The following is a 54362-nucleotide window of genomic DNA, read 5'->3' on the forward strand; positions in this document are numbered from 1 at the left end:
CACCTTCGAGGACGGCAGCGGCGAGGGCGAGATCTACGACGTCCTCGGCATCAGCGCGACGCTCTTCCCGCACCGGCGCGACCCCGCCGACCCGGCGTCGCCCGAGTCCCGGTTCGTCCAGGAGACGCAGGACTGGTTCGACTCCGTGTGGACCACCATCGCCGAGCCGCTCACCGCGGAGGACTGAGCCGGTCTATCGTGGTCGCTTCCGGGCGGCCCGTTGATCCACACCCGCGGGCGTACCAGCGGCGAGGAGAAACGTGACGACGACGGCCACGGCCCCGCAGGGCGTCGCCCACCATGCCGGCGCGGTGGGGGCCGACCGGGTGGAGGGGCCCCTCAAGGGCTACCACCACCGGACCTTCGCCGTACGCCTCGACCGGAGCTCACCGCTCGCCGGGGACTTCCGCTGGCTGAAGCTGCGCGAACCGCGGCAGGACGCGCTCTGGTACGACATGCGCTGGTTCCCCTCCGAGGAGGAACTGCTGCGCCTGCTGCACGCCCGCCAGGGTCGGGGCGCCCGCTACGGCCGGACGCCGCCGCGCATCCCGCAGGTGGTCGAACAGACCGTTGACGGACAGCGGTTGGCCTTCCTGGCCTTCATCGAAGGGGTCACCCTTGACCGGGTGCGCGGCGCCCGGCCCGGCCGGGTACCCGGCCGCTACCTCGACCAGATCGAGGAGCTCTTCCACGCCCTCGCCGGAGTCGACGCCGAGGCGCTCGCCGCGCACGCCGGCCCGCAGCCCGCTGCCGCCTGCGACCGGCACGACCCGGCCGCCTACCCGGAGCACGGCGGCGCCACCGCGTTCCTGGGCGCGCTCACCCACTTCACGATGGCGCACGCCTACCGGGACCGCCAGAAGGAGATGGCGGAACTGCTCGACCTGCTCGGCGTGCCCGTCGCCGCGCTCGACGCCTTCGCGCGGCGCCGACCGCTGCTCACCGACCGTCCGCGCACCCTCCTCCACGGCGATCTGCACCGCCGGAACCTCGTCGTCGACCGGGCCGGCGACCTGTGGACCATCGACTGGGAACTCGCCCTGCTCGGCGACCCGTTGTACGACCTCGCCACCCATCTGCACCTCATGGACTACCCGGCCGACCAGGAGCAGGAGATGGTCCGGCGGTGGCAGCGCGCGGTCGGGCCGCGCCGGTCGGCGGGCACCGCGCAGGACCTGCCGCACTACCGCGCCTACAAGCTGGTCCAGTCGCTGTGCACCGACGTGCTGCGGGCCACCGCCCGGCTCGCGCGGACCCAGGAGCCGCCCGGCAGCGCGGCGGGCCGGGTGCGGCTGCGCGGCGCGGCGACCGTCGTACAGCGCGTGCTGGCGGCCGCACGCGAGCCGCTGCGACTGCCGGAAACGCCGCCAACGGAACAGGTGGAGGCGGTGTTCGCGGACTGGTGGCGCCGGAACCGGCCGCCGGACTGAACGCAACGGCTCTGGCATCGGGCCGCCCGGCCGCCGACACTCGTCAGGTGACTTCTCCGCACGACGCCCCGCGCCGCGACCGCTCCGTCCCCGAACTGCTCGCCCGTGCGCACTGCCTGCTGCTCGACTTCGACGGGCCGGTGTGCCGCCTCTTCCACACCCGCTCCGCGATGAGCATCGCCACCCTGCTGCGGGAACTGCTCGCGGCGCGCGGCGCACCCGTCGTCGACGAGGCCCTGCTGCGCAGTTCGGACCCGCACGCGATCCTGCGGGCCGCACCGAGCGCCGAGCTGGCCGCCGAACTGGAGCTCCTGCTCGCCGAGGAGGAGGAGCTGGCCGCGCTCGGCGCCGAAAGCACCCCGCATGCCGACGACTTCATCCAGGCGGTCGCCGACAGCGGCCGGTCGCTCGCGATGACCACCAACAACGCGCCCGGTGCGGTGCGCGCCTACCTCAAGGAGCACCGCCTCGACGGCTGCTTCGGCGACGCGGTGTTCGGACGGGACCCGGTCCGCCCGGAGCTGATGAAGCCGGACCCGCACTGCCTGCGGGCGGCGTGCGCTGCACTCGCGGTGCGCCCGCAGGACTGCCTCATGATCGGGGACTCCGCGGCCGACGCCCGGGCCGCCGCTGCCGCCGGGGTGCCCTTCCTCGGATACGCCCGGGTCGGCGAGGACGGGCGGCGGCTCGGCGCGGGGTACCGGGGCCCGCTCGTGCACGGAATGGAGCGGCTGGAGGAGGCCGCCAGGGCGCTGCCGCGGCGCTGAGCGGGCCCGGGGCGGGTGGGTCAGTGGCCCAGGGACATCCAGCGGGTGGGGTCGGCGAGGGGTTCGAAGCCGACCTTGGCGTAGACGCCGTGGGCGTCGGCGGTGGCCAGGAGGATGCGGCGTATGCCGAGGGGCGCGAGGTGGTCGCGGACGGCGGCGACGAGGGAGGTGCCGAGGCCGTTGCCGCGGGCGGCGGGGTCGACGTAGACGTCGCAGAGCCAGGCGAAGGTCGTGAGGTCGGTCACGACCCGGGCGTAGGCGTGCTGTTCGCCGGTGTCCTCGCGGTACGCCCCGAAGTTGAGCGAGTGGGCTATCGCGGCCCGCTGCTTGTCGAGGGAACGCCCCTTCGCCCAGTACGAGTCGGCGGACAGCCACTGGTGGACGCGGGCGACGTCGAGGCGCGCGGGATCGGCGGAGATCTCATACATGCGACGCAGCGTAGAGCTGCTTAAGAGTTCCGTGCACGACATTTAACTGGACCTTCCGCTTCCCGGCGGCGCACACTCGCAGGCATGATCCACGTACCGCTGATCACGCCGTTCGGGCCGGACGGGCGGGTCGACCTCGCCGCGCTGGAGCGCCTCGGGCACGAGGTGCTGGACGAGGGCGCCGGCGGGCTGGTGGCGCTGGGCACCACCGCGGAGGCGGCCGCGCTGGAGCCGGACGAGCGGGCCGCAGTCACCGCCGTGGTCGGCCGGGTCTGCCGCGCGCACGGCGCCCGCTGGACCGTGGGGGTGGGCGGCGCCGGCTCCACCCGGCGCGCCGCGCGTGAGGCCGCGGCCCTCGCCGCCCTGCCGGAGCCGCCGGACGCGGTGCTGGCCACGGTCCCGTCGTTCACCCGGCCGGGCGAAGCGGGGGTGCTCGCCCACTTCCGCGAGGTGGCCGCCGCGAGCCCGTTGCCGGTGCTGGTCTACCACGTGCCCCACCGCACCGGGCAGCCCCTGTCCGCCGCCGCGCTGGCCGCCCTCGCGGGCGTCCCCGGGGTGGCGGGCGTGAAGTACGCGACGGGGGACGTCACCGCGGAGACCGTCGCGCTCCTGGCGGCGGCGCCCCCGGACTTCGAGGTGCTGGCCGGGGACGACGCTTTGGCCCCCGCGCTGCTGGCGCTCGGCGCGCACGGCGCGGTACTGGCCTCGGCCCACCTGGCGACGGGGGAGTGGGCGGCCCTCGCCGCGGCGGGCGGCGCCGGTACGTACGCGCGCGGGCGCCGGCTGTCCGCCCTGGCCGCCGCCGTCTTCAGCGAGCCGAACCCGGCCGTCGTGAAGGCGGTCCTGCACGCCCAGGGCCGCATCCCGACCCCGGACGTCCGGCTCCCGCTGCTCCCGGCGGGCCCGACCGCGACGGCCGCCGCGCTCGCGGCCCTCGCCGCCGCGGCGGACGCCGACCCGCGACCCGCGGCCGCGGGCCCACCCGCCCCCGGCCGTCTCGCCCGCTGAAATCCCCGGGCGCCCCGCTCCCGGCCCGGGGATACTCGAAACGGACGGGCACCCCCAGACAGGCATGATCGGAGAGATACCGCAATGAGGATCGGAATCGTCGGAGCCACCGGACAGGTCGGCGGGGTCGTCCGCAAGGTGCTGGCCGAGCGGAAGTTCCCGGTGACGCAGCTGCGCCTGTTCGCGTCGGCGCGCTCCGCGGGCCGCGCCCTGCCCTGGGAGGGCGGCGCGGACGGCGCGACCGTCACCGTCGAGGACGCCGCGACCGCCGACTACACCGGCCTGGACATCGTGATCTTCTCCGCCGGGGGCGGCACCTCCCGCGCGCTCGCCGAGAAGGTCGCCGCCCAGGGCGCCGTCGTGATCGACAACTCCTCCGCGTGGCGCCGCGACCCCGACGTCCCGCTGGTCGTCTCCGAGGTCAACCCGCACGCGCTCGCCGACCGACCCAAGGGCATCGTCGCCAACCCCAACTGCACCACCATGGCCGCCATGCCGGTCCTGCGCCCGCTGCACGACGAGGCCGGGCTCGTCTCGCTGGTCGTGGCCACCTACCAGGCCGTCTCCGGCTCCGGCCTGGCGGGCGTCGCCGAGCTCCACGGCCAGGCGCAGCAGGTCACCGCGCAGGCCGACCGCCTGGCCTTCGACGGGTCGGCCGTCGCCTACCCCGACCCGGCGGTCTACCAGCGGCCCATCGCGTACAACGTGGTGCCGCTCGCGGGGAACCTCGTGGACGACGGCAGCTTCGAGACCGACGAGGAGCAGAAGCTCCGCAACGAGTCCCGCAAAATCCTGGAGATCCCCGAGCTGAAGGTGTCCGGCACCTGCGTACGGGTCCCGGTCTTCTCCGGCCACTCCCTCCAGATCAACGCCCGCTTCGCCCGCCCGCTCAGCGTGGAGCGCGCCTACGAGATCCTCGCCGCGGCGCCGGGCGTGGAGGTCTCGGAGATCCCCACCCCGCTCCAGGCCGCGGGCAAGGACCCGTCGTACGTGGGCCGCATCCGCCGCGACGAGACGGTGGACAACGGCCTGGCGCTGTTCGTGTCCAACGACAACCTTCGCAAGGGCGCCGCGCTCAACGCCGTACAGCTCGCGGAGCTGGTGGCGGCGGAGCTGGGCGCGGTCACCGTCTGACCGAGGGCGGCTCCCCCGGGGCCCCGGCCTTCGCGGTCCCGTCACTCCCCGGCGACGGCCAGTCGGAAGGCCGCCAGCACCGCCGCGGCCTGGAGCCGTACCTGCTGCTCGACTGGCACCCACACCGGGTCGTGGCCGGCGGCCAGCGCGTCGGCCCACCGGGTGAACTGCTGCCCGGCCGCGGCCCTGACCTCGGCGGCGGCCGGGCCCGGGCAGCCGTCGAGCAGCCGCAGCAGCGTGCCCGCGGCCCGCAGCGGAATCCGGCGGGCCGCGATGTCCAGGGCCGCGACATGGGCGGCGGTCAGCGGCAGCGTGCCCGGGGGCAGGGCGTCCGGCGGCAGCCGCTCCCACTCCGCGGCCACCTGCGGGCAGGCGGCGGCCAGCTTCGCGACCACCCGCAGCAGGTGGGCGCGCTCGGGGGAGGCAGCGGGCAGCACCGCCCGCGCCTCGGCGAGCAGCACCTCCACCCGGCTCGCGTGGCCGCGCAACTGGCGCCCGATCCGGGCGAGTTGGGGGGCCGGGTCCGGGCAGGGCGCCGGGTCGGCCACCGTACGGGCGGTCCACATCGGCACCTCGAACAGCGCGGTCATGCCGCCGTGGCGGTGCGGCCGCAGCCAGGTGGAGCGCGCGAGGCCGACCGCGGGGTCCGCTGCGGGGTCGGCTTCGGGGTCCGCTGCCGGGTTCTCCACGGGGTCCGCTGCCGGTTCCGCTGACGGCGGCGCCGCCGGGGCGGTCCCGCCCGGCTCGGGCAGCACATATACACCTGGACCCGACACCGTCCACCGCAGCGCGTCATAGGTGCCGGTCTGCACCGGCACGTCGTGCTCGGCCGCCGACTTGCCCAGCGCCTCGGCCAGTCCGGGGATGTCCCGGGTCAACTGCACCCAGCAGCCGCCGAGGTCATTGGCGTGCAGCGAGCACTGGAGCACCGGGCGCAGCTCGTCGATGAGGTCGATCAGCGCCTGGGACTCGGGGAGTTGGGCCTCCGGCGCCCGGATCGACGGGGCCCACTCCGGCTGCTCCTCCGGGGGCGGCCGGTAGGCGTGGCGGAAGTGGGCGGCGGGGGTGCGGCGGATCACCGGCCCGGCCTCGTGGCGCACCGCGCCGTCGGGGTCCAGACACAGCAGCAGGTGCCAGGAGACGTCCACGCCGGAGTGCAGCAGCGGATTGTGCGCGACCTGTTCGGCGAGCCTGAGCGCGGTCGCCGCGCCCACCCGCTCGTCCGAGTGCGGCCCGGCCACCACCAGGACGTTCCGCCGGCCGCGCCCCACGGTCAGGAGGTGCAGCGGGCGGCCCGCCCGCGACCTGCCGACGACCCGCAGGGTGCACAACCCCGGATGGAAGGCGGCGAAGGCCGCCGCGGTCGCCACGACTCCCGCGACACTCGGATAGGCGTCCGCCATCGCCGAAGTCACGCTCCGCCGGTCGACGTCGCCACGGGATCTCCTCGCTGTCCGAACCGCCCGCGCCGCCCCACCGGGCCGGCACCCCGACGCTGCATCCGACCTGTATACGAGCGGGCACCCGGCCGGGTACCCAAAAGGACTGGCCCGCCGCTGAGTTGACGGGGTAACCGCCGATTTGCCCGATGCCTCGCCAAGGTTGCGATCCCCCGGCCCACCTGTCAAGACCGCCGTAGCCGCCACCGGACCCCGCGCAGGCCCGCCGGCCCGGCAGCGCTCACCCGAGCGCCGCGACCGCGGCCAGCACCGTCCGCGCCTGCAACTCCATCTGCTCGGCTATCGGCACCCACGTCGCGTCCATCGCCGCGATCAGGTCCGCCGCCCCGGCGTCCAGGCGCCGCTCCAGCCGCGCCCGCAGCCGCGCGGGCCCGCTGTCGGGGTCCTCGTCCAGCCGCGCCTCGTCCAGCAGCCGCAGCAGCATCCCCGCCGCCCGCAGCGGCGCCCGGCGCGCGGCGATGTCGCACGCGGCGACATGCGCCATGGTCAGCGGCACCGGCGACTGCCGCCCGACCTCGTCGAAGTCCGCCGCGAGCGCCTCCCAGGCACTGACCGCCTGCCGCGCGGCCCGCAGCAACGGCCCCCGCGCGGCGCCCCCCAGCAGCTCCAGCGCCTGCTCGAACGCCTCCTCCCCGGTGGCCCCCTCGTTGCGCAGCCGCGCCGCCAGCACGGCGAGCGCGTACTCCGGGTCCGGGTGCGGCTCGGCGTACGCCACCCGCCGGGTCGCCCACATCGGCACCTCCACCCGCACCTCCGGCCCGCCGGGCAGCTCCCGGGCGCCCGGCCGTACGAAGACCCCCGGCCCCGCACCTTGTGCCGGCAGGGCCTCGTACGTACCGGTCTGCACCGGTACCTCGAGTTCAGCCGCGCTCTTCCCGAACGGCTCGGCCAGACCGGGCAGTTCGGCGGACAGCCGGACCCAGGCGCCGCCCACGTCGTTGCTGTGCAGCGAGCAGCGCAGCACCGGCCGCAGATCGGCGACCAGCGCGGACAGCGCCAGCGCCTCGGGGAGTCGGCCGGACGGCGCGAGCAAGGAGTCGGCCGCATAGGGGTGTTCGTCGCTCGCGGGCCGGTAGGTGTGGCGGAAGTGCACCGCGGGCGGGCGCGGACCGGCCGGTCCCGTCTCGTTCAAAAGCGCGCCGTCGGGGTCCAGGCAGAGCAGGAAGTCCCAGGTCAGCCCGGCCTCCTTGAGCCGCCGCCGGTCATGGACGGCCTGTTCGGCCAGCCACAGCACGGCGCCGCCGCCCGCCGGTTCGTCGCAGTTCGCACCGGCCACCACCAGGATGTGGCGGTCGCAGCCGCGGGGGGCACCGACGGACAGCAGCCACAGCGGCTGCCCGGACCGGGACTCGCCCGCCAGCCGCATCCGGCACAGGTCGGGGTGGCGCAGCGTCAGCAGCCGGGCCGCCGCGGCGACCCCCGCCACCGTCGGAAACGCGTCTGGCCCCCGCATGACCGCTCCTTCGCTGCCCTCGCCCGCCGTCCCGCCACACGGCCGTGCCGGCGTGTGCGCGGCGGCGCGCTGCCTGCTCTCTGCCTGCCCTCTGCTGTGCGTGCGTGCTTGTGTCTGCTGCGTCTGCTGCGCTTGCTGTGCACGGGAGTTGGCGGCGCGTTCGTCGGCAGTGGCGCGCCCCGCCCCAGCGTCGGCGGCGGCCCCGATGGTGTCAAGAGCGCCCTGTGGCCGCGGTCGTGCGCTGCCTGCGGACAACAGCCGGACCGGGCAACGGACTTACGGCCCAGGGTGCGGCTCGTCGAGGAGGAAGACGGCACCGGCCGCCTCCGCCAGCTCGGGACCGAAGAGCGCGCCGGGGGTGTGGGCGCCGGGCTTTCCCTGACCGCGGGCGAGGCGTAGGGCGACCTCGGCGGTCACCGCGGCCGTGAAGCCCATGCCGTCACCGGTACGCAGCCACCCCGTGCGGCTGCGGCCGTCGGCGTCGCGGACCAGGGCCCGCGCCCAGGAGAACTCCCGCCGCCGCTCGGCCGGTTCGGCCTGCACCCGGGCGAAGCGGCGCTTCACCGCGGCGCCGAGCGGCCGCCACGCCAGGAGCCGTGCCGCGGTCGGCAGCACCGCGCGCAGCACCCGCCCGGTCGGCATCATCCCCGACGCGGCGACGACGAACGGCGCACCGCTGGCGCGGTGGGCCGCCGCCAACTCGCCCGACGGTCCGCCCGCGCTGTGGGCCGCCGAACCGTCGGGCAGCGTGAAACGCGCGAAGTCGCCACCGAGCCGGGCGCGCACCAGCCGGCCCCGTTCGTAGCGGCGCCCGCCGACCGCGATCGCGTCCACGACGCTCGCCGCGAGGGCGGCGCCGACCGGGCCGGACCGGCCGCCGGCCGCCGGCAGCGCGTCGACCCGTACGCGGACGGGGGCGGGCCGGCCCGCGCACATCTTCAGCACCACGCTCTCGGTGGCGAGCACCCCGAACCCGGCGCCCGTCACCAGGCAGCGGCCGTCCGCTGCCGCCTCCGCGTGCAGGTCCAACAGCCCGCTCACCGCACGGAGTTCGTTGGCCAGGTCGAGGTAGTGGGTGCCGGGCGGGCAGGCCCGGGCGATCGGCACCGCGGTCTCGGTGAACGGGCCGATCGTGTTCACGACGACCGCGGGCCGCCCGGCCGCCCCGAGCGCTTCGGCGATCGCGGCGACGGTGCCAGCGGTGCCGGTAGTTCCGATGGTGCCGCTGCTGCCACTTGTGCCGCTGGTTCCCGCGGTGTCGGTGGCACCCCCGTGCCTTCCCCCGGCCCGGCCGATCACCACGGTCCGCGACATGCCGCCGACCTCGGCGGCCACCGTGTCCAGCCGCCCGGCGTCGCGCCCGACCAGGACCAGCGGCGCGCCCTCCGCCGCCAGCCTCGCGGCGATCGCGCGGCCCGTCCGGCCGGTCGCGCCCAGAACCCAGATCTCGTCCATCCCTGCCGCCCGCTCCGCTCCAGCGTGCACTGCCGCCTGCCGCCTGCCGCCTGCCGATGCCGTGCCGTACGCCTGCCGCGTCCTGCCGTACCGCCCGCCCGCGCTCCCACCTTGCGGGCGGCCGCCGCACCGGGCCAGCCGACGGCCTGCGCGCCATGCCCCCTTTTGCCGTGTCGCCGCAGCTCACAGCGGTGGTACAGCCCGAACCCGCCGCAGCGCGCCACTACGCTGAACTCATGACGGACCCGGCCCCGTACCGTCATCGCCTGTCACACCCGCGGCCCGAGCGGTGTCTTCATGCCGAACCACTCCGAACCGGCAGCCGTCCAAGGAGGACACCATGGCGCCACGCGTACCGAAGGCCGAACTCCCCGCCGAGCTGCGGGAGCAGCTGACCGCGCAGCTCGGCAGCGTGCCCGAGCCCGTCGAGGTGACCTGGCACAGCCCGCGGGTCGCCCGGGACAACCTGGAGTTCGGCGACCGGCTGGCCCGGTGGGACGCGGCCGACCCGGGCCTGAAGACCTTCGCGCACATGGCCGTCGCCGCCCAGGTCGGCTGCGGCTGGTGCCTCGACATCGGCTACTTCCAGGCCGCGCACCAGGACCTGGACCTGGCCAAGGCGAGCCAGGTGCCGCGCTGGCGCGAGGCGGACGTCTTCACCCCGCTGGAGCGCGACGTGCTGGAGTACGCCGAGGCCATGACGGCAACCCCGCCGACCGTCACCGACGAGCTGTCCGCGCGGCTGCTGGACCGGCTCGGCCCGGCCGCGATGGTCGAACTCACCGCCGCCATCGCCTTCGCCAACTTCGCCACCCGCAGCAACAACGCGCTCGGCATCCGGTCGCAGGGCTACTCCGCGGCGTGCGAAGTCCCCCTGGCCGCCCGCCCGCAGGCGCCCGCCGCCGCCCGCCCGCGGTGACCGCCGACCCGTTCGCCGACCCCTCCGCGGCCGACCCGTTCGCCGCCCACCGCGGCCTGCTGTTCACCGTCGCCTACGAGATGCTCGGGTCGGCGGCCGACGCCGAGGACGTGCTCCAGGAGTCCTGGCTGCGGTGGTCCGCCGCCGACCGCGCGCAGGTCCGCGACCCGCGCGCGTACCTCGTCCGGATCGTCACGCGGCAGGCGCTCAACCGGCTGCGCACCCTGTCCCGCCGCCGCGAGGAGTACGTGGGCGAGTGGCTGCCGGAGCCGCTGCTGACCACCCCCGACGTCGCCGACGACATCGTCCTCGCCGAGAGCGTCTCGATGGCGATGCTGACCGTGCTGGAGACCCTCGGGCCGGCCGAGCGGGCGGTGTTCGTGCTCCGCGAGGTCTTCGAGCTGCCGTACGGGGAGATCGCCGCGGCTGTCGGGAAGCCGGCGGCAACCGTCCGGCAGATCGCGCGGCGGGCCCGGGAGCACGTGGCGGCCCGCCGGCCGCGGGTCGAGGTCAGCCCGGCGGAGCAACAGGCCGTGGTGGAACGGTTCATGGCCGCGCTGGGCACCGGGCGGCTGGAGGACCTGATGGCGGTCCTCGCGCCCGACGTGGTGATGATCGCGGACGGGGGCGGGATCGCGGCGGCCGCGCTCACACCGGTCCGCGGCGCCGAACTGGTCGCCGCGCTGCTCGCCCGCGCGCACGGGGCGGCCGACGGGTTCACCGCGGCGACCGTCTGGCTCAACGGCGCGCCCGCGGGGCGGATCGACGTCGGCGGCGAGCCGGCCGCCCTGGGGCTGGCGGTGGCGGATGGACGGGTCACCAGGGTCTACGCGGTGCGCAACCCGCGGAAGTTGACCCGGCTGGACGCGCCGGCCGAGCTGAGCCGGGAGGTGGGGTAGCCGCGTGCCGTACGGACCGGGGCCGCCGTCTTCAGGGGTGCGCGGCCCCGGGGCGGGCGGCCCCGGGCCCGGGGCCCCGCCCGGCCAGGAAGTCGCCGACGGCGGCCCGGAACTCCTCGGGCCGCTCCACCCACGGCAGATGGCCCGCACCGTCGAGCAGCACCCGGTCGGCCCGGGGCAGGGCCCGCGCCAGCGAGTCGGTCGCCCAACTCGGCCGGATGTCGCGCGTGCCGTGCACGATCAGCACCGGCACATCCAACGCCGCGCAGGCCGACCGCAGTTCGGCGGTGCCCGCGCTACGGGCCGTCTCGGCGTTGAGGGCCGCGTTGCAGGCGTGGTTCACGCCGAACCAGGGCGTGGCCGACGCCTCGGCGCGCGCCACCGCGCGCTCCCGGTCGGCGTAGTCGGCCGACCACTGCAGCACGCACCACTCCCGCTCCTCGGCCGCCGTCCGCTCCCGTCCGCCCAGCTCCTCCCAACGGCCCAGGTCCGCACCGAGGTTGGCCCGCAGGTTACGCCGGTAGGCCGGCCGCCAGGTGTCCCGGTCGTCGATCCCGGTGCCGGAGACGTACACCAGCCCGCTCACCCGTTCCGGATGGGCCAGCGCGTACCTCAACGCCAGATCGGCCCCGTACGAGTGGCCCAGCAGCGCCACCCGCTCCCGCCCGAAGTGCCGCCGTACCGCGTCGAGATCGGCCACCGACCGTGCGAACGAATACGGTCCCCGCCGTTCCGACCGCCCGCACCCGCGCTGGTCCCACCGGTACACCGCCGCCCGGTCCGCCAGCAGCCCGGCCACATCACCGAGAAAGTCCCACAACCCGGGCCCGCCGTGACAGCACACCACCCCGTCCCCCACCCCGTCCCGCCTCGCCCACAACCCCACCCCGTCCTCCGCCACCACCCTCTGCTCCACACCCATCCGCCCACGGTGCCACGCCCCCCGCTTCCCCCGAAATCCCCCCCCCACACACCGCCGCAGCCACCTGCGGGCATCCCGGTCGCCGGTGATGCCGGTCCGCTGTTCGCCGGCGAGCGACAACCCTTCCGCCCCGGAAGCCGCAGGCGGCCATGGCTGACCCGCCCGACTTCAGGAGGTCAGGTCCACCACGCGGTCACGGAACTCCTGGAAGGCGCGCCAGCCCGAAGTGCCCTCCTGGGTGATCAGGTCGCCCTCCGAGCAGTCCAGAACCCTGCGGTCCAGAGCAGCAGCGACGCGGAAGACCGAGACCAGCACGTCGTCGCCGGAGCCGCGGGCGGGCAGGCGTAGGAGGAGAACATCGCACTCGGCACCAGACAGCCGCCTTGATTCGGCGCCGGAAGCCGCACCGGTTGATCCACCAACAGAATGCGTCGCCCTGGTGTTTTGGCGCGGTCGGGGGCGTGGCCCGCGCACGTGCGCCGCCGCCTCCCGCGCGTGCGGGCAGTGGAGCGGTGGGGGGAACAGTTGCAAGCAGAATGCTTGCAAAAGTTAGCGGGGTGGGGCATGGTGGGGGCATGGGTGCGTTGAAGGTGGGGGAGCTGGGGGAGTTCCTGCGGGAGCAGCGGCGCGGGGCGCGGCTGAGTCTGCGGCAGCTCGCTGACGCCGCGGGGGTGTCGAACCCGTATCTGAGCCAGATCGAGCGCGGGCTGCGCAAGCCGAGCGCGGAGATCCTCCAGCAGTTGGCGAAGGCGCTGCGGATATCGGCGGAGACGCTGTACGTGCAGGCGGGCATCCTCGACGCACGGGAGCGGGACGAGCTGGAGGTACCCGCGGCGATCCTGGCCGACCCGTCGATCAACGAGCGCCAGAAGCAGGTGCTGATCCAGATCTACGAGTCCTTCCGCAAGGAGAACGCCGCGGCGCCGGAGGGGGACGACGGCGCCGGACCCGTATCGGCGGCGGACCGCGACGAAGCAGCCGCCTCGGTGGTTGCGGAGCGGGCGGCCGAGCAAGCGACGAGCAAGCGACGAAGCAAGGAAGAAGAGGGCTGAGAGCAATGACGATCACCGACGACATCGTGAAGGGCCTGCGCAACCCGACCCCGCTGTACGCCGTCGCGGGCACCGCCGACCTCGCCGCGGAGAAGCTGCGCGAGGTGCCGGGGATGCTGGAGAAGCTCCGCGAGCAGGCGCCCGGGCACTTCGAGAAGCTGCGGGCGACGGACCCGAAGGACGTGCAGCAGCGCGTCGCCGAGGGAGCCAGGGACGCCCAGAGCAAGTTCAACGAGACCTTCTCCGACCTGGACCTGAAGGACCTCAAGGAACTGCGCCCGGACTTCCGCAAGATCGGCGAGTCCGTGCAGGGCCTGGCGCTCCAGGGCGTCGGCCGCGCGGCCGAGTACGCGGTACGCACCCGCGAGACGTACGACGAGCTGGCCGAGCGTGGCAAGGACGCCGTCGCGAAGTGGCGGGGCGAGACCTCCCAGGAGGAGCCCGCCAAGGGGCAGGCCGCCGAGGAGCCCCCGTCCGCCGCGGCACCCGAGGCCAAGGCGAAGCCGCGGTCCGCCAAGGCGGGGTCGGCGTCGGACTCGGAGGCGCCCAAGCCGGCCGCTCCGAAGAAGCCCGCCGCCCAGCGCCGCACCACTCCGAAGAAGCCGACGGAGTAGCCGGGCGGAGAAGCGACGGACCGGGCACCGAAGGCGCGCCCGGTCCGTTCAGCGGGTAGGACCGGTACGGTGGCAATGACCCGACAGTGACTGAGGCGGTGGACGACATACTGATCACAGCGTTCTTCTCGGTGTTCGGCCTGATCTCGTTGGCGCTCTTCCTCTTCGCGCTCTTCGCGTTCGTCGACGCGGCGATCCGCCGTGAGGACGCCTACCGAGCGGCGGACAAGAACACCAAGGCGTTCTGGCTGATCATCCTCGGCATCGCGGCCGCGGTGATGAAGCTGTTCAGCATCATGTCGTTCCTGCCGGTCATCGGCCTGATCGCCGTGATCGTGTACATGGTGGACGTCCGCCCGGCGGTCCGTGCCGTCAGCGGCCGCGGGCGCGGTGCGGGCGGCATCGGCGGACGCTTCGGGCGCCGCGGCGGCGGCAGCAGGGGCAGCAGCAGCGACGGTCCGTACGGCCCGTACAACGGCCGCCGCTGAGGCGAGCGCCCACCGCTCGCACTGGAGAAGCCCTACCGGCTCCCTATGCCGACTGGCTCCCTACGCCGACCGGCGCTCCTACGCCTGCCGCTCCAGCAGCACCACAGCCACGTCGTCCGTCAGCTCCCCGCCGTTGAGCTCCCGCACCTTCGCCATGGTCGCGTCCAACAGTTCCTCGCCGCCGAGCCCCGCGGCCATCAGCTCCCCGGCGAGCCCGATCATGCCCTCCTGGCCCAGCCGCTGCGTGCCCTGGCCGATGCGGCCCTCGATCAGGCCGTCCGTGTAGAGCATCAGCGACCACTCACCGTCCAGCCGCACACTGATCCGCTCCCACTCGGCGTCCGGCAGCAGCCCGAGCGCGGGCCCGCCCGCCTCGTACGGCAGCAGCGCCGGCGCCCGCCCGGGCCCGGCGATCATCGGTGTCGGGTGCCCGGCCAGGTGCAGCTGGGCCGAACGGCCGTCCGGCGCGAGGTCGACCGCGCACAGCGTCGCGAAGATCTCGTCGTCGGCCCGCTCGTGCACCAGCACGTTCTGCAAGGTGCGCAGCAGTTCCTCGCCGCCGAGCCCTGCGAAGGTCAGCGCCCGCCAGGCGATCCGCAGCTCCACGCCGAGCGCGGCGGCGTCCGGGCCGTGCCCGCACACGTCGCCGATCATCGCGTGCACGGTCCCGTCCGTGGTGCGCACCGTGTCGTAGAAGTCGCCGCCGAGCAGGGCACGGCTGCGGCCGGGCCGGTAACGCGACGCGAACCGCAGCCCGTTGGCGCCCTCCAGCAGCGGTACGGGCAGCAGTCCGCGCTCCAGCCGCCGGTTCTCCTGGGCGAGCAGCCGGGTCTCGGTGAGCTGGCGCTGCGCGAGGTCGGCGCGCTTGCGTTCCACCGCGTAGCGCACGGCGCGGGTGACGGTGGCGCCGTCGACGCTGTCCCGGGCGAGGTGGTCCTGCGCGCCGATCCGGACCGCCTCCGCGGCCGCCTCCCCGTCGTCGGTGCCCTCGGTGAGGACGAGGACCGCGGTGCCCGGCGCCAACCGCGTCACCTGCTGGAGGCCGTCGAGCACGTCCGGCAGGTCGAGCAGGATGCAGTGCACGTCATCCGTGAGCAGCCGGCCCGCCGCGGTCAGGTTGCGTGCCCGCAGCAGGCGGATGCGGGGGCCGCCCGGCTCCTGGAAGTACGGCGCGGTGAACGCCCCGGCCGGGTCGTCGCCGATGACCAGCAGGGTCAGGACGAGCTGGTCGGGGACGGTGTCGTCGCGCTGCCGGGGCAGGGTGAGCGACGGCTCGGAGCCGTCGGGGCCCGGCGCCGCATGTCCGACCGCTGCTGTCGCTGGAGGAGCGGCCACCGGAGGAACGGTCGCCGGGGCGGCGGAGGGTGCGGCCTGCCGTGTCGAGGCGTCCGCGGGCACGCCTGCGCGGCCCTGGACGCCGCAGCGGGCGTCCGAGGGCCGTTCGGTGCCGCGCCGTGCAGCGGACATCACTCGGCTCCTTCCCTCCCCCTGAGGTCTCGGTCTGGCGACCCTAGTGGTTCAACCGGACGGTGAGGGAGTGCCCAAAGTGAATGTCGGGCGGCATATGCCGGTCCGGACGGGCGGTTTGGGAGCCAATGGGGGTATCCGCGCATGACCAAGGTCACGCGTGCCAGGTGCAACCGTGTGGCGAACGCGACCCTGTTCCGGGTCCACGCGGCTCCTCAGGACAGCCCGCCCCGCCATGCGGGCCGCCCGCGCCCGCACCCGCACCGCCCGCGCAGGGCCCGTTCAGGCGCCCCCGCGCCCAGCCGATGACCCGCCTGTTCACCCGCCCGGCGCCACCGACTCCCATGCCACCGTGACCTCCCCCTGCCGCCACCGCCCGGGCCCGTCCAGCACAGGCCACCCCTGCTCCCGCAGGTCTCGCACCGCCCTGATCCACCGCTGCCGGGCGCCCAGCGCGGACAGCGGCGCCGCAGTGGCCCAGGCGCGGTCGAACGCCGTGAGGAAGGCGTGGACCGGCTCGCCCGGCACATTGCGGTGGATGAGCGCCTTCGGCAGCCGTTCCGCCAGGTCGGACGGCCGGTGCAGCGAGCCGAGCCGGGTCGCGAAGGTGAGGCTGCGGGGGCCTTCGGGGCCGAGCGCGACCCAGACGTGCCGCCGCCCGATCTCGTCGCAGGTGCCCTCGACGAGCAGGCCGCCGGGCGCCAGCCGGGCCCGTAGCGCCTCCCACACCCCCGCCACGTCGGCCTCGTCGTACTGGCGCAGGACGTTCGCCGCGCGGATCAGCAGCGGACGGCGGCCGGCCGGCAGCGGCAGTTCGAAGCCGCCGTGCCGGAAGGTCAGGCCGTCGCGGACATAGGGGAGTGCCGCGGTGACCCGGGCGGGGTCGATCTCGAAGCCGACCACCTCGGCAGCCGGCCGCACCTGCCGCAGCCGGGCCAGCAGCTCCACGGCGGTCCAGGGCGCCGCGCCGTATCCGAGGTCGACGGCGAGCGGGTCGGCGGCGCCGCGCAGCTCCCGGGCGAGGGTGGCGGCGATCCAGCGGTCCATGCGGCGCAGCCGGTTGGGGTTGGTGGTGCCCCTGGTCACCGTGCCCACCGTGCCGCTCACGCGCCCGCCGCTCATGAAAAGAGCGTAGAGCGGTGTGCACGTGCAGGGTCCGGGCGGGGCGGGAAGACGGGGAAGGCGCAGAAGTCGGGAAGGCGGGATGCCGGGACGGCCCCCAAGTAACGACCGGACATCGGTTCCCATGATCGGAAATGGAACCGGGCGTTCCGATGTTGTCGGGGGTTGACGACGTACGTACGGCTGCCGGAAGGATCGCATGGTGACCACGCAGACGTCACGGCTCGCCGCCCGCAGGGGAGCCCTCCACAAGCGGTGGACCGGCGGGCGCCGGGTGCGGCGGGTGGCGATGCTGAGCGTGCACACCTCGCCCCTGCACCAACCGGGCACCGGCGACGCCGGCGGAATGAACGTGTACATCGTGGAGTTGGCCCGGCGGCTGGCCGAGCGGGACATCGAGGTCGAGATCTTCACCCGGGCCACCACCGGCGACGCGCCCGCGGCGGTCGAGCTGGCCCCCGGCGTCCTGGTGCGCCACGTGGACGCGGGCCCGTACGAGGGACTCGCCAAGGAGGACCTGCCCGCGCAGCTCTGTGCGTTCACCCACGGCGTGATGCAGGCGTGGGCCGGCCACCGCCCGGGCCACTACGACCTGGTGCACTCCCACTACTGGCTCTCCGGCCACGTCGGCTGGCTGGCCGCCGAGCGCTGGGGCGTGCCGCTGGTGCACGCCATGCACACCATGGCCAAGGTGAAGAACGCGGCGCTGGCCGACGAGGACGCGCCCGAGCCGACCGCCCGGGTGATCGGCGAGACGCAGGTGGTGGCGGCCGCGGACCGGCTGATCGCGAACACCGACGAGGAGGCCGCCGAGCTCGTGCGGCACTACGACGCGGAGCCCGCGAAGGTCGCCGTCGTCCACCCCGGGGTGAACCTCGACCGCTTCCGGCCCGAGCCCGGCGGGCGGGCCGCCGCCCGGCAGCGGCTCGGCCTGCCGCAGGACGCGGTGATCCCGCTCTTCGCCGGCCGGATACAGCCGCTGAAGGCGCCGGATGTCCTGGTCCGCGCGGCCGCGGTGCTGCTGGAGCGGGACCCGTCGCTGCGCGAGCGGCTGGTGGTGCCCATCGTCGGCGGCCCCAGCGGCAGCGGGCTGGCCAAGCCCGAGGCGCTGCACAAGCTGGCGGCGCGGCTCGGGGTGTGCGACGTCGTACGCTTCCGGCCGCCGGTCGGGCAGGAGCAGCTCGCGGACTGGTACCGCGCGGCGACCGTGCTGGTCATGCCGTCCTACAGCGAGTCGTTCGGGCTGGTCGCGATCGAGGCGCAGGCGTGCGGCACCCCGGTGGTCGCCGCGTCGGTCGGCGGGCTGCCGGTCGCGGTCGCCGACGGCAGTACCGGTTTCCTCGTCCCCGGGCACGACCCTCGGGACTACGCGGAGGCGCTGCGGCGGTTCGTGGACGACCCGCACCTGGCCGACCGCCTCGGCGCGGCCGCGGCCCGGCACGCCCGCGGGTTCGGGTGGGGCGCGGCGGCGGCGGACACGGCCGAGGTGTACGCGGCAGCGCAGCAGGAGTACCGCCGTCACCTACGATCGGCGCATGGCTGACGCTTCCCCCGAGCCGCCCCAGCGTTCCGACCGGCCCGACCAGTCCGGCCGCCCCGAACGGTCCGAGCCCCCCGCGCCGTCCTCGCCCGCCGCCCGCGCCCGTGCGGCGGTGGAGCAGGCGCTGCGCGAGGCCGAACTCCCGTGGGAGTCGCCCCGCCCGGGCACCTATGTCACCCAACTCCCGGGCACCCGCAAGCTGGCGACGACCACTCAGCTCATCGTGGGCGAGCACACCCTCTCCCTGAACGCGTTCGTGATCCGCCACCCCGACGAGAACCACGACGCCTTCCACCGCTGGCTGCTGGAGCGCAACCTCCGCACGTACGGCGTCGCGTACGCCGTCGACCGGCTCGGCGACGTCTACCTCACCGGCCGGCTCCCGCTGGCCGCGGTCACCCCCGACGAGGTGGACCGGCTGCTCGGCGCGGTCCTGGAGAACGCCGACGGCCCCTTCAACGTGCTGCTCGAACTCGGCTTCGCGTCGGCGATCCGCAAGGAGTACGCGTGGCGGGTCTCCCGCGGGGAGTCCACCCGCAACCTCGACGCGTTCGCCCACCTCACCGAGCCGGAGCCGTCACGGGAGCCGTAGCCGTAACCGTAGCTGTACGGCGGGCGGCGGACGGAGGCCGTCGGGCCGAGGCGGCCGAGGCGGTCGAAGGGTGCCGCCCGGCCTCCATTACGCTCGGGGGCATGGCTGCTGCGTACAAGCTGATCCTCCTCCGCCACGGCGAGAGCGAGTGGAACGCGAAGAACCTCTTCACCGGCTGGGTGGACGTCAACCTCAACGACAAGGGCGAGAAGGAGGCGGTCCGGGGCGGTGAGCTGCTCAAGGACGCCGGTCTGCTGCCCGACGTGCTGCACACCTCCCTGCTCAAGCGCGCGATCCGCACCTCGCAGCTCGCCCTGGAAGCAGCCGACCGGCTCTGGGTGCCGGTGCGGCGCTCCTGGCGGCTGAACGAGCGGCACTACGGCGCGCTCCAGGGCAAGGACAAGGCACAGACCCTCGCGGAGTTCGGCGAGGAGCAGTTCATGCTGTGGCGCCGCTCCTACGACACCCCGCCGCCGGTGCTCGCCGACGGCGCCGAGTTCTCCCAGTCCGACGACCCGCGCTACGCCGGCATCCCCCCGGAGCTGCGGCCCCGCACCGAGTGCCTCAAGGACGTCGTCGAGCGGATGCTCCCGTACTGGTACGACGGCATCGTCCCGGACCTGCGCACCGGCCGGACCGTGCTCGTCGTCGCCCACGGCAACTCGCTGCGCGCCCTGGTCAAGCACCTCGACGGCATCTCCGACGCCGACATCGCGGGCCTGAACATCCCCACGGGCATCCCCCTCGCCTACGACCTCGACGCCGACTTCCGCCCGGTCACCCCCGGCGGCACCTACCTCGACCCGGACGCGGCCTCCGCCGCCATCGAAGCGGTCAAGAACCAGGGCAAGAAGTAACCCCTCGCCCCGAAAGCCCCCGCCCCGCGGATACGTCCGCGGGGCGGGGGCTTTCGTGTGTGTGAGGGGGACACGGTTCGGCGTCAGGCGTGGAGGGCGGTGCGGAGGGTGGTGGCGGCCAGAGTGATCGCGGCCTCGGCGGCGTGGGTCCCGCGCAGAGCGTCGACCATCACGAAGTCGTGGATGACGCCCTGGTAGCGGACGGCGGTGACCGGGACGCCGGCGGCGCGCAGCTTGTTCGCGTACGCCTCGCCCTCGTCGCGCAGCACGTCGGCCTCGCCGGTGATGACCAGGGCCGGGGGCAGGCCGGTGAGCTGCTCGGTGGTGGCCCGCAGCGGCGACGCGGTGATCTCGGCGCGCTCCGCCTCGCTGGTCGTGTACTGGTCCCAGAACCACTTCATCCCCTCGCGGGCGAGGAAGTAGCCCTCGGCGAACTGGTGGTAGGAGGCGGTGTCGAAAGAGGCGTCGGTGACCGGGTAGAAGAGGACCTGCTGGCGCAGCCGGACGTCCCCGCGCTCCTTGGCCTGGAGGGTGAGGGCCGCGGCCATGTTGCCGCCGACCGAGTCGCCGGCCACCGCGATCCGGGCCGGGTCCAGGCCGTGGCCGGTGCCGTCGGTGCCGATCCAGCGGGCGACGGTGTAGTTCTGCTCGATGGCGACGGGGTAGCGCGCCTCGGGTGAGCGGTCGTACTCGGGGAAGACCACGGCGGCGCCGGCCCCGACGGCCAGTTCGCGCACCAGCCGGTCGTGGGTGTGGGCGTTGCCGAACACCCAGCCGGCGCCGTGGATGTAGAGGATCACCGGGAGCTGGCCCTTGGCGCCCTGCGGGCGGACGATGCGGGCCCGCACGCTGCCGGTCGGGCCGCCCTGCACGGTCACCCACTCCTCGTCGACCGCGAGCTTAGGGGTGTCGCCGGACTGCACCTCGTCCACGGCGGCGCGGCCCTCGGCCGGCGGCAGCTGGTAGAGGAATGGCGGCTTGGAGGTGGCCTCGGCGAAGGCCGCGGCGGCCGGTTCGAGCACCGGCGCCTCGGGGGTGTAGTCGCTGGCGCCCGCGGCGGGTGTGGTGGTCATGGCGTACTCCTGCGGTTCGGGCCCCGTCCTCTGCGGAACCTTGCAAGCAAGAAGATACGACACGATTGCCTAGTGCACAAGTTAAGTGTGTGATGTTCGATCGTGGCAAGGTGAATGGTGTGCTCTGTCATCGGCTGCGTGCCGAGCAGTAGCCTGGGGCCGCGAGATCAACGGAGGAGACGCGATGGCCAACAGCGACATGCAGGCGGCGGCCGCGGTGAGCGACGCCGCCGAACGGGCGGCGGAATCGGCCGCGGAAGCCGCGCCCGCGACCCTGCTCCTCGACGACCAGCTGTGCTTCGCCCTCTACGCGGCCTCCCGCGCCGTCACCGCGCGCTACCGGCCGCTGCTCGACTCCCTCGGGCTGACCTACCCCCAGTATCTGGTGATGCTGGTGCTCTGGGAGCACGAAGCCGTGGCGGTCAAGGAACTCGGCGCCGCGCTCCAGCTCGACTACGGCACCTTGACCCCGCTGCTGAAGCGGCTGGAGGCCAACGGCCTGGTGCGGCGCGAGCGCCGTCCCGACGACGAGCGCTCGGTGACGGTCTCCCTCACCGCCGAGGGCGTGCGGCTGCGCGAGCGGGCCGCCGGGGTGCCGGTCGCGATGAGCGGCGCGATGGGGCTCGACGCCGCGGAGACCGCGCAGATCAAGGAGCTGCTGAGGCGGCTGACCGCCAACGTGGCGCGCGGCTGACGCCGGACCCGCCGGGACCGAAGCGCGCGGGCCCCGCCTGGTCGCCCAGGCGGGGCCCGCGCTGCCCGTTCGGCGGTGCGAACCGGGCGCGCGCTCTCGTGGGAGCCGGGGAAGCTGTCGGAGCTAGTGGGAGCAGCCGCTGCACTGGCAGGGGCTGCCGGACTGGCAGCCGCAGCCGCAGCCCGAACCGCAGCCGCAGGCGGCGACCAGGGGCAGCGGGGTGCGCAGTGGCGGCGCCGCGCCCGGCGTGCGGTGGTCGAGGTCGCGGGCGGGCGGTGGAGTGGGGGACTGCGGCATCGGTGACACCCTCCTCAGGCTGGCCTGACCACCAGTGAACCCGGCGCGTACCGGTGTTTCAAGGGCGCACGAGGGCATCCCGGGCAACGCGCCCACGCCTCGCGCGCCCCCTGCCCGAGGCCCTCCCGAGGCATGTCCCGACCCCCTCCGCGAACCTCTCCCCGCGCACTCTCCGGCCCGCCCACCCGCTCGTCCCCCGCGCACCCGTCCCCCGTACGGGCGAACCCGGGCCGGGCGAACCCGGGCCGGCGTTACGCGCCGTCGGCGCTCGGCGTCGGGCTCAGCTCGTCCGCGTGCTCGCCCGTCACCAGGTAGACGACGCGCTTGGCTACCGACACCGCGTGGTCGGCGAACCGCTCGTAGTACCGGCCGACCAGGGTGACGTCGACCGCGGTCTCGATACCGTGCTTCCAGCGGTCGTCCAGGAGGTGCTGGAAGAGCGTGCGGTGCAGCTCGTCCATGCGGTCGTCGTCCGCCTCCAGCTGGAGCGCGTCGTCGACGTCCTTGGTGATGATCACCTCGGCGGCCTTCGCCATCAGCCGCTGGGCGAGCTGGCCCATCTCCAGGATGGTGCTGTGCAGGTCCCGGGGCACGACCGTCTCCGGGAAGCGCAGCCGGGTGAGCTTGGCCACGTGCCGGGCCAGGTCGCCGGAGCGCTCCAGGTCGGCGCTCATCCGCAAGCTGGTCACGACGATCCGCAGGTCGGTGGCGACCGGCTGCTGCCGGGCGAGCAGCGTGATCGCGCGGTTCTCCAGCTCCCGCTGGAGGTCGTCGACCTTCTCGTCCGCGGCGATCACGCTCTCGGCGACCTTCAGGTCCGCGTCCAGCATCGCGGTGGTGGCCCGGCCTATCGCGGACCCGACGAGCCGGGCCATCTCGACCAGCCCGTCACCGATCGAGTCCAGCTCCTCGTGGTATGCGTCCCGCATCGCTTTCCTTCCGTACAGGCCGAGGGCACACATGCCGTGGCCGAAACGTGTGCTCAAAAGAGAGGCTTCTCCTCCACGCTCACACGCTGATGGCCGTACGCGTACCGGCCGCGCATCGCAGGTGAATCCAGACCCTCGTCAAGGTGAACTCTTGGCAACGTACATCCGAGAGCTCGCTCCGAGGGTTGTAAAGCAATTGAACAGGCCACCTAACCTGTAGACGTGGACGTGAACGCGGCAGTGGCCGCAGCCAGCGCGATAGCCGGTCTCCTGACCGGCGCCAGCGCCGTACTCGCGTTCCGGTGGAGCGAGCGGGAACAGGCCCGTCCCACCCGTAAAGCGCTACGGACCGACAACATGACCGCTGTACTCCCCCCGGGCGTGGACACCGTCCTGTCCGTGCTCCGCTCCTCCGCCGTCGTCCTCGACGAGGGCGACACCGTGGTCAAGGCCAGCTCGGCGGCGTACGCCCTCGGACTGGTCAGAGGCGGCCGGCTGGCCGTCGACCAGATGCTCCAGATGGCCCGCGAGACCCGCAGGGACGGCGAGATACGGCAGGTCGAGCTCGACCTGCCGCGTCGCGGCGCCGGGCGGGGCGAAGGGTTGGCGGTCTCCGCCCGGGTCGCCCCGCTGGGCTCCCGGCTGGTGCTGCTGCTGGTGGAGGACCTGACCGAGGCGCGCCGTATCGAGGCGGTGCGCCGCGACTTCGTGGCGAACGTCAGCCACGAGCTGAAGACCCCGGTCGGCGCCCTGTCGCTGCTCTCCGAAGCGGTGATGGACGCGTCCGACGACCCCGAGGCGGTCAACCGCTTCGCCGGCCGGATGCAGATCGAGGCCACCCGGCTGACCAGCCTGGTGCAGGAGATCATCGACCTGTCCCGGGTCCAGGACGACAATGCCCTCGTCGACGCCGAGCCGGTCGCCGTGGACGACCTCGTCGCCGAGGCGGTCGACCGCTGCCGGCAGCCGGCCAACTCCAAGCAGATCACCATGGCCACCGGCACCACCCCCGACCTGTACATCTGGGGGAACCGGGGCCAGCTCGCCGCCGCTCTCGGCAACCTCGTCGAGAACGCCGTCAACTACAGCCCGGCCCGCACCAGGGTCGGCATCGCCGGCCGCAGGATCACCGCCTCCGGCGGCGACCGGATCGAGATCTCCGTCACCGACCAGGGCATCGGCATCTCCGAGCGGGACCGCGAGCGGGTCTTCGAGCGCTTCTACCGGGTCGACCCGGCGCGCTCGCGGGCCACCGGCGGCACCGGTCTCGGCCTGTCCATCGTCAAGCACGTGGCCGCCTCGCACGGCGGGGAGGTCACGGTGTGGAGCGTCGAGGGACAGGGCTCCACCTTCACGCTGCGCCTGCCCGAGGCAGCCCGCGGCCGTTCCCCGGAGGCGGGCGCAGGGTCGGACCGCTCCGACCGCGCCGACCGCCGCCCCGACCAGCCGGACCGCTCCGACCCATCCGAGCGCGCCGACCCGGACGAGCAGTACGACGACGTCGAAGAGCCGACGGACGACAAGCTCCTCCAGACCCTCCCCGAACACATCCCCGCCCCGGAGGTCCTCCCGTGACCCGCGTACTCGTCGTAGAGGACGAAGAGTCCTTCAGCGACGCGCTGTCGTACATGCTCCGCAAGGAGGGCTTCGAGGTCGCGATCTCCGCGACCGGGCCCGACGCGCTGGACGAGTTCGAGCGCAACGGCGCCGACCTGGTACTGCTCGACCTGATGCTGCCCGGCCTGCCCGGCACCGAGGTCTGCCGCCAGCTCCGGCTCAAGTCCAACGTCCCGGTGATCATGGTCACCGCCAAGGACAGCGAGATCGACAAGGTCGTCGGCCTGGAGATAGGTGCCGACGACTACGTGACCAAGCCGTTCTCCTCCCGCGAACTGGTCGCCCGCATCCGCGCGGTGCTGCGCCGCCGCGGCGAGCCGGAGGAGATCTCGCCGGCGGCCCTGGAGGCCGGGCCGGTCCGGATGGACGTGGACCGGCACGTGGTCACCGTCGGCGGCGGCAAGGTGGACCTCCCGCTGAAGGAGTTCGACCTGCTGGAGATGCTGCTGCGCAACGCCGGGCGGGTGCTGACCCGGATGCAGCTCATCGACCGGGTCTGGGGCGCGGACTACGTCGGCGACACCAAGACCCTCGATGTCCACGTCAAGCGGCTGCGGGCGAAGATCGAGCCGGACCCGGGCGCGCCGCGCTACCTGGTGACGGTCCGGGGCCTGGGCTACAAGTTCGAGCCGTAAGCCGGCCCGCCGCCTCTGTACGGGCGCGGACCGCGCAACGGTAAGGGGCTCGACACCAGGTGCCGAGCCCCTTACTCATGCCTGCGTACGCCTTACGAGCTGCTGCCCGAGGTGCCGGACGTGCTTGACGTGCCCGACGTACCGGTGGTGGGGGTCGACGGGGACTTCGGTGTCTTCGGCGTGGCCGGAGTCGTCGGGGTGGTCGGCGCCGCGGTGGTGGGCAGCGAGCCGGGCCCGTACGGCGCGAAGTAGCTGCTCGCCGGCGTCACGTTGACCTGCATCTTCACCGCGCCGGCGGAGCTGAAGGAGAACACCGCGTTCTGGACGTCGCCGTCCCGCAGCGACTCGCCGGTGCCCGGCAGCACCGCGGCCGCGTTGCCCTTGCCGCCCAGCAGCACGCTGCCGTGCGCCGGCACGCTGATCGTCGACCCCCCGTGCTGGCCCTTCAGCTGGGCCATCGTGGTGCCCGCGATCTGCACGGACTGCAGGGTCTGGGCGTGGGAGCCGTTGTTGAACAGGCGGGCGGTGACGGTCGCCGGGCCGCTCGGGTCGGTGAGCACGAAGGCGTTCTGCACCTTCACATCGCCTGTCGACCCGGCGTCGCTGTCCGGGTGGACCCCCAGCGTCTGCGCGTCGGTTCCGGCCGCGCACGCGGCGGCGAGGGGCGCGATCGAGAGCGCGAGTACAGCGGCGACAGCGCCGCGACGGATGCTGCGGACCACGGCGGCGGCATCTCCTTGGGCAGGGTACGGAAGATCTTCCAGCGGCCTTACATTACCGAGGACATGCGCTGGGCCGCGCACCGGCCCCGCCATTAGGGCGGGTTGATTACCGGAGCGCCCGGACGGGTGCCGCGGGCCTTTTCCATGATCGGGCAAAATTCGATCTTCGGACGGCCGGTAACCGGCCGTCGGCCCGAACGGCGTAGCGGTGACGCACTCCTGTAGGAGTGACAAATCGGGACGTATCGACCCGCGTTCGGAGCTGTTCGGGGTCGTAACGGGCACGTTTCGCCCCCCGCGTATACCCGCTCCGACCTGCGGATACCCGGTCGGCGACGCCCCCTCCAGCACGTTCCGGGGGCGGTTGTCAAGCCCCGAGATATGCCCTGACCTGCGGAAACGCCATTCAGAAGACGCCGTTCCCGTGTTACCCTGGATAGCCACGGAAGGGGTACCTGTCACATGACGTTCAAGGTTGGCGACACCGTGGTCTATCCCCATCACGGGGCCGCGCTGATCGAAGCGATCGAAATTCGCCAGATCAAAGGCGTGGACAAGACCTACTTGGTGCTCAAGGTCGCCCAGGGCGACTTGACGGTACGTGTGCCCGCGGACAATGCGGAGTTCGTCGGCGTACGCGACGTGGTCGGTCAGGACGGTTTGGACCGGGTCTTCGAGGTGCTCCGCGCGCCGTACACCGAGGAGCCCACCAACTGGTCCCGCCGCTACAAGGCAAATCTCGAGAAGCTGGCGTCCGGCGACGTCATCAAGGTCGCCGAGGTCGTCCGCGACCTGTGGCGCCGTGAGCGCGAGCGCGGCCTGTCGGCGGGCGAGAAGCGGATGCTCGCCAAGGCGCGCCAGATCCTGGTCAGCGAACTCGCACTGGCCGAGAACACCAACGAGGACAAGGCCGAGACGCTGCTCGACGAGGTCCTCGCGTCGTAAGACCGTCCCTTTTCGGACGTTCTCGTGTCGCGTCCTTGCCGGTGTGAGACCCCACGCCGCCCCATGTGACGTACCGACTTACGCAGACGCACCCCCCGGCCACCGTCGGGGGACCTGCCGCGGCACCCGGTTGAGCAGGACGACCGGGTGCTGCGGCATGCTGATACCGCCGCATGCCCGTCGTGCCGTGGCCACGAAGGTCCCCCGGGGGTCACGGAAGGGGTCCGGAGGAACACCGTTCCCGGCACTCTGAGTGCGATACCCATCTGACACAAGGACACAAACCTGCGTACCGCCGCTGTCATTCCCGCCGCCGGACGTGGCGTCCGGCTCGGCCCCGGCGCGCCCAAGGCGCTGCGCACCCTGGGCGGGGTGCCGATGCTCGTCCATGCCGTCCGCGCACTGGCCGCGGCCCGTGCGGTGCAGGTCATCGTGGTGGTCGCCCCGCCCGACGGCGCGGCCGAGGTCCGGGCGCTGCTCGACGCCCACGAACTGGCCGGCGCGTCCGGCGCGTCCGGTGTGACCACTGTCACCGTCGTCCCCGGCGGCGAGACCCGCCAGGACTCGGTGCGGCTCGGTCTGGCCGCACTGCCCGACGACGTCGACGTGGTGCTGGTCCATGACGCGGCCCGCCCCCTGGTGCCGGTCGAGACCGTCGAGGGCGTGGTCGAGGCGGTGCGCGCCGGCGCCCCGGCCGTCGTCCCCGGCCTGCCGCTGGCCGACACCGTCAAGAGCGTCGAGCCGGAGACCGGCGCGGTCACCGGCACCCCGCAGCGCGCCCTGCTGCGGGCGGTGCAGACCCCGCAGGGGTTCGACCGCGCGGTGCTCGCCAAGGCGCACGCCACCGTCACCCAGGACGTGACCGACGACGCGAGCATGGTCGAGCAGCTGGGCCTGCCGGTCGTGGTGGTGCCCGGGCACGAGGAGGCGTTCAAGGTGACCCGCCCGCTCGACCTCGTGCTCGCCGAGGCCGTACTCGCCCGCAGGAGTGGCCATGACTGCTGAACAGCACACCCCCGGCGCGCGGCCGGCTCCCGAGCCGGCCGCCGGCCCGGGAGCGTACGCGGGCGGGCTGCCGCCGCTGCCGCAGGTCGGCATCGGCACCGACATCCACGCCTTCGAGGAGGGCCGCGAGCTGTGGTGCGCGGGCCTGAAGTGGGAGGGCGAGGGCAGCGGGCTGGCCGGGCACTCCGACGCCGACGTGGTCGCGCACGCCGCCTGCAACGCGCTGTTCTCCGCGGCGGGCCTGGGCGACCTCGGCGCGCACTTCGGCACCGGGCGGCCGGAGTGGGCGGGCGCCTCCGGGACGGCGCTGCTGGCCGAGGCCGCGCGGATCGTACGCGCCGCGGGCTTCACGGTCGGCAACGTCGCAGTCCAGGTGGTCGGCAAGCGGCCCAAGATCGGCAAGCGGCGCGACGAGGCGCAGCAGGTGCTGGCCGCCGCCGTGGGCGCGCCGGTCTTCGTCAGCGCGGCCACCTCCGACGGGCTGGGCTTCACCGGCCGGGGCGAGGGGCTCGCCGCGATCGCGACCGCGCTGGTGGTCCGCTCCGGTCCGGCCGCGCCCTGACGACCGGGCGGCGCGGCGGGCGCCGCGCGCGACTGTGCCGTCCGGGCTGTTATGTGTCCGCAGTATGTGCAGTTGGCCCAGGGGCGCGGGGCACAGGGCTTCGCCCACTACCCTTGTGGCGTGACTATTCGCCTGTACGACACCAACGCGCGCCAGGTTCGTGATTTCGCCCCGCTCACGCCGGGCCGCGTCTCGATCTACCTGTGCGGCGCCACCGTGCAGGCGGCCCCGCACATCGGCCACATCCGGTCGGGGCTCAACTTCGACATCATGCGCCGGTGGTTCCGCTACCGCGGCTACGAAGTGAGCTTCGTCCGCAACGTGACGGACATCGACGACAAGATCATCAAGAAGGCCGCCGAACAGGGCCGCCCCTGGTGGGCGATCGGCTACGAGAACGAGCGCGCCTTCACCGCCGGCTACGACGCGCTCGGCTGCCTCCCGCCGACGTACGAGCCGCGGGCGACCGGCCACGTGCCGGAGATGATCGAGATGATGCGCGGCCTCATCGAGCGCGGCCACGCCTACGTGGCCGACGGGAACGTCTACTTCGACGTGCGCTCGTTCCCCGGCTACCTGGAGCTGTCCAACCAGGAGCTGGACAACCTGCGCCAACCCGAGGGCGAGGGCGAGACCGGCAAGCGCGACCAGCGGGACTTCGCGATGTGGAAGGCCGCCAAGCCCGGCGAGCCGTCCTGGCCGACCCCTTGGGGCCGCGGCCGGCCCGGCTGGCACCTGGAGTGCTCGGCGATGGCCCACAAGTACCTGGGCAGCGCCTTCGACATCCACGGCGGCGGCATCGACCTGATCTTCCCGCACCACGAGAACGAGATCGCCCAGGCGAAGGCGTACGGCGACGAGTTCGCGCGGTACTGGGTGCACAACGCCTGGGTCACCATGAGCGGCGAGAAGATGAGCAAGTCGCTCGGCAACTCGGTGCTGGTCTCGGAGATGGTGCGGCGCTGGCGGCCGATCGTGCTGCGCTACTACCTGGGCACCCCGCACTACCGGTCGATGATCGAGTACAGCGAGGAGGCCCTGCGCGAGGCCGAGGCGGCGTTCGCCCGGATCGAGGGCTTCGCGCAGCGGGTGGTGGAGAAGGCGGGCACCGTCGAGCCGGCCGCCGAGGTGCCGCCGGCCTTCGCCGAGGCGATGGACGACGACATGGGAGTCCCGCAGGCGCTGGCCGTGGTGCACACCACCGTCCGGCAGGGCAACAGCGCCCTGACCGCCGACGACAAGGAGACCGCGGTCGCGCGACTGGCCGAGGTCCGTGCGATGCTCGGAGTACTGGGCCTGGACCCGCTCGACCCGCACTGGCGCAGCGCCGAGGGCGGCGACGACCTGCACGGCGTCGTCGACTCCCTGGTCCAGCTGGTGCTGGAGCAGCGCCAGTCGGCGCGGTCCCGCAAGGACTACGGCACCGCCGACGCCATCCGCGACCAGCTCGTCCAGGCGGGACTGGAGATCGAGGACACCCCGACCAGCTCGCGCTGGACCCTGCGGGGCTGATCCGTCCACCGGCTCGCGGGCCCCGTGCAGCTTTGCAGCGTTCGACCGAAGAAGAGAGTGTCCGATGGCCGGCAACAGCCAGCGCAGGAACCGCCGTACGTCCAACAAGAAGGGCGCCACGGTCGGCAGTGGCGGGCAGCGCCGCAAGGGCCTTGAGGGCAAGGGCCCGACCCCGCCGGCCGAGGCGCGCAAGGGCCACAAGAAGAACCGGGTCGCCAACGCGCAGGCCCGGCGGACGGTGTCGGCCCAGTCCCGCCGCCCCTCGGGCCGCGGCGCCAAGTCGACGTCGGAGATGGTGGTCGGCCGCAACCCGGTGGTCGAGGCGCTGCGCGCCGACATCCCCGCGACGGCCGTCTACGTCCAGCAGTTCATCGACAACGACGACCGGGTGCGCGAGGCGGTGACGCTCGCCACCGACCGCGGGGTGCCGCTGCTGGAGGCGCCGCGGCCGGAGCTGGACCGGATCACCGCGGGCCTGAACCACCAGGGCCTGGTGCTCCAGATCCCGCCCTACGAGTACGCCCACCCCGAGGACCTGGTGGCGGCCGCGGCCGACCGCGGCGAGGACCCGCTGATCGTGGCGCTCGACGGCGTCACCGACCCGCGCAACCTCGGCGCCGTGGTGCGCTCCGTCGCCGCCTTCGGCGGACACGGCGTGGTGGTCCCTGAGCGGCGCGCGGCGGGGATGACCGCGGGCGCGTGGAAGACGTCGGCGGGCACCGCGGCCCGGGTGCCGGTGGCCCGCGCCACCAACCTGACCCGCACCCTGGAGGCGTACCAGAAGGCCGGGCTGACCGTGGTCGGGCTGGCCGCCGACGGCGACATGGAGTTGCAGGACCTGGAGCTGCTGGACGGCCCGGTGGTCGTGGTGGCCGGGTCCGAGGGCAAGGGGCTGTCCCGGCTGGTCGGCGAGACCTGCGACCTGCTGGTGCGGATTCCCATGCCGGGCGGCGCGGAGTCGCTCAACGCCGGCGTGGCCGCGGGCGTCGTGCTCTACGAGGCGTCCCGCCGCCGCGCCTGACGTACGGCGGCGCCGGGAGCCGACGCCTGCCGTGCTGAGCAGGGGGACGGTCTGCTCAGCACGGGAACTCCCCGCTCAGCAGGGGTAGTCCCACTTTCGGGTGATCGCCCGCAGCGGCTCGGGCACGTCCTCGGGCTTCGGCATCGGGCGCGGCTCCTGGACCCGCCCCGACTTGATCTTGTCGCTCCAGTCGCCCATCGTGACCTGGAACGGGCCGTGGTCCTGCCGTCCGTAACGCACCATCTTGGGCGCCCACTCGACGCCCAGGTACGTACACAGGCGGCGGCACTGCGCCTCGGGGTCGGCGGTCAGGTCCTCGTAGCGCACGGTGAGGCCGTCGAGGGCGTCGCGGGCGGCGTCGACCTGCTCGACGTAGCGCCGGATGTGGCGGACCGTCCAGTCGAGGCCCTTGTCCGGGCGGGAGTCCATCTGGGAGGCGACCACCGAGGCGGGGTTGCGCAGCAGGAAGATGAACCGGGCCCGGGGCCACGCCTCGTGCAGCCGCTGCCACAGCTCGGCGTTGCCCGGCGTCTTGTCGACGATGACCTTCTTCTCGCTGCGCACCAGTTCACGGTGGAGCACCCGGTCCCACAGCAGGTGCTCCAGCTCCCGGTGGTCCAGTTCGAGCAGGCCCATCGCCTTCTCCGTGTAGGACTCGCCGTAGGAGAGCTTGAGGGTCCGCAGGTGCATCTCGTGCGGGGCGCGGATGTCGGGGTGGCTGTTGAGCAGCACCCGCAGCAGGGTGGAGCCGGACCGGATCGAGGAGATGACGAACACCGGGTCGGGCACCAGACGGGTGTCCTCGGGCGCGAGGACCGGCGGCGGCGCGGTGATCACCTTCCTGGCGTTGACGCGGACCCGCCGGGCGAGCCGGCGCACTCGGGGGTCGTGCAGGATCATCACACCGCTCCTGGACCGGGACTTGGACTGACCACCGCATCCTGCTGGCCAAATCTTGGTGTCGCCTTGGCGACACCATGGGAAAAGGATGAGATTTCGGTGAAATCCGCGCCGCGCGGGAACGGATCGGGCCGTTCGCCCCTCCGCTTCTCCCGGGCCGCACTCGTCTGACGGGGGACCGTCAGGCAGTGTCCTAAACGACCGTCACTCGGTTAGATGAGTGTGGACACCAGAACACCCCGCACCTCGACGGGGGGAGGGGCGCCCGGGTTTGATGAGCGCGTGCTGACCATGGCACGGGTGCCGAGCGATCCCGCCCAGGTCATCGTCAACCACGCGAGCTTCCGGGTGCAGCTCGGCGCGGCCTCGACCCGCGCCCTCGCCTTCGGGGGCCCGGTACGGACCCCGTCCGTGCGGCGCGGCCGGCCCGTCGTGTGGTCCGGGCACACCTCGCCCGAGTTGACGCAGGCGGTGCGCCGGCAGGCCGATGCCGCCGACGGCCCGGGGAGCGCCGGGGCCGTGACCCAGGTCCTGCCGCGGATCGACGAGACGGCCGTGCTGCCGCCCGCGGTCGCCACGGTGGTCGGCCAGCGCGCCCCGCTGGACGACCCGCTGGTCGCCACCGGCGGCCGCGGCGGAGGCTACCCCGACGGCGCGGACGCCGAGTACGCCGAGTACGCCGAAGACGCTGACGGCCGGTACGGCGACCCGGCGGGCGGCGACGACCGCGCCCGCACCCGCCGCCCGCGCGGACGCCGCGACTCCGTCCGGCACGCGTACTACCCGCACCGGCGGATGAACCTCGGCATCGTGCTGCTGCCGCTGCGCGTCTTCCTCGGCTTCGTGTCCATCTACGCGGGCATGGGCAAGCTGTGCGACCCGGTCTACTTCGACGGCGGCAGCCGCGGCTCCATGGTCAAGTGGCTGTCGTCGCTGCACCCGTGGGCCGCCGCCGAGCCGCTGCGTGACGCCGCCCTCAACCACCCGGTGGGCGCGGGCCTGTCCGTCGCCTTCCTCCAGGTCGTGGTCGGTGTGCTCACCGTCTTCGGCCTGTGGCAGCGGGTCGCCGCCGTGTTCGGCGCCGCCGTCTCGATCGCCCTGCTGGTCACCGTCAGCTGGCGGACCGTCCCGGTCTACGACGCACCCGACTTCATCTACCTGGCCGCCTGGAGCCCGCTGGTGATCGCCGGCGCCCCGGTCTACTCCGTCGACGGCCACCTGGCCGGCGACGCCTGGCGCCGGCTCGGCCCCCGCGTCACCCTGTGGGACCTGCGGCGGCGCGTGCTGCGCCGCGGCACCGTGCTCGCCACCGTCACCATCGGCCTGACGCTGCTGGTCGGCTCGGTGCTGGGCGCGGCCGTCCGCGCCAGCACCACCGAGCACGGCCGCACCGGCACCGGGCCGACCCCCGTGAACAACCTGCCCGGTTCGCCGCTGCCGGAGGTCTCCGGCGGTGACAGCGACGGCAGTTCCGGCGCCCCGGACGACGCGAAGCCGTCGCCTGGCCCGAGCACGAGCGGCGCGAGCACGGCGCCCGGCGCGACGCCGAGCCGTACGCACGCGCCGAGCGGCAGCAGCACGCCGCAGAGCACCCACACCACCATCGGCACCGGTGGCGGTTCCACGGGCACGGCGACCGGCAGCGGTTCGGGGTCCGGGTCCGGCGGCTCGTCCGGGGGCTCCTCCGGTGGGAGCGCCCCCGTCACCCAGGCGCCGCCGCCCGTCGCGACCCAGGCGCCCGCGCCGCCCGCGCCGTCGCCGAAGCCGTCGCAGGGCGCGATCGGCGGGCTGCTGGGCAGCGGGCCGCTGCTCGGGCTGTCGGCGGGGCCGGGGCACCAGGAGGGGACGCCGGTGAACACCGCCTGAGCCGGCCGGACCCACGGACAAGGGGCGCCTCCTTCGGAAGGGGGCGCCCCTTGTCCATGTGCGCGGGGTACGGGTGCGCGGGCACGCGGGTACGGGTGCGGTGCCCGGGCGGCGGGCGGGGCAGCGGTGTCGGGCGGCCCGGGCAGCGGGCGGTGCGGGGGTCAGCCGCGGTGCGAACCCAGTTCCTTGGCCGCCTCGTTGAGGTCCTTCGCGGTGTCGATGGCCCGCCAGTAGGCGCCGTGCGGGATCGGGAAGCCGGCGAGCCGCCGTTCCCGGGCCAGCCGGGGGAAGGTGGTCCGCTCGTGGTCCCCGAGATCGGGCAGCATCGCGGTGAAGGCAGGGGCGAAGACGTACACGCCGGCGTTGATCAGGTACGGCGACGGGGGCGCCTCGATGAAGTCCAGCACCTGGCCGAACTCGTTGGTCTCCACGGCGCCCCAGGGGATGCGGGGACGGGCCAGGGCGAGCGTGGCGACGGCGGCACGCTCGTGGTGGAACTCGGCCATCTCGTGCAGCGGGAAACGGGTCCAGATGTCGCCGTTGGTGGCGTACCAGGGCTCTTCCGGGCGGGGCAGCGAGGCGGCAGCGTACTTCAGCCCGCCGCCGCGGCCCAGCGGCTCGCGCTCGATGACGGTGGTGACGCTGAGCGGCAGCGGGGTCGCGTCCAGCCACTCCTGGAGGACCTCGGCGAGGTGGCCGCAGGAGATGACGGCGTCCGTGACGCCTTCGGCGGCGAGCCAGGCCAGCTGGTGGCCGATGATCGGCGTGCCCGTGCCGGGGATCTCCACCATCGGCTTGGGGCGGTCGTCGGTGTACGGCCGCAACCGCGAGCCCTGCCCGCCGGCGAGCAGGACCGCCTGGGTGACCGGGGTGGGGGCGGGCGGGGCGGAGTTACCGGGGTGCTGGTCGGCGCGGGTCATGCAGCGCACCCTATGCGACGGGAGGCGTACGGCCCGGGTGCTGCGGGCCGTACGCCTGTCCGCGTCCGGGTGTTCCGTCGATGGGCGCCGACTGCCGCCGTACCGGCCGCTGTTGTGCCCGCGGCCGTCGTACGGGGCTGTCCGCGGAGGCGTGCGTGCCGTGCTTGGCCGCTGCCTCGCCGCTCGTTGCTGATGGTTGCCGCTGGTCGCTGATGGTCGCCGTTGGCCGTTGTCGGTCGCTGCCGGTCAGCCGACGGACGCGACGCCGGTCGCGAACGACGTGTCGCAGACCGGCCGGGACCACGCCTGTGCGCGGTGGGCGGCGCCGTCGTACTTCGCGACGGCGGCGCGGCCCAGCGAGCGGGCGATGTCGACGCAGTACCGCGCGAGGCTGGGCTGCTTGGCCATGGCCACCTGGAGGTCGGTCAGGGCGACGCCCGGGTCCTTCTCCTGGAGTTCGGCCAGCAGCTTCTGGCGCAGCGCCTCCTGGGGCGCGAGGGATGCCTGCTTCTTCGACGACGCCGCGGTCAGCACCTGTCCGTCCGACGGCGAGGAGGAGGCCCACGGCACGCGGGCGACGGCGAGCGTCCCCGACAACACGAGGACGACCGGAAGAACGAGCGCGAATGTCTTGCCGAGACGGCGAGCTACCTGGTTCACGCATCGGATCGTAGCGACTGGTAATGATTTGGCGACATTTAGTCACTCTGACGAGGGAGGTGAAACAGGGCAGCCGCAGTCACGGTGTTGACGAACGCACCCGAAAGGCCGGTTTTGTGGATGAACGCCCGGTAGTGGGGCAGGGGCTGCGCGGGCCGCGAAACGCGGCGGGCCGGTACGTCCGCGTGGGACGTACCGGCCCGCCGAAGTGCCGTCTGCGCGTCAGTCGCTGAGGCGCTCGCCGGTGGAGGTCGCGAAGACGTGGGTCTCGCCCGGGCGCGGCACGACGTGGAGCACGGCGCCCTTCTCCGGGATCTCGCGGCCGCCGACGCGGAGCACCAGGTCCTTGTGCTCGCCGCCGACCTCGGCGGAGCCGTACACGTAACCGTCGGCGCCGAGTTCCTCGACGACGTTGACGGTCACGGCCAGGCCCTCCGGGCCCTCCTTGGACAGGCCCGCGGCGCCGCCCGAGGTGACGTCGAAGTGCTCGGGACGCACACCGACGGTGACCGTCTTGTCACCCTTGTCGGCCGCGGCCTTGACCGCCTCGCGCGCCACGTTCACCACGGTGTTGCCGAACTTCACGCCGCCGTCGGTGATCGGGACCTCGACGAGGTTCATCGCCGGGGAGCCGATGAAGCCCGCGACGAAGAGGTTCGCCGGGCGGTCGTACATGTTGCGGGGGCTGTCGACCTGCTGGAGCAGACCGTCCTTGAGCACCGCCACGCGGTCGCCCATCGTCATGGCCTCGACCTGGTCGTGGGTGACGTAGACGGTGGTGACGCCCAGCCGGCGCTGGAGGCTGGCGATCTGGGTACGGGTCTGCACACGGAGCTTCGCGTCGAGGTTCGACAGCGGCTCGTCCATGAGGAAGACCTGCGGCTCACGCACGATCGCGCGGCCCATCGCGACACGCTGCCGCTGACCACCGGAGAGTGCCTTCGGCTTCCGCGAGAGGTACTCGGTCAGGTCGAGGATCTTCGCGGCCTCCTCGACCCGCTTGCGGATGTCGGCCTTGTTGACGCCGGCGATCTTCAGGGCGAAGCCCATGTTGTCCGCGACGGTCATGTGCGGGTACAGCGCGTAGTTCTGGAACACCATCGCGATGTCCCGGTCCTTCGGCGGCAGGTGCGTGACGTCGCGCTCACCGATGCGGATGGCGCCGGCGTTGACGTCCTCCAGCCCCGCGAGCATGCGGAGCGAGGTCGACTTGCCGCAGCCGGACGGGCCGACGAGCACCAGGAACTCGCCGTCCCCGACCTCGATGTCGAGGCCGTCGACCGCGGGCTTGTCGCCGCCCGGGTAGATCCGGGTCGCCTTGTCGAACGTGACAGTTGCCATGACTGTGACAGTCCCTTCACCGGCAGGAACGTGCCGGACGATCCGAGTAAAGGAACCTCCCGGAGCAGCTCCGGAGGTGTTCCGCGAAATCGAACAGCCCACCTGATCAGCGGGCTCACCGTGACGCTACCTGCCGATTTCCGTCTTGTCACCAGCCGCAGGGACAGGATTTTCCCCGACCCCGGCACCCCCGGCCCGGTACACTGACCCCCGCGCCTCCTTAGCTCAGCTGGCCAGAGCGACGCTCTTGTAAAGCGTAGGTCGTCGGTTCGAACCCGACAGGGGGCTCCGCCCGAACCCCAGCTCAGATCGCTCTGAGCTGGGGTTTTGTGTTCAGCGGATGCGGCGGCGGCGCCGTGCGCGGGCGGCTTTGGTGTCGGCGGTCTCAGTTCTGGTCTCAGTCGGGCCCTCGGGCTGGGGCATGAAGGTGTCGCCCATGCGCCCCATGGCGCTCTTCGCGAGGTGGGAGCGGCCCTTGACGTAGCGGCGGGTCTGGCTGATCTGGGTGTGCCTCAGGATCTCCATGATGGTCACGATGTCCACCCCCAACTCGTTCAGGATCGTGCCGGCGGTGTGCCTGCTGCCGTCGTAGAGACGTCGGGCGTCGATACCCGCTTCGGTCAGGAGCTCCTGAAACTCCTCGTAATCCTGCCGCGGATCGAGCGGCCGGCCGTCGGGCCGGGTGAACACGGCGTCGTGCTCCTGCCAGGCTTCCCCAGCCGTGGCCTTCGCTTCTTCCTGCTGCGCCTTGTGGGCCAGCAGGTGCGGGATAAACGGCGACGGGATCGGCACGGCGTTGCGGCTCTTCTTGGTCTTCGGTCGCGTGAACACCAAGCCGCCGCCCTTGCGGTCCGGGCAGACGCTCGCGTGCCGCGTGCACGTCTTGGGGCAGGGCTTCGGGCAGCCTCGCTTGTAGCCCTTGTGGGCTTTGCACTCAGTCGGGCAAGGGTCGAACCGGTGCAGCCGCGCGCCGCACGCGTGCGGGTCGTCGCAGCCGTGTCGCCACGTGAGCCGCTGGACCTGCCACTGCGGGTGAAACAGCTCCCCGTCCAGGTCGACATACGACCAGCGGAGACCGAGGCATTCCCCTTGCCGGAACCCCATGCCGACGCCGACCACCCAGCGCATGTACGTCGGTCGTTTGATCGCCGCGGCGAGAAACGCTTTCGCCTCTTCGATCGTGAAGGGGTTCGCCTCGGTCTCGTCCTGCGTCGGCGGGTCCACGAGGGTGGCGACGTTCTCCACGAGCATCCGGCGGCGGTGCGCGATTTTCAGGGCCCGTGACAGGATGCGGTGCACCTTCAGCACGTGCGAGGGAGCGTGGCCGGCGTCCAGCATGGCCCGGTACATGCGTTCCAGGTGCTCCGGTTCGAGCTTGTCGATTCGGTGCTGGCCGACACCCGGGATGATGTCGTTGCGGGTCTTGGACCAGTAGTCGTCCAGCGACCGAGGCCGGAGTTTCAGGCTCGCGATGTCGGTGAGGTAGGTCTCCATCCACCTGGCGACGGTGGGCTTTCGACCGGCCTTCGGGGCACGGCCCTTGTCCCGAAGCGCTTCCAACTCCTTGACCTTGCGCTTGATCTCGGTTTCGGTCTTGGCGCGGCGGTGGCGCCGGTCGGGGCTGCCGTCGCTTTTGACTCCCATGGTGACGCGACCGTGCCACCAGCCGTCGTTTCCGAGGTAGATGGACGATTCCATGTTGGGTTTGCGGGGGCTCACGGTTCCTCCGAGAAGGAGCGGGGCCGGACCGACGAATCGGCCCGGCCCCGGTGGTGATCTGGACTGGTTAGCTGGCGTGGTCGGTGAGGGTGGCGGCGAAGCGCTCCAACTCGTTGTGGTGGATGCGGCGGGCGCGTCCGCACTTGACGAAGTGGAGCTGGCCGGCGGCCATGAGTTCGTAGATGGTGGAGCGGCCCAGGGACAGGGCCGCGGCGGCGTCTTCGGGGCGGTACAGGATGCGCGGCACGGGCATGGCGGCGGTGCTCATGCAGATCACTCCTTGGTGTTTCCGCAGGGAGGCGTGTCTGTCCGAGGTGGGGATTTCTGCGTCATTGCGTCATGTGCGTCATGCGAGCTGTTGACCTGCGGGTTTGCATGACGCAGAGGCGGGGGGCTGCGTCATGCCTGCGTCATGGGCTGCGTCATGGCGGGGCGCGCCCATGACGCACATGACGCACGCATGACGCAGCCCCCCGCCTCTGCGTCATGGTCTATCCCGCAGGTCAGCGGCGGTTTTTCGGGCCGCATGACGCACATGACGCAGCGTCTTCCCTCTTAGGACAAAAGAGGGGGTGTCTGTAGTCGTTGTGCGCGGCTCAGAGCGTGAAGAAGGGGCCGCTTCGCGGCGCGACCCTTGGGCGGCCCGTGGCCGAACAGCAAGAAGAGCACCGGGGCGCGATGCCCGTGGTGCTCTTCTTGCTTGTCCCGCCCGGCGGTTAGAACGCCTGCTGCTGCTCGGGCTGGGGCGGCGCGGGCCGGGCCAGTTCGAGGTAACGCCCCTCAAAGGTGCGGCCGCTGTCCATGAGGACGCCGCGGGCCGCGAGGGTGGGTTGGAGGCGCTTGAGGCGGTCCGAGAGGACCTTTCCGGTCGTCGGCCACCCTTTGGGCAGGGGGCGGCAGTCCTCGCCGCTGTAGAGGCGGCTCAGCGCGTGCAGCCACTCCGTGGACGTCATGCGCTGCTCGGTGCCCGACGGCATGCTCTCCGCGTGCAGGAGGACGGTCTGCGCCAACAGGTCGCCTTCGATCACGTCGTCGTTCAGGTCGTCCAGGCTCGCCCGGTAGGCGCGCAGGGCCCCCAGCCCGGTAGCGGCGTCGAGCTGGGCGCACAGGTGCGCGAAGTCCGCCATCCGCAGGTCGGTCGGGGTCTCCGCCGTGATCGCGCGGACCTTGACGGTCAGGTCTAGCAGGGACCCGAGCACGACCGGCAGGGCCTCGGCGTACTCCGTCCACAACTCCGCTTCGGTCCGCCGCACGCGGGGCCGCTCCAACCGCAGCGGCAGCAGCCGTTCGGCCAGGTCCGGGCGGATGACCCCGACATCGATCCCGGTCAGCAGCAAGGGGCGGCGGTAGCGGGCCCGGAAGACATCCCCGTCGGTGAACAGGGCCCGCTTGACGTTCTCCGCGCCGGTCACGATGCAGCACATCGCGTCCGACAGGTCCGGGGTCATGTGGGACAGGTTGTCCAGCGCGGTGACCCACCCGGCCGCCACCGCGGCGATGAGGTTTTCCTCATCCTTCGGGGCCCGGCGCAGGTCCCCGCTCATGCCCTCGATGATGCGGATGAGCATCCGGCCGCCGGTGGACTTCCCCGCGCCCTGGGGGCCGGTGAGGAACGGCGCCGGCACCGGAACGCCAGGCGCGAGGCAGCCGATCAACCACGCGATGGCCAGGCACTCGGTCTCGGCGGTGGCGAAGTTGCACAGTCCCAGCAGCAGGTCGATGCCCTTGCCGTCGGTGCCCTTGGCCGGGAGGGGGAGTTCGCCGGTGAGCTGGGTGCGGCGCCAGCACACTTCCCGCGGGTCCGGGACGGTGATGTCCCATCCGGTGGGGTGGATACGGACCGACCGGCCGTCGTTCCTGCCCAGGTCCAGCCACGTCGCCCCGTCGAACCCCGGGGCCACGCGGATATGGACCGGCTGCACGTCTTCGGACAGGGCGAGTGCTTCGATCAGGTCCAACGCCTCCTTGAGCGCGGTGCCGTTGAAGACGCCCACCCCGTCCTTGAACAGGCCGACCATGAGTTCCTGCCGGTGGCTGCCGGTGGTTCCCTGGGAGCGGATCGGACGGGCCACGGGGTGGCCGTTGCGCTGCGCGTACACGGTGCCGTCGGCGGTGCGGAAGTACCGGAAGTGCGTCTGGGCGTAGTCGGCGATGACCTCACGGCCAGGGTTCTTGTCGTCGTCGGACACTGGTCACACCCCCAACCGCGTACGGGCGTTGGTCCACGCGTCGGCGCAGTGCCGGGCGGTCTCGCCCTTGGACTGCGCGGCGGTGAACAGTCGGGTGATGTGGTGGTCGGTGAGGCAGCCGCACCGGCCGTGCGCGGACAGCACCGCGAGGAAGGTGCGGTAGACGGTCGTGTGCACGGCGGTGGGGGCGGTGGTGATGGTCTGTTCGGCCATCGTGATGCCGCGCTCCAGGTAGGCGGGGGTGCGGTGCGGGCAGCACCCGCCCGCGCCCGCCACGGGCGCCGCAGCGACGGGCCGGGCCACGGGCGGCTTCTTCGCGGTCAGGGCGCGCACGGTGTCCGGGAGGGCGGTGAGGGTGCCGGTGCCGGGGCCGAGCCAGCGGGCGTAGGACATGGTGGACTTGATGTCCACTCCGTCCCGAACGCCGTTCACCGACCGCATGGCGCCGCGGTAGATCCAGTGTTCGCCGCGGGTGGTCGGCACGGTGCGGGTGGCGGGCAGGTGGTTGCGGGCCCACGCGATCGCGGCGGCGTGGTCGAGGTCCACGACCGTCAGTCCAGCGCCGCCGGGGTGGTAGGCGACGGCCGCAGCGTGCCGCCATGCCGGCCGCCAGGCCGGGGAGCCGATCACGGCGGGATCGGTGGTGGCGGCGGCCCATCCGTGGCAGGGGTGCGGGCAGGTGCAGGGGCCGGGGGTCTTCATGTTCGGCCGCCCGCCGCACGCGTTGCGCGCGCACGCGCGGCAGTTGCCGACGGGCACTTTGCCCTTGCGCAGCGGCAACACGGGCACGCCGACACCGGCCAGACCGAGGGCCGCGGACAGCAGCGCGGCAGGGTCGGGATAGGGCATCCTGGTGTTCTCCTGTCTGTCTTCGGGCGGATAGGGAGAGCCACGGCGGCGGGCGGACCTTGGTCGGGAGTCCCGCCGCCGTGGTGTGTGAGAACGGGTCAGACGTTGGGGTGGACGTGGTAGGCGGCCAGGCGTTCCTCGAAACCATCGGTGTCGTCTTCGAACTCGCGGAAGAGAGGCGCCAGGCCATACAGGGTCGAGGGCGCGGCGATCAGGGCGGCGCGGGCGGCGGTGACGACCTGTTGCGGGGTGGGCAGAACATCGCGGGTGTAGATGTCGGCCACCCAGTTCAGGGGCTCGTTGGGCTGACCGCCGCCGATGAGCCAGCCATCTTCCTCGTTCCAGCTCAGGACGATGGCCTCGCCGGGGTAGTGGGTTTCGGTGGCGGCGGTGGCGAGAAAGATGCAGGCGTCGCGGGGGTCGTCGGGGTCGGCGAACCAGTCGTCCACACCGATACCCGCCGTGGTCAGGGCGTTGACCACGGCGCCGATGTACGGCCGGTGGGCGTCGTGATAGTTCAACAGGGGTCAGTCCTCCGGGTCAGTGGTCGGCTTGGGCAGGTCGGCGGTGAGGTAGAGGCGGGTGCGCATGCCGTCGCGGGTGGGGTAGGTGCGGGCGGTGCCGGTGGTGAGGAACGCGGCGAGGGTTTCGGTGATGCGGTCGGCGTCGGCCGGGTCGCAGATGATGCGGATGTCGAACACGGTTCTCCTACGCGGCGGTGTCGTGCCGGGCGGTGGGGAGTTCGGGCAGACCGGCCGTGGTGAGCGCGGTGGGGTCGTAGCCGGGCAGGGCGGCGCGGGCGGTGAGGGCGGCGGTGAGCGCGGTGGTGTACTCGCCGCTGGCGCGGGCGGTTTCCACGGCGGCGCGGGCGCGGATGAGTTCGACGGTTTCGACGTGGTGCTGCGTCTCGCGGCGCGTCTCGGTGGCGCGTTCGTGCGCGATGTGCTCGCGGTGGTCGGTGCGCCAGTGGCGGGCGGCGACGACGTAGCCGAGCACGGTCGCGATGCCCCACAGGAGCAGGGGCAGGGGCAGGCCGTCGGTGTAGGCGGCGACCCCGGCAAGAGCAAACGTTCCGGCGGCGGTGAAGCCCATCGCGGCGGCGGCCGGCTCGCCGGACTGACCGCGGGCCAGGGCATTGCCGGCGAACGCGGCGCCGATGGCGAGCGCGCCCATGACCGAGGCGTCGCCGATGGAGTGCTCAGCGCCGTTGGCGTTCCAGATCCGGGCGAGCGCGAGCACGGTCGTGGTGGCCAGGGCCGGGGCGGTCTTGGGCGCGGCGGTCGCGAGCCAGTGGCGCTGTACGAGCGGGGTGGTGGTGCCGGGCGGGGTGTAGGTGGGCAGTTTCACGACGGTGGTTCCTCCGTTCTGGGGTCAGCCGCGCATGCTGCCGATGGCGTGTGCGGTGGCGGTGACGATCTCGGTGATGGGTTCGGCGGCGCCGGTGGCCGCGGCGTAGAAGCCGAAGAGGAACACGACGATCGCGGCGCCGAACGAGGTGGACTTGGTGCGGATGGCGAAGGCGGTGCCGGTGCCGAAGAGCAGCACGGCGGAGATGGAAAGGATCACGACGGGATCTCTCCGATCCGAGAGGGCGGCCGGCGGGCAGGGCGCGGGCGGCCGGGGAAAACTCGTTTGTGAGCGGGGAGTTGAGTGCGTAGGTTTCGAGGGCGCCCGGGTGCTGGCCAGCTCGGGAGGCTAGAGGGTGACCGCGCCCGCCTATCGCGTGCTACGTGAGGGGTCCGCCTTATGGCGGGCGGTCACCACATCTGTGTTTCGGGTCAGCGGGTGCCGTCGCGGTGGATGCCGCGGGCGAGGTTGTAGGCGTGCCGGCCGCGGCGTATGCGGATGCCGTGGCCCTTGCAGCGGCGGCAGGTCTTGCCGCGCTTGGGGCGGCCCTTGCGGTCGGTGGTGGTGGCGAAGCCGAAGCCGTGGCACTTCCCGCACCGGGCGAACGGCTGAGCCGCACACACAGCGACATAACCGAGAGTGATGACGAGGAGGAGGGCGATAGCGGCAAGGATGGGGGTCACAGGGTGCCTCCGGGAGCGGTTTTCGGGGTTTGCGCAGGTGGGCCACTATCGTCTAGCGGCCTGATCACGTGGGGTGCGGGGTGCTAGCGGGGTCTCTAGCGCTAGAGGGCCAACCCTCTAGCGCTAGAGACCCCGGGTCGGTCAGCCCGCGGACCGCTTACGGTCACGCTCCGCAATCGCTGTGGTGATGTGGGCCCGCTCGAAACCGGTCCGGTTGACGGTCTTGCCCTCGATCCGCCGGGCGACCTGCCCCGTGGTGATGCCGTGCGGCTTGAGCGCGGTGGTGAGCTGCCGCGCCTTGTCGGCCGGCTCCATCTCCCCCCACGCCCCGTACAGCTCCGGGCGCAGCTCGGCGAGCCGGTCAACGGTCACGTCGTTCCACGCCTTGGCCTCCTTGGCGGGCGTGACCGCGGCGATGTCCTCCAACAGCGTGTCCGCCGTGGTGTCCCGACGCTCCGGCGCCTGACCTGCGGCGAGACCGGTCAGGGTGCCGGCCTGCTCACGGGCGGCGCGGGCGCGCTCGCAGATCGCGTCGGCGGCGGGGTTGTCGAGGTAGTACGTGCGGACGATCTGCGGGTCGTCGGCGGCGCCCGCGAGGTAGCCGATGCCGCGGTCGCGCTTGGTGAACGTGGTCGCCCGGATGCCGTTCTTGTACGCGGACGTGCCCAGGATCATGTCGTTCTCGATCTGGCCCATGACCCGCAGGCAGAACCGGGTCCCGACGTTCGCGCTGATCGACGTGGGCAGGGAGTCCTTGTCGGGGCGCTGCGTGGCGAGCAGCAGCATCACGCCCAGCGCTCGGCCGCGCTTGATGATGGCCGTGCACAGGTGGCCGGCCTCCTTGCCGAACTCCGGGTGGGAGAACAGCTCCTGGCACTCATCCACGGCCAGGACCAGCGGATGAAGTCCCAGGGAGCGCACCGGGGCAAGCTCCGGGGTGACCTTGTTCTCCGGGCACTTGTCCTTCGGCAGCGAGCTGATGACCTTCGCGCGCCGCTCCAGGTCGGCGTAGACGTACCGGATCGACTCCAGCGCCGCCGCCGCGGTCGCGTCGTCCGGGCCGGACCCGTAGTCCGCGGCCACCTTCTCCAGCGGCCCCAGGTCGCCCGTGCCCTTCAACTCCCACACCAGCAGTTCGGCCAGCGGGTCGAGGGCGGCGGCCAGCAGCGGCAGGCGCAGGGAGAACGTCTTGCCCATGCCGGGCATGGCGCCGATCAGCACGTTGTCGTACATCAGAGTCACGTCCACCGGCCGGCCACGCTGATCCAGGCCGAACGGCACCGGCTTGAACAACGAGATCGCACCGGCCTTGGCCAGCGGACCCGCGACGGGCGGCAGCTTGTTCAGGGCCTTGTCACCGACCCAGAGCATCATCCGCCCGGCGTGCTCATCCGCCACCGGCTCCGGCCACACGCAGCCCAGCGGGCGACGCAGACCCGACGCGAGCCGGTCGCGCCGGTCCAAGATGTCCGTCACCGTCACGCCGTAGGGGAGATCCACGTCGGCACGCCACCCGGGCCCGTCACGGGTGATCGGCGCGGGGAACTTGATGCCCTCCCCGCCCTTGCCCAACGCCTTGTTGATCTCCGCGTTCCCCAACGCGCCCAGGGCGCGTTCGACGATGCCGGAGGTGAGGCGTTCCACCTCGGTCGCGACCACGGCGCGGGTGACGACGGGCTTGTCCGCGGGGGCGCCGGCGAACCCGAACACGGCCACCAGCGCGGCCACCGTGACCGCGAGCATCCACGTCGGGGCGAGCACCCACAGGGCCAACGCCAGGATCGGCCCGGTGATGCACGCCAGGGTGAACAGGATGCCGCGCAGCTTCACCCGGCCGTCGCGCTGCCGCGAGAGCTTGAGGTAGTCGTCGGCGTCTTCCCGCTTCGCGGCGGCCTGCCGCAACGGCTCGCCCTCGGCGTCGGCGACCCAGCGCAGGGCCCCGCCGATGAACTTCGCCGCGCCGACCGGGGCGCGGGCGGTGAGCACCGCCGCGTACCAGGGGGCGCGCACGGCGTGGAAGGCGGCGGTGTGCCCGGCGTGCCCGGCAAGCCACCCGGCCGCGGTGACGAACTCCGGGCGCGAGCGCGCCCACGGCGGCAGCACCGCCCGACGCTGCCCGCCCCGGATACGGTCCATCACCCCCGGACCCGTCGGCCCGGGGGCGTCCACCATCACCGCACCCGCGTCGGCCGACTCACCACCCGACACGTCGGGTACCGCGTCGGGGGTGGTGTCGGCCGACCGATCCGCCGACGCGTCGGGCGACGCGAGCCGGTCCGGGTCGGCCGACTCACGGGCGGCCCGGGCCTTGCCCAGGTCGACCACGGCTCCGCCGGAGTCGGCCGACAAGTCGGCCTCCAACCGGTCGAAGAACTCGTTCTCGTCTTCGTGGTTCACTGAATGTCCTCCCCGGACACAAGGGGTTGGAAGGGGGTCCGGGCGGCGCTTTGGACGGCCTACCGTCCGGACCCCCGCTGTGTGGTGCGTGCCCCGGGCCGGAGTCGAACCGGCCCTGCGACCATCGGGGCGGCGGTGTTGGTCAGGCGCTGTAAGCGCACGGCACGCACGTGCCGAGCGAGGCCGGCAGGACGTATCCGGCGTCGCGCTCGCAGATGGGGCAGGTGCGGCGGGCCCGCAGCGCCGCGGCGAGCGCGGCCCGCTTGCCCGGCGTCAACGGCCGTACCGGCAAGGCTCGGTCGGTCCGGTAGAGGTAGGCGACCCGCACCACGCCGCGGGTCTTCCGCGAGTGCCACATGAGTTGTGCGGCGACTGGTTGCCCGCCGGGCCGCAACCCGTCCGCGCGCAACTGGCGTCGGGTCGCGTAGCCGTCCGGAGCAAGCCGGAAGGGGAACGTCGGCAACCCGTACCGTTCGCCGGTCGGGTCGTAGAAGCGACTCACGCTGCCACCCCTGCGGCCGGGCCACCGCGGCGCCCGGGGCGGCGGCCGGCCAGGGTCGCGAGCAGCGAGCCGAGACCGGCCCGCCGCACCCGCGCGCGGGTGCGCTTGGCTGCGTACATCGCCTCATCCGCCCGGCGCAGCAGCGCGGACAGGTCCTCGCTGGGGAAGTCCGCGGCGCGCGCCCACCCCAGCGAAACCGTGGTGTGCACCGCCGGGTCGATGCCGTCGGCCGGGCGGGCGAGCACGCCACCAAGGACGGCGAGCAGGTCGGCGGCGGTGTTGTCACGGTCGATGAGCACCGCGGCGAACTCGTCACCCCCGAGCCGCCCGGCGACCCCGGCACGGCCGGTGTAGTGGGCCAAGCGGGCGGCGGTCGCGGCGAGCAGGGCGTCACCGGCGGCGTGGCCGTGGGTGTCGTTGACCTGCTTGAAGTGGTCCACGTCCGCGAGCACCACCACCGCACGAGGGTCACGCAACAGCCGGGCCGCGCGGCGGGTGAACGCCTCCCTCGTCCACAACCCGGTGAGCGGGTCACGGCGGGCGGCAGTCAACCGGCCGCGCAGCCACGCCCAGTGCGCCGACCATCCGGCCGCCACCGGAACGCCGGCCGCGACCGCGGCAAGCAGCGTGTTCATGCCGCCACCGCCTCAGCGTCGCCGACCGGTTCGGCGGCCGTGTCGCGCTCGGCGCGCAGCACGTCACGGGCCGTCCGGGCATGCTGCGCACCGCAGTTCACGGCCTGCCGGATACGGTCGGCCGTCAACTCCGCGACCGGCCACGCCTCGGTGGCGGTGCGGGCGTCGGCCAGCACGTCGTCAAGGCTGCGGCGGGCCGGACGCTTGGCGACAGGCTTGGCGGGGCGCTTGCGCGGTGCGGGAGTGGGAAGGGCAGGTGCGGGTGAGTGTGTCTCCGGCGCCGGGTCGGGAGCGGGGTTGGTGGTCGGGGTGGCTTCGGCGTCTGCCGGGGCGGGTTTCCTCGGTGCGGTGGCGGTGGCCAGGGCTGCGAGGGAGCGAGCCGCACGGCGGTGCAACCTGGGTGTCATACCGGGTGTGGGCGTGCCGGTCCTGATCTCCCATGCGCGCTCGAACGCGTCCTCAAAGGACAGTTCACCGAACGGCGCGGCAGACATGAGTCGATCCGCCACGCGGGCAACGGAACGGTGCTGGCGCCGGCGGCGCCGGTCGTGCCGGCGGCGCGCCTCGGCCTGCGCGTCCTCGGTCTTGGTGGACAGGGTTGCCACCCACTGACGGATCTCGAACAGCAGCGGACCGAGCAACGTGACCGCGGCCAGTCCCATGCCGGCGGTCTGCGCGTCCGACGCGGACAGGCCCAACAAGTGGGTGCCGTACCGGTAGTTGATGGATGCGGCGAAACCGGCCGCGGCGACCACCAGGGCGCGCAGCAGCCACCGAACCCAGCCCGGCAGGCTACGTTCGTCCGCGTAGGCGACACCGGCCGCCAGCACCCACGCCGCGCCCTCGATCGCCAGCGGAAGGGGCAGCAGCAACGGCGAGATAGAGATGAAGTGCAGGATCTGAGCGGGCAGCGACCCCAACGCGGAAGCGACGACCAGAGCGAGTGTGCCCCTGCGGTACACGTTCCCCGCCGTCAGCGCAGCGCGGCGAGCAGCACGCCGGGCCGCGCGAGCCTGCGCCTTCGCGTGCTTGGCCTGCGCCTTGTCTGCCGCGCGCTGCTCACGCAACCGGGCTGCACGCTGATCCGCGACCTCTTGACGCGCGGCCCGCCGCGCATCGGCGGCGGCCTCGTCGATACGTCGCTGTTCAGCCTCCACGACCCGATCGGCCCGGCGCTCTTCGGCGTACAAGCTCATGCCGCACCCCCGGTCGGTGCTGCCACGGCGGCGAAGCCGGTCAGGCAGACACGGGCGCCGGCGTAGTCGCTGAAAGCCTTCAACACCCACGTGTCGCCCGCGTTCTGCGTGCCGCAGGTCACCAGGCCGGGAGCGATGCCCAGCGCTTCGCGCCACGCCTCGAACGTGTCAAGGCCCTCGTGCAAGGACACGTCCAAGCGGTCCGGGTAGACATCACTGACACGGACGGTCCCCGCGGGCAGGCCGGGGAACTCCGCAACCAGCACCCGCAGCGCCAGCAGCGGCGCCCGCACATCGGCGAGCGTCGGCAAGGGATCGGTCATCACGCTGCGACCCCGTTCCGGTTGGACCGGCGACGCGCGGTCGTCCGCGGCAGCACCGCCACGTCGAACAGCTCCGGCGCGTACGCCTCGATCGCCTCGGCGGCAACCTGGCTCACCCGGTCCGGAAGCGTCGGGTCGTCGGCGAGGATGTCAGCCGCCGCAGCAAGCCGGGCCGCGCGCTCTTCGTCGCTCTCGCCGGGAACCCCGAGCCACAGCTCAACCGGGGTACCCAACGCCAGTTCCACAAAGTCGTTGTCGGTGGCCGCCAGGTGGCGGCCGATGTACGCACGCATGAGAGATCTCCGTCAATCGAAGGGGAAGGGAGAGCCGCGGCGGCGGGCGGACCTTGGTCGGGAGTCCCACCGCCGCAGCCAGGAAGAAAAGCGCCCCGGGCCGGATTCGATCCGGCGCCCTCACGGCGTGATGCCGGGGCGGGTGGTGCAGATCAGGAAGGGTCCGCGCCGGCAACCGGGACGGTGCCGGTCTCGCTGATCGCGGCGGAGAGCGCAAGGCGGGACCAGACGTCCGCCTCGGCGATGTCCTGCGGCGTCGGTCGAGCGGCGCCCGTCAGGTGCCGGATAGCGCGGTCGCGCAGCTCAGCAGCGGTCATAGCAGGCATGGGTTCCTCTCCGGGCCGGACTGTCCGACTCCCCTCCACCGCCCACCCCAGCCAGGCCAGTCGGGGTAGGCGGATCAGGCAGTCGTCAGGCCGGTCAGACGAGGGTGATCAGCAGCGCGCCGACCAGAAGCCACAGGTGGTGCCAGCTCTGATCAAGCGCGTAGGCGCCGGTGCCGATCGAGGGGTTGTCGTCGTGGCCGGGCCGCGGGGCACCGAGGCGGTAGAAGCCGCCCTGCCCCAGCCGCTCGGCGAGACGGGCGAGGGTGGACCGGCGGTCGGCCCACCAGTGCGTGACCGCATCCACCCCCAGCCCGGCGACCATGCCCCACACCGACAGGTGCAGACCGAGCAGCAGCCCGGCCGGCAGCAGCACGACCAACTTGGTCACGGTCAGGGTGGCGACGTGGCGGGCGTCGGCCAGGCGACCGACCCAGCCCGGGCGGCCCTTGGCCGCGGACTGCGCGGAGGTCTGCACCCAGTGGTCACCCACCGAGTGCGCGACGTACAAGGCGACGAACGTCGCGGCGAAGGTGGCAGCGTGCATGGAAACTCCCAACGGGATGAGTGGACAGGGAGAGCCGCGGCGGCGGGCGGACCTTGGTCGGGAGTCCCACCGCCGCGGCCAGGAAGAAAAGCGCCCCGGGCCCGATCCGATCGGGCGTCGTCACGGCCCCCGCACGGGCGGGTCCGGAGCTGGTGGCGCGGGGGTCAGTTCCGAGCACCCTCGGCAATCAGCCGGTCCACCGCGGCGATGGCCGCCGTGCGGCGGGCGGTGAGCGCATCGGGGTCCGGCGCGCCGCGCAAGGCGTAGGTGGCGTCGGCCGCCGCGCGGGCCACCGGCGCCAACTCCGGGGCGAGAATCGACAGCAGCGTCAGCGGCCCTGTGATCGCGGCGCGGGTGGCGTGGCTCTCGGCCCGCGCCGCCGCATACGCCTCGGGAGCGTCGCCGGTCAACCGCAGATCCTCACGAACCCACATCGCCCGCCGGTGATCCGCCAGCGCGGACACCAGCGCCGTGAGCGCCGCACGGCGCTCCCGGGCTTGGTCCGCGGCCCGAGCCTCGGCCCGGGCCGCACGCCCGGCCCGTTCCTGCAACACGTAGGCGACCACCGACCCCGCCAGGGTGCCGATGACCGCGACGATCGCACTGACCATCAGTGCCTCCCGGGCTGGTCGGTGAGGTGCGCGGCGTCCGTGTGGGCGTCGCGGATCATGTCCTGCTGCCAGGCCAGGTCACCGCCGGACGCCGGCGGGTCCTGCTTCGCCAGATCCGCAGCCCACGTGTCGGCCTGCGCCTGGAGCTTCTGCGCGGCGTAGTCGGTGCTGCTCGCCGGCCCCACCGGGCCCCGCCGGCGGCGTTGCCGTTCGTCTGGGTCTGTCCGGACTGCTCACGCGCCGCGGCGGCGGTGGCCGGGCTGTTGTGCTGCGCGTAGTCCTCACGCGCCTGCGCCAACAACTCCGCAACGGGGTCCGGCTGTTGGGTCTGGTCGGTGTCACCAGAGCGGAATAAGCTCATCGGTGGTCCCTTCGGGATCGACAGGGCGCACCCCGCAAGCTGCCAGGCGAAGGGGGTGCGCCCGCTGGTGTTCGTACGGCTGATCAGTGAGTTCGAGCAGCCACGGCCGCCGCACCGCCGCGCCCCGAAGGGGTGGGCGGCACGGGACCGTGCGTGCTCGCACGCAGCCCAATCCCGGCCAGAAGGCCCCGCAGGGCCGAACCGAGTCCGGATCAGGTGATGACGCGAAGGGCCACCGCCGCGCCGGTCCCGCGCGGCGGTTCCCAGGTATGTCGTCGGTACACACCGACCTCCACCAAGTAGTGACGGACGTGGCGGATCTCAGATGGGCGCGGGCCGGCTCGCCCCGGGGAGATCCATTCCGAGGGTCGTCGCTGGCCAAGGTCGGCCGCGCCGTTCTTTGAGCCGGTTGCGTGTCCCATGTACGGGCTGCCGTCTTAAGGGCCGCCCGAGGTGTCAGGGCGCGAACCCCTTCTCTACCGGCTGGTCTCCACTCGCCTCGACCGGTGCGGTCACGGTCGTCATGCAGCGGTGGATCACGCTGTTGAGTTTTCGACGTGGCAGCCGCCCCTCCGAAAGCTCCGGATCGGGCGGTGGTCACACCAAGAGACTGGACCGGTGGACCGGTCCAGTCAAGTCCGGAATCTGCAATCGATCGGCCGACTGGATAGAATATGCAGGTGAGGGCGCGAATGGAGTCATCAAAAAAGCTGAACCGGTGGACCGGTCCAGCTAGCTTGAGGTCTCACAGGGCTTCTACATCGCGTACCTATCGACCTGTTCGAACAGCGAAGAGGGCGTGACGCCCTCTTCGCAGACCAGGGGGCGCCCCTGCTGGTCGTGCGCCGTGTGCACCAGCACGGCCACCGGGGTGCCTTCCGCCACGTTCAATCGCCCCGCTTCCACCTCCGTGGCGAGCCGCACGGTCGTGACGTCCACCCCCTCGACCGGGAATCGTCCCGTCTGCCGTCGGACGTACCGCGTCGTTCCCTCCGCGATCGGGGCGGTGTCGGCGAGGCGGGGTGACGCTTCGGCGATCTCCGGCGGGAACCACGCCTCAACGCAACTGTTCGGGGTTCCGTCGGGGAGTTGGAGGATGCGGATGCGCCGAAGCGCGCGTGTTCCTGGTGGGAGTCCAAGCGCGGTGGCGACGTGCGCCGGGGGTTCTGACCAATCTGGCGTGCCCACGCGGAGGAACGGCATTCCGCCCAGGATGCGCGCGGACCCCGCGCGGCGGGCGCCGGCGGGGCGGGCCACAGGCGTCTCCGTGACGACGAAGCCAGTACCCTGCTTGGCTACGACCACCCCGTCGCTGCGCAACACGTCCACGGCCTTGATGGCGGTCGCGCGTGAGACGTCCCACTGCTCGGCCAGGTCGCGGCCCGACGGGATGGTATCCCCGGGCGCGTACTCGCCTGCGGCGATGCGCGTTCGTAGGGACTCTGCGATCTCCTCGTACTTCAGAACGGCCATGGCTTCCCCTTTTCCGCGCACTGGACTGGTCCACCGGTACACACGATACTGCGAGCATGTCGAATGTCGAATTGGCTCCCTCCGTGATGCGGTTCTACGGCGAGACTGTGAACGAGGACAGCCGCCTGCGTAGCTCGGCGGACGGACGGATGGAACTGATCAGGACCCAAGAACTCCTCCGACGCTTCCTGCCGGACCCGCCGGCTCGCGTCCTTGACGTGGGCGGAGGGACTGGCATTCATGCCGAATGGCTGGTGAGGGATGGGTATGAGGTCAAGCTGGTGGACCCGGTGCCTCGCCACGTGGAGGCCGCGTCGGACGTGTGTCCGGCGGTCGTGGGGGACGCTCGCGCCCTGTCGGAGGCGAGCGACAGCTTTGACGTCGTGCAGTTGCTCGGACCGCTTTACCACCTGCCGGACCTTGCCGATCGGCAGCGGGCTTTGGCAGAAGCGGTTCGAGTGGTGCGGCCCGGTGGGCTCGTTGCCGCAGCGGCAATTAATCGCTATGCGTCACTATTTGAGCACGTAACGTATGCCCACTTGCACGTCGATCGAATTCACGAATCCGTGTCCAAGATTCTTGAGACTGCCGTCTACGACGGAGTACGAGGGTTCACCCTGTCGTACTTCCACCGCGCCGAAGAACTTGCAGCGGAGCTTGTGGAGTCTGGGCTGCTTGATGTGCAGGTCTTTGGCATCGAGGGACCCGCTTGGTCGCTCGTGAAGGCTGCAGAGCAGCAGCCTGGCACGGGTCCAACGGACGACCTGATCGCTTCGGCCATGGACGCTGCCCGCATGGCGGAGCCCTACCCAGAGCTGCTTGCCGCCAGTTCGCACTTCCTTGCGGTTGGTCGTACGCCGTCGGCGTGATTGACCAGAAAGTCATGGGTCTCAGTTGTGGTCTCGGTTCTCCAGCAATCCGCCCCCGTCCGCCCTCGTCCGTGCACGTCTGCAATGGCGGTTGACCTGCGACAACGGACGGGAGTGGACCACAGCGGACCAAGATCGGACAACTTGTAAAGCGTAGGTCGTCGGTTCGAACCCGACAGGGGGCTCTTCCGCAGGCCCGGGTCGGACCGTCTCCGACCCGGGCTCGCGTGCTGTCACCGCGGCTCTTCCGCGCCGGCCGGCTCGGCCGGATCGACTTCGAACCGGACCTCCGCGAGCAGCTCGGCCACCTTGCCGGCCACCTCCGCGGCGCCGGGGGGCGTGCACCGCGAAGTAGCCGATGCGTTGCCAACCGTCACGGCAGACCGGGATCACGTCGTCCGGGGCGACCTTGATCCTGTGCAGGAAGACCGCCGGGTCCTCGGCCAGCCGCGCCGCGCCGCGCACCTCGCGGAGCTTTCCGGCCGGCGGGTGGAACCACCGTACGGACGCGGTGGAGGTGGGCGGACCGGGCAGTTCCGGGTCCAGGCCGGCCAGCAGGCGGATCTGGTCGCCGTACATGGAGAAGCCGTCGTAGCTGCGTTCGGCGAGTTCCGGGGTGAAGGCCCCGGGCACGCGGGCGGCGCACGCTCCAGGGGTCACTCGCTCCGCAACTGCCGGACACTCGGGGCGAGCAGCGGCAGGAAGGCAGCGGCGAGGAAGATCAGGCCGCCGGTGAAGGCGACACGGGTGTCGCCGAACGCGATCGCCAGCGGCCCGATGACGGCCTGGCCGAGCGGTACGCCGACGAACGAGACGAGGTCGTCGTGGGAGGAGATGCGGGACAGCGTCTTGTTCGGCACGTGCTGTTGCAGCGAGGTCTCCCAGGCGGGCCCGAACACGCCCGAGCCGGCTCCGGCCGCGGCCGCGGTGAGGATGAGCAACCACTCGGGGGAGTGCAGCCCCAGGGCGATGACAGGCAGCGAGCCGAGCAGCAGGAACGCCTGGCCGGTGCCGAGCAGGCGGGTGAACGCCAGCCGGTACATCAGCACGCTGAGTGCCAGGACGCCGACCGCCCGGGCGCTGACCACCGCGCCCCATCCCGAGGCGCCGATGGAGTGCGTGGCGATTTCGGGCCCGAGGACGCCGAAGACGCCCGAGCGGACGCAGTTGGTGACGCACAGGGACAGCACCACGGCAGAGCGGACAGGGCGGGCAGGCGTCCCGCGGCGAGGGCTTGCCGGAGGGTCGGCGCGGACCCGTCGCGCGGACCGACCTTGAGGGCCAGCGGCTTGCCGTACCGGTCCGTGGACGGCCAGTCGATCCCCAGCCCCGGATCGAGCGGGTTGACGCTGTGTTCGCGGTCGGGCAAGAAGGGCTGCGAGCAGACGTAGACCAGGGTGGAGCGGTCCGCCAGGCTGCCGTACGCGTGGCCCAGGCCCTCGCTGAGGTACACCGCGTGGCGGTCGACGTCGTCCAGCACGGTCCCCTCCCACTGTCCGAAGGTGGGTGAGCCCACGCGCAGGTCCACCACGACGTCCCACACCGCACCGGACACGCAGTGCAGGTACTTCGCCTGCCCGGGCGGCAGGTCGCCGTAGTGGACGCCGAAGACGCTACCCGCGCGGGCCACTGTCACGTTGAGATGGCCGAGTGTGAGCGGCCGGCCGGCCGACTGCGGCGGCGAACTCCGGTGCGCTGTAGGGCTCGACGTGCACGCCGCGCTCACCGCTGAGCACCGG

At 72.8% G+C, this 54362-nt stretch carries 61 protein-coding genes, 1 tRNA gene and 1 pseudogene (2 of these 63 only partly in view); 24 read left to right on the forward strand and 39 right to left on the reverse strand.

All coding sequences use genetic code 11. The features are described 5' to 3' along the window. From WA788_RS26370 to WA788_RS26380, 3 genes are all read left to right on the forward strand, one after another. On the forward strand, nucleotides 1-187 hold the 3' portion of the coding sequence (locus WA788_RS26370) for a GntR family transcriptional regulator (RefSeq protein WP_335981259.1). 725 nt of this gene lie to the left of the window's left edge; 187 of the gene's 912 nt are visible here — the last part of the coding sequence; its start codon lies beyond the left edge, outside the window; the stop codon is at nucleotides 185-187. A gap of 73 nt (nucleotides 188-260) precedes the next feature. Beyond that, nucleotides 261-1430 (forward strand): phosphotransferase, encoded by a 1170-nt coding sequence (locus WA788_RS26375; protein WP_335981260.1) that lies wholly within the window; start codon nucleotides 261-263, stop codon nucleotides 1428-1430. A gap of 47 nt (nucleotides 1431-1477) precedes the next feature. Further along, a complete protein-coding gene (locus WA788_RS26380; RefSeq protein ID WP_335981262.1) occupies nucleotides 1478-2197 on the forward strand; it encodes an HAD family hydrolase in 720 nt (239 codons plus the stop codon). Between the two features lie 20 nt (nucleotides 2198-2217). Here WA788_RS26380 and WA788_RS26385 read toward each other — a convergent pair whose 3' ends face one another. After that, nucleotides 2218-2625, reverse strand: coding sequence for a GNAT family N-acetyltransferase (locus WA788_RS26385; RefSeq protein ID WP_335981265.1), 408 nt, complete (start codon nucleotides 2623-2625; stop codon nucleotides 2218-2220). An 84-nt stretch (nucleotides 2626-2709) separates the two neighbouring features. Between WA788_RS26385 and WA788_RS26390 the strand changes: the two genes are divergently transcribed. Next, nucleotides 2710-3633 (forward strand): dihydrodipicolinate synthase family protein, encoded by a 924-nt coding sequence (locus WA788_RS26390; protein WP_335981267.1) that lies wholly within the window; start codon nucleotides 2710-2712, stop codon nucleotides 3631-3633. An 84-nt stretch (nucleotides 3634-3717) separates the two neighbouring features. Next, the gene (locus WA788_RS26395) at nucleotides 3718-4767 is read left to right on the forward strand and encodes an aspartate-semialdehyde dehydrogenase (RefSeq protein ID WP_335981269.1); all 1050 of its coding nucleotides are present in this window, start codon (nucleotides 3718-3720) and stop codon (nucleotides 4765-4767) included. Nucleotides 4768-4808: 41 nt separating this feature from the next. Here WA788_RS26395 and WA788_RS26400 read toward each other — a convergent pair whose 3' ends face one another. From WA788_RS26400 to WA788_RS26410, 3 genes are all read right to left on the reverse strand, one after another. Continuing rightward, the gene (locus WA788_RS26400) at nucleotides 4809-6182 is read right to left on the reverse strand and encodes a M14 family zinc carboxypeptidase (protein WP_335981271.1); all 1374 of its coding nucleotides are present in this window, start codon (nucleotides 6180-6182) and stop codon (nucleotides 4809-4811) included. Nucleotides 6183-6447: 265 nt separating this feature from the next. Then, nucleotides 6448-7680, reverse strand: coding sequence for a M14 family zinc carboxypeptidase (locus tag WA788_RS26405; protein WP_335981274.1), 1233 nt, complete (start codon nucleotides 7678-7680; stop codon nucleotides 6448-6450). A 276-nt stretch (nucleotides 7681-7956) separates the two neighbouring features. Continuing rightward, entirely contained in the window at nucleotides 7957-9135 is a 1179-nt protein-coding gene (locus tag WA788_RS26410; protein ID WP_335981276.1) for a hypothetical protein, read from the reverse strand. Between the two features lie 340 nt (nucleotides 9136-9475). On the opposite strand from WA788_RS26410, the gene WA788_RS26415 reads away from it, so the two are divergent. Then, nucleotides 9476-10054, forward strand: a complete 579-nt coding sequence (locus tag WA788_RS26415; RefSeq protein ID WP_335981278.1) for a carboxymuconolactone decarboxylase family protein — start codon at nucleotides 9476-9478, stop codon at nucleotides 10052-10054. Then, complete coding sequence (locus WA788_RS26420) at nucleotides 10051-10953, forward strand: RNA polymerase sigma-70 factor (RefSeq protein WP_335981403.1); 903 nt, start codon at nucleotides 10051-10053, stop codon at nucleotides 10951-10953. The genes WA788_RS26415 and WA788_RS26420 overlap by 4 nt, the downstream gene beginning before the upstream one ends. 31 nt (nucleotides 10954-10984) lie before the next feature. Here the strand turns inward: WA788_RS26420 and WA788_RS26425 are convergent, their stop codons facing one another. Further along, on the reverse strand, nucleotides 10985-11875 hold the full coding sequence (locus tag WA788_RS26425) for an alpha/beta fold hydrolase (RefSeq protein WP_335981280.1): 891 nt from the start codon (nucleotides 11873-11875) through the stop codon (nucleotides 10985-10987). A 168-nt stretch (nucleotides 11876-12043) separates the two neighbouring features. Further along, the gene (locus WA788_RS26430) at nucleotides 12044-12190 is read right to left on the reverse strand and encodes a hypothetical protein (protein WP_335981282.1); all 147 of its coding nucleotides are present in this window, start codon (nucleotides 12188-12190) and stop codon (nucleotides 12044-12046) included. Nucleotides 12191-12450: 260 nt separating this feature from the next. Here WA788_RS26430 and WA788_RS26435 point away from each other — a divergent pair, with 260 nt between their 5' ends. The 3 genes from WA788_RS26435 to WA788_RS26445 all read left to right on the forward strand — a co-directional run bounded on the left by WA788_RS26435 (nucleotide 12451) and on the right by WA788_RS26445 (nucleotide 14029). After that, entirely contained in the window at nucleotides 12451-12927 is a 477-nt protein-coding gene (locus WA788_RS26435) for a helix-turn-helix domain-containing protein (RefSeq protein WP_335981284.1), read from the forward strand. 5 nt (nucleotides 12928-12932) lie between these two features. Further along, a complete protein-coding gene (locus WA788_RS26440; protein WP_335981286.1) occupies nucleotides 12933-13541 on the forward strand; it encodes a hypothetical protein in 609 nt (202 codons plus the stop codon). Between the two features lie 107 nt (nucleotides 13542-13648). After that, nucleotides 13649-14029, forward strand: a complete 381-nt coding sequence (locus tag WA788_RS26445) for a DUF2516 family protein (protein ID WP_335981406.1) — start codon at nucleotides 13649-13651, stop codon at nucleotides 14027-14029. Between the two features lie 78 nt (nucleotides 14030-14107). Here the strand turns inward: WA788_RS26445 and WA788_RS26450 are convergent, their stop codons facing one another. Further along, nucleotides 14108-15496, reverse strand: coding sequence for a PP2C family protein-serine/threonine phosphatase (locus WA788_RS26450; protein ID WP_335981287.1), 1389 nt, complete (start codon nucleotides 15494-15496; stop codon nucleotides 14108-14110). A gap of 318 nt (nucleotides 15497-15814) precedes the next feature. Beyond that, entirely contained in the window at nucleotides 15815-16618 is an 804-nt protein-coding gene (locus tag WA788_RS26455) for a class I SAM-dependent methyltransferase (RefSeq protein WP_335981289.1), read from the reverse strand. Nucleotides 16619-16820: 202 nt separating this feature from the next. Here WA788_RS26455 and mshA point away from each other — a divergent pair, with 202 nt between their 5' ends. The 3 genes from mshA (at nucleotide 16821) to WA788_RS26470 (ending at nucleotide 19607) form a co-directional block, all read left to right on the forward strand. After that, nucleotides 16821-18161, forward strand: coding sequence for a D-inositol-3-phosphate glycosyltransferase (gene mshA, locus WA788_RS26460; protein WP_435132814.1), 1341 nt, complete (start codon nucleotides 16821-16823; stop codon nucleotides 18159-18161). Then, nucleotides 18154-18750, forward strand: a complete 597-nt coding sequence (locus WA788_RS26465) for a YbjN domain-containing protein (protein ID WP_335981293.1) — start codon at nucleotides 18154-18156, stop codon at nucleotides 18748-18750. The genes mshA and WA788_RS26465 overlap by 8 nt, the downstream gene beginning before the upstream one ends. A gap of 101 nt (nucleotides 18751-18851) precedes the next feature. Next, entirely contained in the window at nucleotides 18852-19607 is a 756-nt protein-coding gene (locus WA788_RS26470) for a phosphoglyceromutase (RefSeq protein ID WP_335981295.1), read from the forward strand. 83 nt (nucleotides 19608-19690) lie between these two features. Here WA788_RS26470 and WA788_RS26475 read toward each other — a convergent pair whose 3' ends face one another. Continuing rightward, entirely contained in the window at nucleotides 19691-20680 is a 990-nt protein-coding gene (locus WA788_RS26475; protein ID WP_335981296.1) for an alpha/beta hydrolase, read from the reverse strand. Nucleotides 20681-20864: 184 nt separating this feature from the next. Here WA788_RS26475 and WA788_RS26480 point away from each other — a divergent pair, with 184 nt between their 5' ends. Continuing rightward, the gene (locus tag WA788_RS26480; RefSeq protein WP_335981298.1) at nucleotides 20865-21374 is read left to right on the forward strand and encodes a MarR family winged helix-turn-helix transcriptional regulator; all 510 of its coding nucleotides are present in this window, start codon (nucleotides 20865-20867) and stop codon (nucleotides 21372-21374) included. Nucleotides 21375-21497: 123 nt separating this feature from the next. On the opposite strand, the gene WA788_RS26485 is transcribed toward WA788_RS26480, so the two are convergent. Continuing rightward, nucleotides 21498-21671, reverse strand: coding sequence for a hypothetical protein (locus WA788_RS26485; RefSeq protein WP_335981300.1), 174 nt, complete (start codon nucleotides 21669-21671; stop codon nucleotides 21498-21500). A 251-nt stretch (nucleotides 21672-21922) separates the two neighbouring features. Continuing rightward, entirely contained in the window at nucleotides 21923-22600 is a 678-nt protein-coding gene (phoU, locus tag WA788_RS26490; RefSeq protein ID WP_335981302.1) for a phosphate signaling complex protein PhoU, read from the reverse strand. A gap of 222 nt (nucleotides 22601-22822) precedes the next feature. Between phoU and WA788_RS26495 the strand changes: the two genes are divergently transcribed. Together WA788_RS26495 and WA788_RS26500 are read left to right on the forward strand one after the other, a co-directional pair. Beyond that, complete coding sequence (locus WA788_RS26495) at nucleotides 22823-24175, forward strand: sensor histidine kinase (RefSeq protein ID WP_335981305.1); 1353 nt, start codon at nucleotides 22823-22825, stop codon at nucleotides 24173-24175. After that, nucleotides 24172-24852 (forward strand): response regulator transcription factor, encoded by a 681-nt coding sequence (locus WA788_RS26500; protein ID WP_031525271.1) that lies wholly within the window; start codon nucleotides 24172-24174, stop codon nucleotides 24850-24852. The genes WA788_RS26495 and WA788_RS26500 overlap by 4 nt, the downstream gene beginning before the upstream one ends. A gap of 92 nt (nucleotides 24853-24944) precedes the next feature. Here WA788_RS26500 and WA788_RS26505 read toward each other — a convergent pair whose 3' ends face one another. After that, nucleotides 24945-25574: a DUF461 domain-containing protein gene (locus tag WA788_RS26505; RefSeq protein WP_335981309.1), complete on the reverse strand. Its 630-nt coding sequence runs from the start codon at nucleotides 25572-25574 to the stop codon at nucleotides 24945-24947. 462 nt (nucleotides 25575-26036) lie between these two features. Here WA788_RS26505 and WA788_RS26510 point away from each other — a divergent pair, with 462 nt between their 5' ends. From WA788_RS26510 to rlmB, 5 genes are all read left to right on the forward strand, one after another. Beyond that, a complete protein-coding gene (locus tag WA788_RS26510; protein WP_103889522.1) occupies nucleotides 26037-26519 on the forward strand; it encodes a CarD family transcriptional regulator in 483 nt (160 codons plus the stop codon). 285 nt (nucleotides 26520-26804) lie between these two features. Continuing rightward, entirely contained in the window at nucleotides 26805-27524 is a 720-nt protein-coding gene (ispD, locus tag WA788_RS26515; protein WP_335981408.1) for a 2-C-methyl-D-erythritol 4-phosphate cytidylyltransferase, read from the forward strand. After that, nucleotides 27514-28086 (forward strand): 2-C-methyl-D-erythritol 2,4-cyclodiphosphate synthase, encoded by a 573-nt coding sequence (gene ispF / locus WA788_RS26520; RefSeq protein WP_335981314.1) that lies wholly within the window; start codon nucleotides 27514-27516, stop codon nucleotides 28084-28086. Before ispD ends, ispF begins: the two co-directional genes overlap by 11 nt. 120 nt (nucleotides 28087-28206) lie before the next feature. Then, nucleotides 28207-29598 (forward strand): cysteine--tRNA ligase, encoded by a 1392-nt coding sequence (gene cysS / locus WA788_RS26525; protein WP_335981316.1) that lies wholly within the window; start codon nucleotides 28207-28209, stop codon nucleotides 29596-29598. A gap of 64 nt (nucleotides 29599-29662) precedes the next feature. Continuing rightward, nucleotides 29663-30619, forward strand: coding sequence for a 23S rRNA (guanosine(2251)-2'-O)-methyltransferase RlmB (rlmB, locus tag WA788_RS26530; RefSeq protein ID WP_335981319.1), 957 nt, complete (start codon nucleotides 29663-29665; stop codon nucleotides 30617-30619). A 75-nt stretch (nucleotides 30620-30694) separates the two neighbouring features. Here the strand turns inward: rlmB and WA788_RS26535 are convergent, their stop codons facing one another. Continuing rightward, nucleotides 30695-31519 carry a sulfotransferase family protein gene (locus WA788_RS26535; RefSeq protein WP_335981322.1) on the reverse strand — a complete coding sequence of 275 codons (825 nt, stop codon included), beginning with the start codon at nucleotides 31517-31519 and terminating at the stop codon, nucleotides 30695-30697. A 216-nt stretch (nucleotides 31520-31735) separates the two neighbouring features. Here WA788_RS26535 and WA788_RS26540 point away from each other — a divergent pair, with 216 nt between their 5' ends. Further along, a complete protein-coding gene (locus WA788_RS26540; protein ID WP_335981324.1) occupies nucleotides 31736-33385 on the forward strand; it encodes a DoxX family protein in 1650 nt (549 codons plus the stop codon). A gap of 161 nt (nucleotides 33386-33546) precedes the next feature. Here the strand turns inward: WA788_RS26540 and WA788_RS26545 are convergent, their stop codons facing one another. From WA788_RS26545 to WA788_RS26555, 3 genes are all read right to left on the reverse strand, one after another. After that, complete coding sequence (locus WA788_RS26545; protein ID WP_335981326.1) at nucleotides 33547-34305, reverse strand: nucleotidyltransferase family protein; 759 nt, start codon at nucleotides 34303-34305, stop codon at nucleotides 33547-33549. 246 nt (nucleotides 34306-34551) lie between these two features. Then, nucleotides 34552-34965 (reverse strand): hypothetical protein, encoded by a 414-nt coding sequence (locus WA788_RS26550; RefSeq protein ID WP_335981329.1) that lies wholly within the window; start codon nucleotides 34963-34965, stop codon nucleotides 34552-34554. Nucleotides 34966-35187: 222 nt separating this feature from the next. Continuing rightward, nucleotides 35188-36306, reverse strand: coding sequence for an ABC transporter ATP-binding protein (locus tag WA788_RS26555; protein WP_335981331.1), 1119 nt, complete (start codon nucleotides 36304-36306; stop codon nucleotides 35188-35190). 214 nt (nucleotides 36307-36520) lie between these two features. Between WA788_RS26555 and WA788_RS26560 the strand changes: the two genes are divergently transcribed. Beyond that, nucleotides 36521-36594, forward strand: a tRNA-Thr gene (locus WA788_RS26560). A gap of 45 nt (nucleotides 36595-36639) precedes the next feature. Here WA788_RS26560 and WA788_RS26565 read toward each other — a convergent pair. From WA788_RS26565 to WA788_RS26660, 20 genes are all read right to left on the reverse strand, one after another. Further along, nucleotides 36640-38025, reverse strand: a complete 1386-nt coding sequence (locus WA788_RS26565; protein ID WP_335981333.1) for a tyrosine-type recombinase/integrase — start codon at nucleotides 38023-38025, stop codon at nucleotides 36640-36642. Between the two features lie 67 nt (nucleotides 38026-38092). Then, entirely contained in the window at nucleotides 38093-38293 is a 201-nt protein-coding gene (locus WA788_RS26570; RefSeq protein WP_335981334.1) for a helix-turn-helix domain-containing protein, read from the reverse strand. Nucleotides 38294-38741: 448 nt separating this feature from the next. After that, nucleotides 38742-40214 (reverse strand): ATP-binding protein, encoded by a 1473-nt coding sequence (locus tag WA788_RS26575; RefSeq protein WP_335981335.1) that lies wholly within the window; start codon nucleotides 40212-40214, stop codon nucleotides 38742-38744. 3 nt (nucleotides 40215-40217) lie between these two features. Then, nucleotides 40218-41063 (reverse strand): bifunctional DNA primase/polymerase, encoded by an 846-nt coding sequence (locus WA788_RS26580; RefSeq protein WP_335981336.1) that lies wholly within the window; start codon nucleotides 41061-41063, stop codon nucleotides 40218-40220. A 98-nt stretch (nucleotides 41064-41161) separates the two neighbouring features. Continuing rightward, on the reverse strand, nucleotides 41162-41584 hold the full coding sequence (locus tag WA788_RS26585) for a DUF6292 family protein (RefSeq protein ID WP_335981337.1): 423 nt from the start codon (nucleotides 41582-41584) through the stop codon (nucleotides 41162-41164). A 6-nt stretch (nucleotides 41585-41590) separates the two neighbouring features. Continuing rightward, the gene (locus WA788_RS26590) at nucleotides 41591-41764 is read right to left on the reverse strand and encodes a hypothetical protein (protein ID WP_335981339.1); all 174 of its coding nucleotides are present in this window, start codon (nucleotides 41762-41764) and stop codon (nucleotides 41591-41593) included. A gap of 7 nt (nucleotides 41765-41771) precedes the next feature. Further along, nucleotides 41772-42410, reverse strand: a complete 639-nt coding sequence (locus WA788_RS26595) for a hypothetical protein (RefSeq protein ID WP_335981342.1) — start codon at nucleotides 42408-42410, stop codon at nucleotides 41772-41774. Nucleotides 42411-42434: 24 nt separating this feature from the next. Further along, complete coding sequence (locus tag WA788_RS26600) at nucleotides 42435-42629, reverse strand: hypothetical protein (RefSeq protein WP_335981344.1); 195 nt, start codon at nucleotides 42627-42629, stop codon at nucleotides 42435-42437. Between the two features lie 212 nt (nucleotides 42630-42841). Further along, nucleotides 42842-43093: a hypothetical protein gene (locus WA788_RS26605; RefSeq protein WP_335981346.1), complete on the reverse strand. Its 252-nt coding sequence runs from the start codon at nucleotides 43091-43093 to the stop codon at nucleotides 42842-42844. A 141-nt stretch (nucleotides 43094-43234) separates the two neighbouring features. After that, entirely contained in the window at nucleotides 43235-45490 is a 2256-nt protein-coding gene (locus WA788_RS26610; protein WP_335981348.1) for a cell division protein FtsK, read from the reverse strand. Between the two features lie 142 nt (nucleotides 45491-45632). Next, nucleotides 45633-45992 (reverse strand): RRQRL motif-containing zinc-binding protein, encoded by a 360-nt coding sequence (locus tag WA788_RS26615; RefSeq protein ID WP_335981350.1) that lies wholly within the window; start codon nucleotides 45990-45992, stop codon nucleotides 45633-45635. Next, nucleotides 45989-46627 (reverse strand): GGDEF domain-containing protein, encoded by a 639-nt coding sequence (locus WA788_RS26620; RefSeq protein WP_335981352.1) that lies wholly within the window; start codon nucleotides 46625-46627, stop codon nucleotides 45989-45991. Before WA788_RS26620 ends, WA788_RS26615 begins: the two co-directional genes overlap by 4 nt. Further along, entirely contained in the window at nucleotides 46624-47823 is a 1200-nt protein-coding gene (locus WA788_RS26625) for a hypothetical protein (protein WP_335981354.1), read from the reverse strand. Before WA788_RS26625 ends, WA788_RS26620 begins: the two co-directional genes overlap by 4 nt. After that, on the reverse strand, nucleotides 47820-48146 hold the full coding sequence (locus tag WA788_RS26630) for a hypothetical protein (RefSeq protein ID WP_335981411.1): 327 nt from the start codon (nucleotides 48144-48146) through the stop codon (nucleotides 47820-47822). Before WA788_RS26630 ends, WA788_RS26625 begins: the two co-directional genes overlap by 4 nt. Beyond that, nucleotides 48146-48439 carry a hypothetical protein gene (locus WA788_RS26635; protein WP_335981358.1) on the reverse strand — a complete coding sequence of 98 codons (294 nt, stop codon included), beginning with the start codon at nucleotides 48437-48439 and terminating at the stop codon, nucleotides 48146-48148. Before WA788_RS26635 ends, WA788_RS26630 begins: the two co-directional genes overlap by 1 nt. A 152-nt stretch (nucleotides 48440-48591) precedes the next feature. Continuing rightward, a complete protein-coding gene (locus WA788_RS26640) occupies nucleotides 48592-48756 on the reverse strand; it encodes a hypothetical protein (RefSeq protein ID WP_335981360.1) in 165 nt (54 codons plus the stop codon). Nucleotides 48757-48859: 103 nt separating this feature from the next. Then, entirely contained in the window at nucleotides 48860-49309 is a 450-nt protein-coding gene (locus tag WA788_RS26645) for a transcriptional regulator (RefSeq protein WP_335981362.1), read from the reverse strand. 164 nt (nucleotides 49310-49473) lie between these two features. Next, nucleotides 49474-49920 (reverse strand): protein kilB, encoded by a 447-nt coding sequence (locus WA788_RS26650; protein WP_335981365.1) that lies wholly within the window; start codon nucleotides 49918-49920, stop codon nucleotides 49474-49476. Then, nucleotides 49920-50105, reverse strand: coding sequence for a hypothetical protein (locus WA788_RS26655; RefSeq protein ID WP_335981368.1), 186 nt, complete (start codon nucleotides 50103-50105; stop codon nucleotides 49920-49922). Before WA788_RS26655 ends, WA788_RS26650 begins: the two co-directional genes overlap by 1 nt. Before the next feature lie 932 nt (nucleotides 50106-51037). After that, nucleotides 51038-51754 carry a GntR family transcriptional regulator gene (locus tag WA788_RS26660; protein ID WP_335981370.1) on the reverse strand — a complete coding sequence of 239 codons (717 nt, stop codon included), beginning with the start codon at nucleotides 51752-51754 and terminating at the stop codon, nucleotides 51038-51040. A gap of 56 nt (nucleotides 51755-51810) precedes the next feature. On the opposite strand from WA788_RS26660, the gene WA788_RS26665 reads away from it, so the two are divergent. Next, the gene (locus WA788_RS26665; RefSeq protein ID WP_335981372.1) at nucleotides 51811-52623 is read left to right on the forward strand and encodes a class I SAM-dependent methyltransferase; all 813 of its coding nucleotides are present in this window, start codon (nucleotides 51811-51813) and stop codon (nucleotides 52621-52623) included. Between the two features lie 21 nt (nucleotides 52624-52644). Here the strand turns inward: WA788_RS26665 and WA788_RS36115 are convergent, their stop codons facing one another. From WA788_RS36115 to WA788_RS26675, 3 genes and pseudogenes are all read right to left on the reverse strand, one after another. Continuing rightward, the gene (locus WA788_RS36115) at nucleotides 52645-53202 is read right to left on the reverse strand and encodes a hypothetical protein (RefSeq protein ID WP_443034099.1); all 558 of its coding nucleotides are present in this window, start codon (nucleotides 53200-53202) and stop codon (nucleotides 52645-52647) included. 77 nt (nucleotides 53203-53279) lie between these two features. Continuing rightward, nucleotides 53280-53813, reverse strand: coding sequence for a hypothetical protein (locus WA788_RS26670; RefSeq protein ID WP_335981418.1), 534 nt, complete (start codon nucleotides 53811-53813; stop codon nucleotides 53280-53282). 107 nt (nucleotides 53814-53920) lie between these two features. Beyond that, a pseudogene (locus WA788_RS26675) lies at nucleotides 53921-54362 on the reverse strand (dTDP-4-dehydrorhamnose 3,5-epimerase family protein) (its annotated part continues 38 nt past the right edge of the window); the annotation flags it as partial.

The organism is Streptomyces sp. CA2R106 (assembly GCF_037034245.1).
Classification (GTDB): Bacteria; Actinomycetota; Actinomycetes; order Streptomycetales; family Streptomycetaceae; genus Actinacidiphila.

Coding starts and splice junctions, on each gene's coding strand:
- WA788_RS26535 (WP_335981322.1), bottom strand. CDS start 31,519: ATGATCCTGCACGACCCCCGAGTGCGCCGGCTCGCCCGGCGGGTCCGC.
- WA788_RS26650 (WP_335981365.1), bottom strand. CDS start 49,920: ATGGTCAGTGCGATCGTCGCGGTCATCGGCACCCTGGCGGGGTCGGTG.
- WA788_RS26630 (WP_335981411.1), bottom strand. CDS start 48,146: ATGACCGATCCCTTGCCGACGCTCGCCGATGTGCGGGCGCCGCTGCTG.
- WA788_RS26435 (WP_335981284.1), top strand. CDS start 12,451: ATGGGTGCGTTGAAGGTGGGGGAGCTGGGGGAGTTCCTGCGGGAGCAG.
- WA788_RS26395 (WP_335981269.1), top strand. CDS start 3,718: ATGAGGATCGGAATCGTCGGAGCCACCGGACAGGTCGGCGGGGTCGTC.
- WA788_RS26635 (WP_335981358.1), bottom strand. CDS start 48,439: ATGCGTGCGTACATCGGCCGCCACCTGGCGGCCACCGACAACGACTTT.
- WA788_RS26440 (WP_335981286.1), top strand. CDS start 12,933: ATGACGATCACCGACGACATCGTGAAGGGCCTGCGCAACCCGACCCCG.
- WA788_RS26570 (WP_335981334.1), bottom strand. CDS start 38,293: ATGAGCACCGCCGCCATGCCCGTGCCGCGCATCCTGTACCGCCCCGAA.
- WA788_RS26385 (WP_335981265.1), bottom strand. CDS start 2,625: ATGTATGAGATCTCCGCCGATCCCGCGCGCCTCGACGTCGCCCGCGTC.
- rlmB (WP_335981319.1), top strand. CDS start 29,663: ATGGCCGGCAACAGCCAGCGCAGGAACCGCCGTACGTCCAACAAGAAG.
- WA788_RS26465 (WP_335981293.1), top strand. CDS start 18,154: ATGGCTGACGCTTCCCCCGAGCCGCCCCAGCGTTCCGACCGGCCCGAC.
- WA788_RS26480 (WP_335981298.1), top strand. CDS start 20,865: ATGGCCAACAGCGACATGCAGGCGGCGGCCGCGGTGAGCGACGCCGCC.
- WA788_RS26540 (WP_335981324.1), top strand. CDS start 31,736: ATGAGTGTGGACACCAGAACACCCCGCACCTCGACGGGGGGAGGGGCG.
- WA788_RS26625 (WP_335981354.1), bottom strand. CDS start 47,823: ATGAGCTTGTACGCCGAAGAGCGCCGGGCCGATCGGGTCGTGGAGGCT.
- WA788_RS26640 (WP_335981360.1), bottom strand. CDS start 48,756: ATGACCGCTGCTGAGCTGCGCGACCGCGCTATCCGGCACCTGACGGGC.
- WA788_RS26545 (WP_335981326.1), bottom strand. CDS start 34,305: ATGACCCGCGCCGACCAGCACCCCGGTAACTCCGCCCCGCCCGCCCCC.
- WA788_RS26510 (WP_103889522.1), top strand. CDS start 26,037: ATGACGTTCAAGGTTGGCGACACCGTGGTCTATCCCCATCACGGGGCC.
- WA788_RS36115 (WP_443034099.1), bottom strand. CDS start 53,202: ATGTACGGCGACCAGATCCGCCTGCTGGCCGGCCTGGACCCGGAACTG.
- WA788_RS26470 (WP_335981295.1), top strand. CDS start 18,852: ATGGCTGCTGCGTACAAGCTGATCCTCCTCCGCCACGGCGAGAGCGAG.
- WA788_RS26620 (WP_335981352.1), bottom strand. CDS start 46,627: ATGAACACGCTGCTTGCCGCGGTCGCGGCCGGCGTTCCGGTGGCGGCC.
- WA788_RS26485 (WP_335981300.1), bottom strand. CDS start 21,671: ATGCCGCAGTCCCCCACTCCACCGCCCGCCCGCGACCTCGACCACCGC.
- phoU (WP_335981302.1), bottom strand. CDS start 22,600: ATGCGGGACGCATACCACGAGGAGCTGGACTCGATCGGTGACGGGCTG.
- WA788_RS26390 (WP_335981267.1), top strand. CDS start 2,710: ATGATCCACGTACCGCTGATCACGCCGTTCGGGCCGGACGGGCGGGTC.
- WA788_RS26475 (WP_335981296.1), bottom strand. CDS start 20,680: ATGACCACCACACCCGCCGCGGGCGCCAGCGACTACACCCCCGAGGCG.
- WA788_RS26415 (WP_335981278.1), top strand. CDS start 9,476: ATGGCGCCACGCGTACCGAAGGCCGAACTCCCCGCCGAGCTGCGGGAG.
- WA788_RS26450 (WP_335981287.1), bottom strand. CDS start 15,496: ATGTCCGCTGCACGGCGCGGCACCGAACGGCCCTCGGACGCCCGCTGC.
- ispF (WP_335981314.1), top strand. CDS start 27,514: ATGACTGCTGAACAGCACACCCCCGGCGCGCGGCCGGCTCCCGAGCCG.
- WA788_RS26425 (WP_335981280.1), bottom strand. CDS start 11,875: ATGGGTGTGGAGCAGAGGGTGGTGGCGGAGGACGGGGTGGGGTTGTGG.
- WA788_RS26410 (WP_335981276.1), bottom strand. CDS start 9,135: ATGGACGAGATCTGGGTTCTGGGCGCGACCGGCCGGACGGGCCGCGCG.
- WA788_RS26455 (WP_335981289.1), bottom strand. CDS start 16,618: ATGAGCGGCGGGCGCGTGAGCGGCACGGTGGGCACGGTGACCAGGGGC.
- WA788_RS26660 (WP_335981370.1), bottom strand. CDS start 51,754: ATGGCCGTTCTGAAGTACGAGGAGATCGCAGAGTCCCTACGAACGCGC.
- WA788_RS26555 (WP_335981331.1), bottom strand. CDS start 36,306: ATGGCAACTGTCACGTTCGACAAGGCGACCCGGATCTACCCGGGCGGC.
- WA788_RS26580 (WP_335981336.1), bottom strand. CDS start 41,063: ATGCCCTATCCCGACCCTGCCGCGCTGCTGTCCGCGGCCCTCGGTCTG.
- WA788_RS26405 (WP_335981274.1), bottom strand. CDS start 7,680: ATGCGGGGGCCAGACGCGTTTCCGACGGTGGCGGGGGTCGCCGCGGCG.
- WA788_RS26665 (WP_335981372.1), top strand. CDS start 51,811: ATGTCGAATGTCGAATTGGCTCCCTCCGTGATGCGGTTCTACGGCGAG.
- WA788_RS26645 (WP_335981362.1), bottom strand. CDS start 49,309: ATGCACGCTGCCACCTTCGCCGCGACGTTCGTCGCCTTGTACGTCGCG.